Annotated in this window: 48 protein-coding genes and 7 pseudogenes (1 of these 55 running past the window's edge); 25 read left to right on the forward strand and 30 right to left on the reverse strand. The window is 56.2% G+C overall.

What is annotated here, in order from left to right; translation table 11 throughout:
* From CU102_RS24900 to CU102_RS24910, 3 genes and pseudogenes are all read left to right on the forward strand, one after another.
* Positions 1-265: pseudogene (locus CU102_RS24900) on the forward strand (FAD-dependent oxidoreductase); the annotation flags it as partial.
* A gap of 522 nt (positions 266-787) precedes the next feature.
* Positions 788-988 carry a type II toxin-antitoxin system VapB family antitoxin gene (locus CU102_RS24905; protein ID WP_106667672.1) on the forward strand — a complete coding sequence of 67 codons (201 nt, stop codon included), beginning with the start codon at positions 788-790 and terminating at the stop codon, positions 986-988.
* On the forward strand, positions 985-1,368 hold the full coding sequence (locus tag CU102_RS24910) for a type II toxin-antitoxin system VapC family toxin (RefSeq protein WP_106713775.1): 384 nt from the start codon (positions 985-987) through the stop codon (positions 1,366-1,368). Before CU102_RS24905 ends, CU102_RS24910 begins: the two co-directional genes overlap by 4 nt.
* Before the next feature lie 318 nt (positions 1,369-1,686).
* On the opposite strand, the pseudogene CU102_RS24915 reads toward CU102_RS24910, so the two are convergent.
* The 4 genes and pseudogenes from CU102_RS24915 to CU102_RS24930 all read right to left on the reverse strand — a co-directional run.
* Positions 1,687-2,400 (reverse strand): annotated as a pseudogene (locus tag CU102_RS24915) (IS6 family transposase).
* A gap of 39 nt (positions 2,401-2,439) precedes the next feature.
* Positions 2,440-2,796, reverse strand: a complete 357-nt coding sequence (locus CU102_RS24920; RefSeq protein ID WP_106713776.1) for a hypothetical protein — start codon at positions 2,794-2,796, stop codon at positions 2,440-2,442.
* Positions 2,797-2,812: 16 nt separating this feature from the next.
* Positions 2,813-3,478 (reverse strand): hypothetical protein, encoded by a 666-nt coding sequence (locus CU102_RS24925; RefSeq protein ID WP_106713777.1) that lies wholly within the window; start codon positions 3,476-3,478, stop codon positions 2,813-2,815.
* A 537-nt stretch (positions 3,479-4,015) separates the two neighbouring features.
* Positions 4,016-4,153 (reverse strand): annotated as a pseudogene (locus CU102_RS24930) (transposase); the annotation flags it as partial.
* Between the two features lie 590 nt (positions 4,154-4,743).
* On the opposite strand from CU102_RS24930, the gene CU102_RS24935 reads away from it, so the two are divergent.
* Both CU102_RS24935 and CU102_RS24940 read left to right on the forward strand, forming a co-directional pair.
* Positions 4,744-8,076: an AAA family ATPase gene (locus CU102_RS24935; RefSeq protein ID WP_106713778.1), complete on the forward strand. Its 3,333-nt coding sequence runs from the start codon at positions 4,744-4,746 to the stop codon at positions 8,074-8,076.
* 68 nt (positions 8,077-8,144) lie between these two features.
* Positions 8,145-8,843 carry an IS6 family transposase gene (locus tag CU102_RS24940; RefSeq protein ID WP_106713779.1) on the forward strand — a complete coding sequence of 233 codons (699 nt, stop codon included), beginning with the start codon at positions 8,145-8,147 and terminating at the stop codon, positions 8,841-8,843.
* Positions 8,844-9,251: 408 nt separating this feature from the next.
* On the opposite strand, the gene CU102_RS24945 is transcribed toward CU102_RS24940, so the two are convergent.
* The 3 genes from CU102_RS24945 to CU102_RS24960 all read right to left on the reverse strand — a co-directional run bounded on the left by CU102_RS24945 (position 9,252) and on the right by CU102_RS24960 (position 11,922).
* A complete protein-coding gene (locus CU102_RS24945) occupies positions 9,252-10,016 on the reverse strand; it encodes an SDR family oxidoreductase (protein ID WP_106713780.1) in 765 nt (254 codons plus the stop codon).
* Between the two features lie 414 nt (positions 10,017-10,430).
* Positions 10,431-10,958 carry a hypothetical protein gene (locus CU102_RS24950; protein WP_133624787.1) on the reverse strand — a complete coding sequence of 176 codons (528 nt, stop codon included), beginning with the start codon at positions 10,956-10,958 and terminating at the stop codon, positions 10,431-10,433.
* Between the two features lie 325 nt (positions 10,959-11,283).
* Positions 11,284-11,922: a TetR/AcrR family transcriptional regulator gene (locus CU102_RS24960; RefSeq protein ID WP_106713783.1), complete on the reverse strand. Its 639-nt coding sequence runs from the start codon at positions 11,920-11,922 to the stop codon at positions 11,284-11,286.
* Between the two features lie 118 nt (positions 11,923-12,040).
* Between CU102_RS24960 and CU102_RS24965 the strand changes: the two genes are divergently transcribed.
* The 7 genes and pseudogenes from CU102_RS24965 (at position 12,041) to CU102_RS25000 (ending at position 17,129) form a co-directional block, all read left to right on the forward strand.
* Positions 12,041-12,532 carry a GFA family protein gene (locus CU102_RS24965; RefSeq protein WP_245425534.1) on the forward strand — a complete coding sequence of 164 codons (492 nt, stop codon included), beginning with the start codon at positions 12,041-12,043 and terminating at the stop codon, positions 12,530-12,532.
* Entirely contained in the window at positions 12,525-12,818 is a 294-nt protein-coding gene (locus CU102_RS24970; protein ID WP_106713784.1) for a DUF6958 family protein, read from the forward strand. Before CU102_RS24965 ends, CU102_RS24970 begins: the two co-directional genes overlap by 8 nt.
* Before the next feature lie 169 nt (positions 12,819-12,987).
* A pseudogene (locus CU102_RS30625) lies at positions 12,988-13,296 on the forward strand (transposase family protein); the annotation flags it as partial.
* A gap of 424 nt (positions 13,297-13,720) precedes the next feature.
* Complete coding sequence (locus CU102_RS30630; RefSeq protein ID WP_106713785.1) at positions 13,721-13,951, forward strand: DUF1127 domain-containing protein; 231 nt, start codon at positions 13,721-13,723, stop codon at positions 13,949-13,951.
* A 68-nt stretch (positions 13,952-14,019) separates the two neighbouring features.
* Positions 14,020-14,275: pseudogene (locus tag CU102_RS24985) on the forward strand (transposase); the annotation flags it as partial.
* A gap of 242 nt (positions 14,276-14,517) precedes the next feature.
* Positions 14,518-14,775 carry a hypothetical protein gene (locus CU102_RS30635; protein ID WP_106713786.1) on the forward strand — a complete coding sequence of 86 codons (258 nt, stop codon included), beginning with the start codon at positions 14,518-14,520 and terminating at the stop codon, positions 14,773-14,775.
* A gap of 428 nt (positions 14,776-15,203) precedes the next feature.
* Complete coding sequence (locus CU102_RS25000; RefSeq protein ID WP_106713787.1) at positions 15,204-17,129, forward strand: potassium transporter Kup; 1,926 nt, start codon at positions 15,204-15,206, stop codon at positions 17,127-17,129.
* A gap of 331 nt (positions 17,130-17,460) precedes the next feature.
* On the opposite strand, the gene CU102_RS31180 is transcribed toward CU102_RS25000, so the two are convergent.
* Together CU102_RS31180 and CU102_RS25015 are read right to left on the reverse strand one after the other, a co-directional pair.
* Complete coding sequence (locus CU102_RS31180) at positions 17,461-17,985, reverse strand: RraA family protein (protein WP_425351598.1); 525 nt, start codon at positions 17,983-17,985, stop codon at positions 17,461-17,463.
* A gap of 113 nt (positions 17,986-18,098) precedes the next feature.
* Positions 18,099-18,464: pseudogene (locus tag CU102_RS25015) on the reverse strand (DDE-type integrase/transposase/recombinase); the annotation flags it as partial.
* A gap of 224 nt (positions 18,465-18,688) precedes the next feature.
* On the opposite strand from CU102_RS25015, the gene CU102_RS25020 reads away from it, so the two are divergent.
* The gene (locus CU102_RS25020; RefSeq protein ID WP_106713788.1) at positions 18,689-19,534 is read left to right on the forward strand and encodes an SHOCT domain-containing protein; all 846 of its coding nucleotides are present in this window, start codon (positions 18,689-18,691) and stop codon (positions 19,532-19,534) included.
* A 690-nt stretch (positions 19,535-20,224) separates the two neighbouring features.
* Complete coding sequence (locus tag CU102_RS25025) at positions 20,225-21,499, forward strand: LysR substrate-binding domain-containing protein (protein ID WP_170115310.1); 1,275 nt, start codon at positions 20,225-20,227, stop codon at positions 21,497-21,499.
* Positions 21,500-21,887: 388 nt separating this feature from the next.
* Here CU102_RS25025 and CU102_RS25030 read toward each other — a convergent pair whose 3' ends face one another.
* Together CU102_RS25030 and CU102_RS25035 are read right to left on the reverse strand one after the other, a co-directional pair.
* Positions 21,888-22,115: a helix-turn-helix domain-containing protein gene (locus CU102_RS25030; protein WP_106713753.1), complete on the reverse strand. Its 228-nt coding sequence runs from the start codon at positions 22,113-22,115 to the stop codon at positions 21,888-21,890.
* Positions 22,116-22,127: 12 nt separating this feature from the next.
* Complete coding sequence (locus CU102_RS25035; protein WP_133624740.1) at positions 22,128-22,649, reverse strand: hypothetical protein; 522 nt, start codon at positions 22,647-22,649, stop codon at positions 22,128-22,130.
* A 154-nt stretch (positions 22,650-22,803) separates the two neighbouring features.
* Between CU102_RS25035 and CU102_RS25040 the strand changes: the two genes are divergently transcribed.
* Positions 22,804-23,040: a helix-turn-helix domain-containing protein gene (locus CU102_RS25040; RefSeq protein ID WP_208113902.1), complete on the forward strand. Its 237-nt coding sequence runs from the start codon at positions 22,804-22,806 to the stop codon at positions 23,038-23,040.
* Positions 23,041-23,213: 173 nt separating this feature from the next.
* Here CU102_RS25040 and CU102_RS25045 read toward each other — a convergent pair whose 3' ends face one another.
* The 8 genes and pseudogenes from CU102_RS25045 to CU102_RS25085 form a co-directional block, all read right to left on the reverse strand.
* The gene (locus CU102_RS25045; RefSeq protein ID WP_106713791.1) at positions 23,214-23,501 is read right to left on the reverse strand and encodes a hypothetical protein; all 288 of its coding nucleotides are present in this window, start codon (positions 23,499-23,501) and stop codon (positions 23,214-23,216) included.
* A gap of 100 nt (positions 23,502-23,601) precedes the next feature.
* Positions 23,602-25,086 carry an HlyD family type I secretion periplasmic adaptor subunit gene (locus tag CU102_RS25050; protein ID WP_106713792.1) on the reverse strand — a complete coding sequence of 495 codons (1,485 nt, stop codon included), beginning with the start codon at positions 25,084-25,086 and terminating at the stop codon, positions 23,602-23,604.
* Positions 25,083-27,269, reverse strand: a complete 2,187-nt coding sequence (locus CU102_RS25055) for a type I secretion system permease/ATPase (protein WP_106713793.1) — start codon at positions 27,267-27,269, stop codon at positions 25,083-25,085. Before CU102_RS25055 ends, CU102_RS25050 begins: the two co-directional genes overlap by 4 nt.
* Before the next feature lie 208 nt (positions 27,270-27,477).
* Positions 27,478-35,472: a hypothetical protein gene (locus tag CU102_RS25060; RefSeq protein WP_133624738.1), complete on the reverse strand. Its 7,995-nt coding sequence runs from the start codon at positions 35,470-35,472 to the stop codon at positions 27,478-27,480.
* Positions 35,473-36,860: 1,388 nt separating this feature from the next.
* On the reverse strand, positions 36,861-37,409 hold the full coding sequence (locus CU102_RS31185) for a DUF2569 family protein (RefSeq protein WP_106713796.1): 549 nt from the start codon (positions 37,407-37,409) through the stop codon (positions 36,861-36,863).
* Between the two features lie 1,243 nt (positions 37,410-38,652).
* Positions 38,653-40,422, reverse strand: coding sequence for an adenylate/guanylate cyclase domain-containing protein (locus CU102_RS25075; RefSeq protein WP_106713797.1), 1,770 nt, complete (start codon positions 40,420-40,422; stop codon positions 38,653-38,655).
* Positions 40,423-40,558: 136 nt separating this feature from the next.
* Positions 40,559-40,699 (reverse strand): annotated as a pseudogene (locus tag CU102_RS25080) (XdhC family protein); the annotation flags it as partial.
* A gap of 282 nt (positions 40,700-40,981) precedes the next feature.
* Positions 40,982-41,401 (reverse strand): CBS domain-containing protein, encoded by a 420-nt coding sequence (locus tag CU102_RS25085; RefSeq protein WP_106713821.1) that lies wholly within the window; start codon positions 41,399-41,401, stop codon positions 40,982-40,984.
* 471 nt (positions 41,402-41,872) lie between these two features.
* Between CU102_RS25085 and CU102_RS25095 the strand changes: the two genes are divergently transcribed.
* Positions 41,873-42,961: an AI-2E family transporter gene (locus CU102_RS25095; protein ID WP_106713800.1), complete on the forward strand. Its 1,089-nt coding sequence runs from the start codon at positions 41,873-41,875 to the stop codon at positions 42,959-42,961.
* 521 nt (positions 42,962-43,482) lie between these two features.
* A complete protein-coding gene (locus tag CU102_RS25100) occupies positions 43,483-43,839 on the forward strand; it encodes a hypothetical protein (protein ID WP_106713801.1) in 357 nt (118 codons plus the stop codon).
* A gap of 376 nt (positions 43,840-44,215) precedes the next feature.
* Here the strand turns inward: CU102_RS25100 and CU102_RS30645 are convergent, their stop codons facing one another.
* A complete protein-coding gene (locus CU102_RS30645) occupies positions 44,216-44,374 on the reverse strand; it encodes a DUF6481 family protein (RefSeq protein WP_245425539.1) in 159 nt (52 codons plus the stop codon).
* A gap of 38 nt (positions 44,375-44,412) precedes the next feature.
* On the reverse strand, positions 44,413-44,562 hold the full coding sequence (locus tag CU102_RS29990) for a hypothetical protein (RefSeq protein WP_166648585.1): 150 nt from the start codon (positions 44,560-44,562) through the stop codon (positions 44,413-44,415).
* A 287-nt stretch (positions 44,563-44,849) separates the two neighbouring features.
* Between CU102_RS29990 and CU102_RS25110 the strand changes: the two genes are divergently transcribed.
* The 3 genes from CU102_RS25110 to CU102_RS31190 all read left to right on the forward strand — a co-directional run bounded on the left by CU102_RS25110 (position 44,850) and on the right by CU102_RS31190 (position 47,331).
* Positions 44,850-45,005 carry an entericidin domain-containing protein gene (locus tag CU102_RS25110; protein ID WP_106713803.1) on the forward strand — a complete coding sequence of 52 codons (156 nt, stop codon included), beginning with the start codon at positions 44,850-44,852 and terminating at the stop codon, positions 45,003-45,005.
* 383 nt (positions 45,006-45,388) lie between these two features.
* Positions 45,389-46,462, forward strand: coding sequence for a sensor histidine kinase (locus CU102_RS25115; protein ID WP_106713804.1), 1,074 nt, complete (start codon positions 45,389-45,391; stop codon positions 46,460-46,462).
* A gap of 635 nt (positions 46,463-47,097) precedes the next feature.
* Positions 47,098-47,331: a DUF4167 domain-containing protein gene (locus CU102_RS31190; RefSeq protein WP_425351601.1), complete on the forward strand. Its 234-nt coding sequence runs from the start codon at positions 47,098-47,100 to the stop codon at positions 47,329-47,331.
* 55 nt (positions 47,332-47,386) lie between these two features.
* On the opposite strand, the gene CU102_RS25125 is transcribed toward CU102_RS31190, so the two are convergent.
* On the reverse strand, positions 47,387-48,625 hold the full coding sequence (locus CU102_RS25125) for a cation:proton antiporter (protein WP_106713806.1): 1,239 nt from the start codon (positions 48,623-48,625) through the stop codon (positions 47,387-47,389).
* Between the two features lie 462 nt (positions 48,626-49,087).
* Between CU102_RS25125 and CU102_RS25130 the strand changes: the two genes are divergently transcribed.
* Positions 49,088-50,020 (forward strand): arginase family protein, encoded by a 933-nt coding sequence (locus tag CU102_RS25130; RefSeq protein ID WP_208113900.1) that lies wholly within the window; start codon positions 49,088-49,090, stop codon positions 50,018-50,020.
* Positions 50,021-50,086: 66 nt separating this feature from the next.
* Here the strand turns inward: CU102_RS25130 and CU102_RS25135 are convergent, their stop codons facing one another.
* Positions 50,087-50,800, reverse strand: a complete 714-nt coding sequence (locus tag CU102_RS25135) for an IS6 family transposase (RefSeq protein WP_106713807.1) — start codon at positions 50,798-50,800, stop codon at positions 50,087-50,089.
* A gap of 840 nt (positions 50,801-51,640) precedes the next feature.
* Between CU102_RS25135 and CU102_RS25140 the strand changes: the two genes are divergently transcribed.
* Positions 51,641-52,012 (forward strand): COG4315 family predicted lipoprotein, encoded by a 372-nt coding sequence (locus CU102_RS25140; RefSeq protein ID WP_106713823.1) that lies wholly within the window; start codon positions 51,641-51,643, stop codon positions 52,010-52,012.
* Between the two features lie 270 nt (positions 52,013-52,282).
* Here the strand turns inward: CU102_RS25140 and CU102_RS25145 are convergent, their stop codons facing one another.
* Entirely contained in the window at positions 52,283-52,996 is a 714-nt protein-coding gene (locus CU102_RS25145; protein ID WP_106713808.1) for an IS6 family transposase, read from the reverse strand.
* A gap of 172 nt (positions 52,997-53,168) precedes the next feature.
* Here CU102_RS25145 and CU102_RS30915 point away from each other — a divergent pair, with 172 nt between their 5' ends.
* Complete coding sequence (locus tag CU102_RS30915; RefSeq protein WP_280951928.1) at positions 53,169-53,291, forward strand: hypothetical protein; 123 nt, start codon at positions 53,169-53,171, stop codon at positions 53,289-53,291.
* On the opposite strand, the gene tnpB is transcribed toward CU102_RS30915, so the two are convergent.
* The 5 genes from tnpB to CU102_RS25170 all read right to left on the reverse strand — a co-directional run bounded on the left by tnpB (position 53,275) and on the right by CU102_RS25170 (position 56,714).
* Positions 53,275-53,385, reverse strand: a complete 111-nt coding sequence (tnpB, locus tag CU102_RS31195) for an IS66 family insertion sequence element accessory protein TnpB (protein WP_425351599.1) — start codon at positions 53,383-53,385, stop codon at positions 53,275-53,277. The two genes, CU102_RS30915 and tnpB, sit on opposite strands and share 17 nt — an antisense overlap.
* 60 nt (positions 53,386-53,445) lie before the next feature.
* Positions 53,446-53,787, reverse strand: coding sequence for a hypothetical protein (locus CU102_RS29530; RefSeq protein ID WP_425351600.1), 342 nt, complete (start codon positions 53,785-53,787; stop codon positions 53,446-53,448).
* 181 nt (positions 53,788-53,968) lie between these two features.
* Positions 53,969-54,598 carry an ATP-dependent Clp protease proteolytic subunit gene (locus CU102_RS25155; RefSeq protein ID WP_106713809.1) on the reverse strand — a complete coding sequence of 210 codons (630 nt, stop codon included), beginning with the start codon at positions 54,596-54,598 and terminating at the stop codon, positions 53,969-53,971.
* Positions 54,599-55,093: 495 nt separating this feature from the next.
* On the reverse strand, positions 55,094-56,377 hold the full coding sequence (locus CU102_RS25165; RefSeq protein ID WP_166648584.1) for a type II toxin-antitoxin system HipA family toxin: 1,284 nt from the start codon (positions 56,375-56,377) through the stop codon (positions 55,094-55,096).
* Positions 56,364-56,714, reverse strand: a complete 351-nt coding sequence (locus CU102_RS25170) for a helix-turn-helix domain-containing protein (protein ID WP_106713812.1) — start codon at positions 56,712-56,714, stop codon at positions 56,364-56,366. Before CU102_RS25170 ends, CU102_RS25165 begins: the two co-directional genes overlap by 14 nt.
* Before the next feature lie 135 nt (positions 56,715-56,849).
* Here CU102_RS25170 and CU102_RS30920 point away from each other — a divergent pair, with 135 nt between their 5' ends.
* Both CU102_RS30920 and CU102_RS25175 read left to right on the forward strand, forming a co-directional pair.
* Entirely contained in the window at positions 56,850-56,981 is a 132-nt protein-coding gene (locus CU102_RS30920; RefSeq protein WP_280951925.1) for a hypothetical protein, read from the forward strand.
* The gene (locus CU102_RS25175) at positions 56,981-57,190 is read left to right on the forward strand and encodes a hypothetical protein (protein WP_106713813.1); all 210 of its coding nucleotides are present in this window, start codon (positions 56,981-56,983) and stop codon (positions 57,188-57,190) included. Before CU102_RS30920 ends, CU102_RS25175 begins: the two co-directional genes overlap by 1 nt.
* A 408-nt stretch (positions 57,191-57,598) precedes the next feature.
* On the opposite strand, the gene CU102_RS25180 is transcribed toward CU102_RS25175, so the two are convergent.
* On the reverse strand, positions 57,599-57,671 hold the 3' end of the coding sequence (locus tag CU102_RS25180; RefSeq protein WP_106713814.1) for a hypothetical protein. It continues 1,793 nt past the right edge of the window; 73 of the gene's 1,866 nt are visible here — the last part of the coding sequence; its start codon lies beyond the right edge, outside the window — the gene reads right to left on this strand; its stop codon occupies positions 57,599-57,601.

Raw genomic sequence — 57,671 nt, forward strand, 5'->3', positions numbered from 1 at the left:
ATATGCACGACATCTCATGCCCCAGATTGGGCAACTGCACTCGGATGTGTGGTACTGCACGGCATTTGGAGGTCATGGACTGAACACGACAGCGATTGGCGGTAAGGTGATCGCTGAGGCGATCCTCCAGGAGTCCGATCGCTATGAATTATTCAAGCCGTTCGGTCTTGTGTGGGCTGGAGGCCTTGGCGGCTTGTCCGCTGCGCAACTCACCTACTGGAAACTGCAAGCACAGGATTGGTGGCGCGAACAATCGTCTGCGTGACCACGCTGAGGAATCTACGATCATCGCGACCTATCCAAGAACGATCAGACTGCGACCGTTCCGAGTAGGGATTTTGGACTGGCGCGGCGCGTTGGCAACCAAACGTCGTTTAAACGAGTTTTTCTTGCAGACGTCGCATTAGCCGAATGCAACGCGAACACGCTTTTTGAAGGCAGTTTATCCAATCTCAAAATGCATCAGTAACCCTTCGTTTGAAAATGCCGATAATAGCGGATTTTCCACCGAATCCGATTGGTTCCTAGAATTCTACAATCACTCTTTAAAGCATATCGGGATAAGTGATTTTCAATGACCGCCTTGAAAGGATACGAACCGTGAGCCCACAATTTATGATGGTAGATCGGCCAGTATGTAGATAGTCAATAGCACTTGAGCTTCGACCCTCCGGGTAAGAAATTTCGATGCCACATCAGTGAACGCACTGCATAGAAATGCTGCAACCGGCATAGATTTTATCACCAAATGGTGCTATTTTCCGCGCTTCAATTAGGGAACTACATCATGCGATCGACTATTAACCTCGACGACACGCTTATGGAGAAGGCTAGGTTCTTGACCGGTACAAATGAAACTGCGGCCCTAGTGCGCCAGGCGTTGGAAACGCTTGTCCGTGTGGAGTCCGGAAAGCGCCTCATCGCGCTCGGAGGAACTATGCCCGATGCCGAGGCAGCTCCGCGCCGCCGGAGCGCAGCGGCCAAGTGATACTCGCGGACACCTCGATCTGGATTGATCATTTTCGTCGTGTTGATGCGGAGCTGCGCAGGATTATTGAAGACGACCTCCTACTTTGCCACCCAGCCGTGATCGGTGAGCTGGCGCTTGGCAGCCTTAGGGATCGCGGCAGCGTGATCGCTTTTCTGGCGGCGCAGCGCGCGGCGGTCGTCGCCACGCACGACGAAGTCATGACAATGATCGATCGCCACAGTCTTTTCAGCATCGGCATTGGCTACACCGATGCTCACTTGCTGGCATCCGTCCTTCTTGACCAGCGAGCGACCTTATGGACCAGAGACAAGCGCCTAAGAGCAGCGGCCGAAAAGGCAGGCGCTTCACTGCACCTACCCGTGAATCGTCCCAACTAAAATTGCCAAACCAAAGCCCTTATTTCAAACGCCCCAGTAGCAGACGTCAGCCCGGCGTGATTGGAATGACCGATTTGGGGCCGAAGGCGGACTGACAGCTTAGGGTCGCTTCCATTGAATAGCTGTCGCTCAGCTACCGACCTCAAAGCGGACCTGCTGCATCGGCGCGATCCGTTGGGCGAGTGCGTGATCAGGCAGGAATGTAGGTTAACCTAATCACGTCCGCGCCGATTAAGTCGCTGGCCGGCATCGTAAAGTTAAAAGCCCGATTTTGATGTCACTGCGAGGGAAGAAACATTTATGGCTTTGGTTCTGGTTTTAGGGGGCGTTGACGCCTGCGAGCTCACGCCAGACATTCATCGCCTGGTTGCGCAGATCGCGATGCTCGGTGGATGAAATGTCGTTGCGGGGAAAGTGGAACAGGTTGGCGATCGGATCGTGAATGGAGACGAAGCGTTGAAGCTGTCGTGCCGACTTGAAGCGCTTCATAGTCCTCTCCCGCCTTCGGATCGGCTGATGCGAATTCTCTGCCCGGTTATTCAGTCCCTTGTGCTGGCGATGCTCAACACTCGGCATGATCTGCCGTTTTGCGGCGGCATAGGAGCGCAGCTTGTCGGTGATCATCACACGTGGCGAACAGCCCTGCTTCTGCAGCAGTTTTCGCATCAGGCGCCTTACCGCCTTTGCATTTCGGCGGCTTTATACCAGAACGTCGAGGACGAAGCCGTCCTGATCCACCGCACGCCAGAGCCATTGCTTTTTGCCGGCGATGCTGACGACGACTTCATCGAGATGCCATTTGTCGCCGAAGCGGCCTGACCTGCGGCGAATTCGATTGGCGAAATTCCGACCGAACTTTTCCGCCCAGGTCCGGATCGTCTGATGGGAGACGATAATGCCGCGGGCAAAAAGCAGATCTTCCACCATCCGAAGGCTCAATGGGAAGCGATAATAGAGCCAGACCGCATGCGCGATGACCTCTCCGGGGAAACGGTGGCGGCGATAGAGCGGATCATGATGAATTTGGGCCATGCCCACTCATCTCAAAAATCCCTCTCGTGTCTGTTAACTTTACCGTGCCTTCTCGGACCATGTTTCGCCAAGAGTGCCCAATAGTGCAGTTCCTCCTGCCGCGAATGCAGGTGAGATTACGCCGCCGAGTGGTAGTCCGAGAGCGGCTCCGAGCGCAGCACCCAAAAAGCCTCCCGTTACACCCCCAAACGTGCCTACAACCTCGACCGCGACATCCTTCCAGGTGCCACCTTGCTTATTTATCGCACTGGCGTAGTCGTCAATTTCGAAGGCGCCCATCGTGACAAACGAATGTTTGCCGATGAGACTTACAAGTCTTGCATCATACTTGATCGCAGGCAGCCTAGAGATGAACTCGTGGTATGCAGAAGTACTCCATTCCGCAACATCCGCCATAAACGAGTTACTCGCCTCAGCGCTGGATCGAATCGTGGTTACCATGGAGGTCTAATTCCTGTTGGATATCGTTGAATTTGATGCGGATTCCAAATGCCATCGGCGCTATCATTTTAATGATTCCCAGGACACATCCCGCGAGAACAATAGTTGTGAGACCGGTAAATAAGAAGACAGTTTTACTCGCGGGCTGCGGGACAAGTCTGCCGTGCCTTAGGGGATTATCTTGGAACCAGGATGCTGTGGGGTTTAAACTGTCAAAATCTGTAATAGTTAAGCTAAATCTACCAAAAGCAAACAGGACAACTACAAATACTATCGAATATACAACATATATATGAGCCTTGTCTGTAACAAAGACTTTGTTTGGGCAAGAAATGTACAAATATGCTAAATATATAGTGCAACCGATGGCGGCGCCAATCTGAATGAATAGGCCACCAAAATAAGCATTTGCAAACTGTTCATAATCAATACTCTTTAGATAGGCAAAATCATAGCAACTTCTTTGCGATAAAAGGCAAAACAAGTCCTTAAATGAAAATAAATTGAGAATGCTATAAGGCAATATAAACACCACAAATACAGAAAGAAAAAGAAAGCTTCTCGCTTCGATTCTACTATTTCCTCTATAAGTGTAGCGCAATATAGAAGAAAACTCCTGGATCTGGCTTTGTATCAATTAGAAATTTCCGTATTATTGAACGAACTTACGCAAGTTATTTCACGAGTGTGGTTGTTGTGCAATGCACATCGGCATTTGCTTGTTTTCTCTTAAGGGCCACTGCTCCAAACATGTTTGATCGGTCGGCCCAGTTGACGATCGCCTTGCCAAGCCAGATTTACTTAGCCAATCTGATTAAATACTGTCAATACCCTCATACAATATATTTTTCTATCATATTATTTTTGCTCTCAATAGTATAACTTTACGCCTATTTGTAAAATAGATGATTATGCTCGACGACAGTGATGGGCGCTGTAAATATTGCTACCAAGCGGAACTCATATAGGAGGTTTATTTCATCAAAACCATCTTAGAATTTTGCACGGTACTTCATTGTATGAACAATCATGCACGTCTTTAGTACTGAAATTTTGTGATGAGCATCTAACTTTTTCTGTAATCGGATTGCGGAGAAGTACCGGCAACCAGCAACCTGATTTCAAAGTGCGCGCCAATTTCGGTATCGATTAGCTGGATGGTACTTTCGTGGGCCTTTACCACATAGATGTAGAATGTCACGTTGCTGACACCGTATTTCCTGCAAAGGTCAGCAGCCGATAATCCGACCTGATGCTCCTTCAAAATACCGATGATCTGCTCGTCGCTGAAACGGGAAGGCAGTTCATACATGCTCCCCTGGAACTGGACGCCGCGGTCATGACGCCACGCTTACGACCCGCTGAGTGTGGTATGTTTCTGATGTGTTCCAAAAGAGACGTTATGCGATTTTCGAAGCACAGAACGAGAACATGGAGCCCGATATCCCAGAGCCCGCATGGGTGTGAAAACCGATCTTTCGTCACCGTTCCATTTTCTGTGATTCTAAAGCGCGGGCGCTAAACGGACTTTGGCGAATGTCCGCTACACGCCGCCACATGCGGACGTTCGTCGGGACTTCAACAACGTTCAAAACGGACCATTACGAACCCGCTCACGCGGGAGGCTTCTCTGCAGGAGATCCTTTCCTCCGCCAGACGCATCGCCGCGGCCCAGTCGGACGACGCGATGCGTCAAATCCCCATACACCCGAAAAACATACTCAGTCCCGCGGCTTTCCATCTCGGCTGTGTGAGCGTTGGCGACGAGCCTAAATCCGAAACTCTTCTTAGAAGCGGAAATACAGTATCTCGGCAATGCCTCGAGCAGCGAGCGCCCTGGAGGGGTTTTTCAGTGCGCCCGCAGGGTGTTAAACTGCCTCGGACTACTACACGGAGGATGGCATGGACATTGCCGCGTGGCTCTCGGGCCTTGGGCTCGCCAAATATGCCACGACCTTTGCTAAAAACGAGATCACTCCCGAGGTGCTCCCGCATCTGTCGGATGCGGACCTTAAAGTGCTGGGCCTCCCAATGGGCCCGAGGAAGCTCGTGTTGGCCGCGATTGCGGAGCTCGGCAAGTCTGACATGCCAGCGGCCGGTTCAACGCCCCGCCCGGAAGCCGAACGTCGCCAACTAACGGTGATGTTTGTTGATCTCGTCGGATCCACCGCATTGTCAGGACAATTGGACCCGGAAGAGATGGCGGAGGTGATCCGGAAGTATCAGAACGCGGTGGCCGAGGAAATCACGCGTGTGGATGGCCACGTCGCGAAGTTCATGGGAGACGGAGTGCTGGCTTATTTCGGCTGGCCGCGGGCGCACGAGGACGAGGCCGAGCGGGCGGTGCGGGCCGGGCTCGCCATTGCGGCAGCGGTCGCCAAGCTGGTGACGCCAGCGAACGAGGCGTTGGGCGCGCGGGTGGGCATCGCAACAGGCTTAGTGGTGGTGGGCGATCTTGTCGGCGAGGGCGCGGCGCAGGAGGCGGCCGTGGTCGGCGAAACGCCGAACCTGGCGGCACGACTGCAATCCCTGGCCGAGGTGGGCAGTGTGGTCGTGGCCGCCCCGACACGGCGGCTGCTTGGCGAACTTTTCGAGCTGGTCGATCTCGGCCATCACGACCTGAAGGGTTTCGCCACGCCGGTGCAGGCGTGGCTGGTCGTTGGCGAGAGCCAAGCCGAGGGCCGCTTCGAGGCGCTGCACGGGATGCGGCTCGCGTCGCTCGTCGGCCGCGATCAGGAACTGGCCGTCCTCCTCGAATGCTGGCGGCGGGCCAAGGATGGCAGAGGTCAGGTAGCGCTGATCTCGGGTGAGCCGGGCATCGGCAAGTCGCGCATCGCGGTCGCCCTGCGCGGGCGGCTCCGCGGCGAGGAATGCGTGTCTCTGCGCTATCACGGCTCGCCCTATCACACGAACAGTGCGCTGTTCCCGGTGCTGGACCAGCTGCGGCGGGCCGCCGGAATCGAGCACCACGATGCCCCCGAGGTGAAGTTGGCCAAGCTGCAGGCACTGCTTGTCTTGGCTGTGACTGACCCGAAATCGGCGATCCCCTTGATCGCTGAACATTTGGCGATCCCGACAGCAGGTCATTACCCAGCCCGCGAGGATGCACCGGAACAGAAAAAGGCGAAGACGTTTCAAGCGCTTCTCGCCCAACTTGAGGGCCTCGCGGTAAAGCGGCCGGTGCTCATGACGGCCGAGGATGCTCACTGGTTCGATCCCACGAGCCTCGAGCTGTTCGATCGCGTCGTTGATCGGATCGAGCGGCTGCCGGTGCTGCTGGTTGTTACCTTCCGGCCTGAGTTCGCGCGCCGCTGGACCGACCGACCGCATGTGACGCTGTTGACGCTAAAACGTCTCGGGCGGAGCGAAAGCGCTGTGTTGATCGACCATCTCTCCAGCGGGCGGCCGCTGCCAGCCGACGTGCAAGCGCAGATTCTCGCCAAGACCGAAGGCGTGCCGCTATTCGTCGAGGAGCTCACAAAGGCGGTGCTCGAATCGGGACTGCTACGCGAAACCGGCGAGCGCTACGAGCTCACCGGCTTGCTGCCGCCGCTTGCCATCCCCTCGACGCTGCAGGATTCGCTCCTGGCTCGCCTCGATCGGTTGATGCCGGTTAAGGAGATAGCGCAGATCGGCGCTGTCATAGGCCGCGAGTTCAGCTACGAGTTGCTCGCCGCGACCGCGCAGATGGACGAGCCGAAGCTCAGGACCGCTCTGGATGAACTCGTCCGCGCCGAACTCGCGTTTTGCCGGGACACGCCCCCGGATGCAATCTACACTTTCAAGCATGCGCTGGTGCGGGATGCCGCCTACGAGTCGCTGCTGAAGAGCCGACGCCAGCAACTCCACTGCCGGATCGCCACGGTCCTCCGCGAGCGCTTTCCCGACCGAGCGGAGGCGGAGCCGGAGGTGCTTGCCCATCATGCGACCGAGGGCGGACTGCTCGATGACGCCGTGTCCTACTGGCACAAGGCAGGCTTGCGCGCCAATTATCGGTCGGCTAACGCCGAAGCCATCGCCCACCTCTCCAGGGGCCTCGATCTTCTCGCGACCCTTCCCGAGACTGCCGCCCGCGACAACCGCGAGATCGACCTCCAGCTTGCACTTGGCATTCCACAGCTCGCCGCCAAGGGCCATAGGTCAGCCGAGGTCATGGCGGCCTACACACGGGCACACGCGCTGTGCAACAGACACGGCGGCGAGACATCCCGACTGTTCCCCGCCCTGCGTGGCCTGTGGACCGGCTATCGCGCCCGGGGACAGATGCGCACGGCGCGTGACCTCGCCGACCAGCTCGTCACGATCGCCCGGCGCTCGGGGGACCAGTCCCTGCTGCTGGAGGCCCATCACGCGCAATGGACGACACATTACTGCCTCGGCGAGTGGCGGTCAGTATGCGAGCACACCGCACAGGGTTTCGCTCTCTACCGACCTGAGCATTTCTCTCACGCCTTCATATACAGCGGTCACGACTCTGCGGTGTGCGCCACTGCCCACGAGGGGGTAAGCCTGTGGATGCTCGGCTTTCCGGACCGGGCGCTGGCCCGGGCGGAAGAAGCCGTGACCCTGGCCCGCAAACTGGCCCACCCCCCGAGCGTAATGCAGGCCCTTTCGCTTGCGTTCGTTCTTCACTGCTTTCGCCACGATGCCGCCGCGGCTCGGGAAAAGATCGAGGCGATGTCGCAGATCGCGCATGACGGGATGCCCCGCTGGATACCCGATGCCAACCTGCAAATGGCCTACATCTCTGCGCTTCAGAGCGAACAGCAAGCTCGGGCGGGCATGACCGTGATCCAGGAGGCGCTGGCAGCCGACGAAGACGTGGAGGCGAAGGGCTTTTACGTGTGCCTTTTCGCCAGCGTCTGCGGACTTGCCGGCGAGGCAGAAGCCGGCCTGAATGCTCTGAAGCCAGCGATAGAAGAGGTGGCGGCCACCGGCGCGCGCCTCTGGGAGTCGGAACTTCACCGGATTGCTGGAAATCTCCTGATCCACTCCGCTGCACTCGACCTCGAGCGAAGCGAAGCACATTATCTCCGCGCCATTAAGGTCGCTCAGGAACAGCACGCCGCATCCCTCGATCTGCGCGCATCGACCTCACTTGCTCGCCTGTGGGTTCACCGCGGGGACCGGCGGAAAGCCTACGACCTGCTCGCCCCTGTCTACGCCTGGTTCACCGAGGGCTTTGATACGCGTGATCTCGTCGATGCCAGGGAGTTGCTCGACCAACTTCGATAAGTTCTGTCGCAAACTGTTTTATAACCTGATTGGAGGTATGTGCTCTCCATCATTTCCGGAGGCACGACATGTTCAAGGGCCGCCATTTTGATCGCTCTGTGATCCTGCTGTGCGTGCGGTGGTATCTGGCATACGGGTTAAGCCTTCGCGATTTGGAAGAAATGATGGCGGAACGCGGTATTAGCGTTGATCATTCGACGGTGCATCGCTGGGTGACCCACTTCTCGCCCCAACTGCTTGAGCGGTTCAACAGGCGCAAGCGTGCTGTGACCAGGAAATGGCATGTGGATGAAACTTACGTCAAAGCCCGCGGTCGTTGGACGTATCTCTACCGCGCCATCGATAGTGTTGGCGACACGGTAGAGTTCTGGTTCAGCGAACATCGCGATCTGCCGGCCGCGAAGCAGTTCTTCAGGAAAGCGCTAACGCGCCATGGGCGACCAGATCGTGTCGTCATCGACGGCTGTCAGACCAACCGGGAAGCTATCGTTTCCTGCGACACGACAAATCGCCTGCAGGATCGCTCCCGGCGCAAACTGAAGACGATCACGATCAGGAAAAGTCCATATTTGAATAACCGGATTGAACAGGATCACCGACGGATCAAGCGCCGTGTCCGACTGATGCTTGGCTTCAAATCCATAATCGCCGCTAACATCATACTGTCCGGAATTGAACTGGTTCACATGATGCGTAAGCGACAGGCGAGGTTTGCCTTCAATCCAAATCCATCACTGGCCGAGCAATTCGACATGTTGGCAGCTTGACCACTGACTGCAAAACCAATCGCATCACGTCTAAAACCAGAATTTGCGACAGAACCGTTTCCAATTCTCCGGCGATTCATGGGACGTTGTCTCCCTGCCCTTCATTCATTGATCCGACGAACTTCGTCATGGTTCGTCTCGAGCGGCAGAGCACCCATTCGTTGTTGTTTTTTATCATTTAAAACATAAGTCAAGCCTTTTCTCAGAACAATGCACATCCAGCGTGATGGAGAAACCGACCATGCAGCCAAGATTACACGGTTCTACCCGGACGTTCGAACTGGAGACCGCACCATCTGCATCCGCCGCGTGAAAATCGTGGTGGAGGGCAAATCCCTGCACTGTGCGCAGTGCGGTAGACTGCGGTGTCAGGCCGAGGGATTGGCAAATCCCTCATCCTACCAACCGCTACCAGCAGATGAATCCACCATCGACGACAAGGTCGATGCCCGTGACGAACGACGAAGCGCGGCTCGAAAGGAATACGGCGGGACCGATCATTTCCTCAGGCGTCGCCAAGCGACCCATCGGCGTGTCCCGTGCGAATATCTCCACCTGGTCGGCAACTTCAGGCCGACGATTCATGGGTGTTAGTGTGTATCCAGGACTAATCGAGTTGACCCGAACACCACGGCCAATCCACTCCATCGCCAGACTCTTGGAGAGATGAATGACAGCGGCCTTGGACGAATTATAATCTGCCTGCTTCAGGTCGCGGTTGACGATCGAGCCAGATATGGAAGCGACGTTGATAATTGACCCCTTCCTACGGGGCAGCATTACGCGTGCTTGAGCCTGGCAAGACAGGAAAACGCCCGTAACGTTAACGTCATAGACCCGCTGCCAGCTCTTCAGCTCCAGTGTCTCGGCTTCGCCGCCAGCGCCGATGCCTGCGTTGTTAACAGCAATGGTCAACGGGCCAAGCTGTTTCTCAATTCGTTCGATCGCCCCAGAAAGGTCCTTCGCTGAGATTACGGTACCTTCGAACGTCAAGGTCTTGCGGCCCAGAGCACGAATCTTCTCTGCGGTCTGGTCCAAACCACCGTTTGAGCGATGGCCAAAACAGGCGACATCAGCTCCAGCCTCAGCTATCCCAATTGCTATGGCCTGCCCAATGCCACTGCCCGCGCCAGTGACGATGGCCACTTCACCATGCAGATCGAATAGTTTCATTTTTCACTCCTTCGATAGTTGCTGGCCGAATATTGTCTCTGCCAGTCTGGACGCAAAACTTTGCAGCTCAACGGCATTTGAACCAGTCCATCAAATCTCTTGTCAGGAGCCACGATGATTGCCTTGGTTGGGTCGATTCTCAAGTAGCGGAATGCCTGGTCCGTGATCGTGCTATGTCGCGAATCCCGCTAGGGGGCGGCGAATTCCAAGCTTTTGATGGATCGAGCCCCAGACCCTACCGCCAACGCCATAGAAAACTGATGAAAATCAACACTGTAGCCTTAGCTGTGTCTCTGGATCGAAGAGATTGACGCTCGCTGGATCGACAGCAAAGGCGATGCCAATGATCGATATCGACAATTCATTAAACCAAAAACAAGGTGACGGCTCCTCCCCACATGCTGATGTCCAATTTCAAATCCTAAGCCAGAAATCTGCAAAGCGAGGCCTCATTGAAGCTGCCTGGCGCACTGCCTTCTGGGCACTGATTTTTCCGCTCTGCAACCGATCCACGATCGATTTGAAGTGATCACGAGACGCGTCGAGGCCGGCGCGACGCCCCAGCATTCGGAACCCGCAGGCCAAGACCATGCGCGGGCCTGGATGGCCATTCTTTATCCCCTCGCTCCGGACGGCTTCGAACATTTGCCACGCGCGCACGAGGAAATCGTGGGTAGGCGAGCGTGCTCTCAGCGAGAGATCACGGTACGCGACCGCTCCATCGTTCAGTACCAATGTCGGAAAGTATTTGGCGCTGTGCTCGGCCACAATATGATGAAACGTTCTGATGCGAGCGAGGGCTTCGCGAGCATCGGGGTGCAGTGGATTGAACCCGGAAGCGGAAATCATTTCACCGTAGCCAAGCAAGTCGATCCAACATGATACGGAGACCTTGGAGGGGAACCTGACACTCTTGCTGACCACCGCCGACGGCTTCTTCATGTTCCTTGTCCTCCCCTCGTGCTGGGCCGCGAGGTAGCCAATCTATGTTGATCATTTCGGCGGCTACGACGGGCAACACCGCTTGATCGCGAGCATGCCCACAGGTGGCGACCGACATCGACAGACTGAGCTAACAACCTCAATTTGCCTTAAGCGAGTTCAGAGAACCGAAAAGAACCTCAGCACGTTCGAGCGTCTTCAAGACAGGCTCAGAACCGCCGGCCAGTGTGTTTGGATTCACCAGAAGCCAAGGAGCAGGCGTGAAGTGGTTATAAAGCGGCGTCAGTTCAGGTAGTACATTGAAATACGCCTCGGCCTTCTTCTCTCAAGCCGAATCGTCGATGCAGTAGGCGGCGAGGAAAATACGTACCGCTTCCCTGGCATGGGCCTGCAATGCGTCCGGCTGCGGAATTGCGCCATTGCCCAGCAGCATTGCGTCGTTGACCGGCGCACCCATAACAAGCCAGTTAAAAAATGACGCAGCAGCATGCACATCATGTGCCTTGATCTGGCCACGCTCCTGATAGCGGGCGAATGCCTTTGCGAGCCGGCCGATCGACCGGCCAGGTCCACGCTCGTGCAGCGCCTTGCCCAGTTCAGGAAAGCGTTCCGCCTCACCAATCACCAGCCGCCGCAACTGCATCAGCCGGGGTGTCATGACGATGGACAATTGCCGGTCGGCGAAATCGAGAAGAAAATGTTCGATCGGCAGATCGGGTTCGGGATCAGCGACCTGCTCCTGCAATTCGTCCCCGGCCTCCCCTGTCATTCCTCGCACAATTTCGAGGAACAGCGCCTCCTTGCCTTGAAAATGCGCGTAGACAGTCTGCTTCGACACTTTGGCGGTAGCAGCGATCTCGTCCATGTTTGTGCCTAGAAAGCCGTGCTTAAGGAACAGGTCGGCTGCTGCCGAGATAATCGAACCCTGCGTGCGCTCGACGCGCGTCTTTACACCACTGATCATCGCCGCCTCACGCCCTCCGGTATCCGTCCACGGTTCTAACCGCAGGATAAGCCGGAACCATTGACAAATCAAACTAGACGGTACAGTCTAGTTTTTGGATGCTCGGATGGAGATAATCGTGAACGGATTTCAGGGGAAATGCTGGCCTGTGACCTGCGTGTGCGGACAAGTCGCATTGGAAGCTGTGGGCAGGCCTATCGTCAGCGCCGCCTGTTATTGCGCAAGCTGTCAGAACGCAGGCCGGCGACTCGAGGCGCTTCCCGGGGCACCGCGGCTCATGGAAGCCGATGGCGGGACAAGCGTCGTTCTTTTCCGCAAGGACCGGGTACGCTGCATACGTGGCCAGGATCTCCTGGCCGAGCATCGGCTTGCACCCGTCTCCAGGACCCGGCGCGTCGTGGCGACCTGCTGTAACTCCGCCATGTTCCTCGACTTCACGAAGGGCCACTGGTTGACCCTCTACAAGGCGCGTATTCCCGCAGACGATCAACCGCCTCTTGAAATGCGGGCGCATTCCGGCCGTTTCATGTGGCGGCTTCTCGCGTCCTGGGCGGCGATGGGATTTCGAACCCCCGGAATCGATTACGCAAACGGAACGATCAATGTCTGAAAGGATTGAGATCGAGAACGTGGTATCGCCTGGCCGGGTCGTGCGCGTCGACAAAGCCAAGTACGACGCCATGCGGGGCGCGTTGCTGGCGGTCTTGCCTCCCGCCGCGCCTGGTCTAACCGTTGCAGAGGCCAAGCAAAAGGTGCTGCCCTTGTTGCCGCAGGACCTCTTTCCGGCCGGCGCGAAGGCCGGCTGGTGGCTCAAGGCAGCCCAGCTTGATCTGGAGGCGAAAGGCAGCATCGAACGGGAAGCAACCAAGCCGCTTCGCCTGCATCGAAAGCAATAGGATACACATTGTCCTGATCGCCTCCAGCAGGACCAGCAGCCGCTTGCCCCTAAGGAGAGAGTTGGCGCTGTCTGTCGCGCCTCAATTTGTGTGGTTCACTGGCCGTTAGCGATGATGCCGCTATAGGCGGCAATGCGAACGGAAAACGAAATGGTCACCCGGCTCAGGGATCAGAGTTCTGGGGGTCGCCCTCACTGATGATGACAGTTGGGTGGTTTCCGCTGCCGGACCAGCATTCGGCGTTTGCCCCAGAATGCAGACGGCGGAGTCGAAACTGGCACGGCCGGTCACACCGACGCCTTCAAGATCTGCCGGCACAGGGCAAGACCGTAACAGTGAAGCTTCGGTTTAGTCGCTGGCGGTGTACGAATGAAGCATGTGAATGTCAGACGTTCAACGACCAACTGCGACGATTGCTCCACCTTATGCGCGCCGGACGAGGAGGGTCGCAGGGATCGTTGGCCTCCCGAAGTACTCCCATGTGATTGTCCGCTAGCGCGCCTCCTCCGCGACGAACACGTTCAGTAGAATGGTGTTGCTCTCCTGCAACGAATCCTCTGTGATTTCTACAATCCGAAATCGTGTACTTGCCGATCAGCCAGTCTGGTGTAGGGTGACGTCACTCGTAAATCAGATCAGGGAGGCGTGAAATGAAATCCATTATCGTATTTGTGCGCCTCTCTGGCGGAACGGCTGGCGTAGCGTCGATGCGTCGCACATCTAGCCGAGCCCTATGTCGACGCCAGGGCGTCTAAGCCCCGATTTCTGCCGTTTGGCATTTTCCCATTTGACCTGACGTGACCGGCTGACGGAGCGACTTTTCGGATTCCCGCGTTCGCATCCGCACGTCTTTTTAACCTTCGAGAGGACCTGGCAGAGTGGGTGCGCCGGGATAGAAAGTCATGCGTGAAGCACAATTTGATTCCCTTGCGGCAACGGTGGATGAACTATGCCAAAAGTTCGGCGTTTGGAACACTGCGCGAGCGTTGCTTCTGGCAGTCTTGAGGCGTCGTCAAACGAAGAACCAGATCTCCCACCTATCGAATCGCATGCGCCGCGATATCGGCGTTCCGGACAGTGAGGAGGTAGAAGTCACATTCTCCCCCGGTTGGGAAATCCGGAGGTTCATCTAGGCCTCGGCGGCTTAGCCGCCGGGGGAGAGAATGCCCGGTTGTCATTCTGACCAACCGTATATCCATTATTGCCGGAACGGCGCCGGCGCTGGACGACAGCCGAGAAGCTGGAAATGGTCCAGGAAACCGACGAGCCTGGCGTAACCGCCTGTCTCGTTGCCCGTCGCCGGGGTGTTGTTCGGTTGGCGCAAGCTTGCTGCCCAAGGTGCCTTGACGGCAATATCGATCTTGTAGAATCAGGTCCGCGAACTGCAGCGGCTTCTGTGCAAGAAAACCATGGAAGCCGAAAACCTCAAGGATGCTCTCAACATCGCCATAGAACCGACCGGCGGGTCACCTTTCAACCAATACGACGCGGCGGACCATTTGAGGTTCCACACAAGGCATTATGCAACTTTCGGAGCACATATCGGGAACGTCGTCGGCCAAAAAGACGCGGACAACGTTCCTTTGAAATGCCGATAAGAGGGCATTTGTCATGAACTTAGGTTAGCCTTGCGAAGGGGTTTGATGTTATATTTTGCCTTCGTTGCCAAACTCGACGCACGTGACAGGGACCCATTGTAATGATCGAGAGTGACACAAGGCAGGCAGATTGGCGTCGCGCGAACCCGAAAAAATACGATGCCCATTTGGCGGTGCAAAGAGCGCTGAAAGCTGGACAGTTGGAACGACATGCCTGCGAAGTCTGCGGCATTGAAGCTGTCGACGCACATCACGATCGATACGAGGAGCCGCTGCAAGTCCGTTGGCTATGCCGGCGACATCACACCCGCCTTCACCACTATGGGGAAGACATGTTTCCAATTAAATCGACTATTTGAGATACCGAGAGACTTGGCCGCCTTGACGGGATCCGAACCTCCGCCCGCCACCGGCATTCGCCGCCGAATAGAGTTACCTTCCGAAATTAACTGGATAATTTTCGCAAAAGCCGCTCAACTTTCTGTGTGCCGCTATCCAGTTTCGCCAAAGGCGCGTGCGCTGCTAAATTGGTCACAGAGTGATCTCGTGGAAAAAACGGGCCTGTCGCTGACAACGATCCGACGAATGGAAGAGACGCAATCGGCCCTGACCGCAGTTCCGCCGGGAACGTTGCGCTGGTAAAGCGGACGCTTGAAAAGGCGGGGATAGCTCTCCTCAACGATGGAGAGTTGGTGGAAGGTGGCGCAGGTGTGAGGTTGCGCAAATGAGCATCCTCTTCACCGGGATCGTCCCTACCTCAACGCGGATTTGAACAAGAGATTTTTTTATGAGTGAACAGCAAATCGGTGATGATGACGGTATTGCCGGTTCCGCCGCGGCTGAAGAAGGTGCCCATCACAGGGAGACATTTCCAGTTCTGTTGATCGGTGCACTTGGCGTCGTCTATGGCGACATCGGGACAAGTCCAATCTATGCCTTCCGCGAAGCAATTCATACCGCCTCATCCGACGGCGGTTTGATCCGGGCTGACGTGCTAGGCATCGTTTCCATGATCTTTTGGGCACTGACGCTGATCGTGACCATCAAGTATGTGCTGTTTGTTCTGCGTGCCGACAATGACGGCGAAGGCGGCATTCTTTCTCTGATGGCCTTGGCGAGGGCCAGCTATAAAACCCGGCCCACTCTCATCCTGAGCATCGGCATTATTGGCGCATCGCTGTTCTACGGGGACGCTGTCATCACGCCTGCGATGTCGGTGCTTTCGGCGGTCGAAGGACTTGAGGTCGTCGCGCCGGCGCTTGGCCCCTATATTGTCCCGATTACCCTCGTGATTTTGCTGACACTGTTTGCCGTGCAACGCTTTGGCACGGCGCGCATGGCAATCGTTTTCGGGCCGATCACGTTGCTCTGGTTTCTGGCCCTCGGATGTTTCGGCCTCTGGCATCTATTCGATGATCTGAGCATCCTCGCCTCGGTCAACCCCTATTACGGGTTTGATTATGTCGTGCGCAACCCAGGCACCGCCTTTGTAACGATCGGCACCGTGTTTCTCGCCGTGACAGGGGCGGAAGCGCTTTATGCGGATCTTGGCCATTTTGGTCGTCGGCCGATCGTTACCGCATGGATGTGGATTGTTTTTCCCTGCCTGCTTTTGAACTATTTCGGCCAGGGCGCGTTCGTTCTCGCCCACGCAGAAGCGGCCAAGAACCCATTCTTCGAAATGTTCCCACCATGGGCATTGCTGCCCATGGTGCTTTTGGCAACAGCGGCAACGGTTATCGCCAGCCAGGCGGTTATTTCCGGGGCCTATTCACTTTCGCGGCAGGCGGTGCAGCTCAATCTCCTGCCGCGACTGACCATCGAACACACCTCGGAAAAACAATCGGCACAGGTCTATCTGCCCCGGGTGAATTTTCTGCTCGGGCTTATTGTCATCCTCCTGGTGGTGGGCTTTGAGCGCTCGACAAATCTTGGGGCGGCCTATGGTATTGCGGTCACGGGCAATATGCTGGTTACAACGACATTGCTGTTCATTGTGATGAGCCGGATCTGGAAATGGCCCTTGTGGGTTTCCGTGCTGGTAACGGCAGGCTTTCTGATCATCGATATTACCTTCGTCAGCGCGAATCTGATCAAGGTGATAGATGGTGGCTGGGCATCCTTGCTTGTCGCAATCGTTATCGTGGTCGTTATGTTCACCTGGGTAAGGGGAAGCCGTCAGCTATCGGCGAAGGTTCGAAAGGACGAAGTGCCGCTCGATCTGATCGCCAACAAGATGGCACAAAATCCCCCAACCCTGGTTCCGGGTACTGCAGTCTTCCTGACCGCGGATCCAACAAGCACACCGGGTGCCCTCTTGCACAGCCTGAAGCATTACAAAGTCGTGCATGAAAAGAACGTCATCCTGACCATCGTTACGGCACCTTCGCCCTTTGTTAAAAAGAGCGAGCGTGCACGGATTGAGCCCATCAATGATCTGTTTGTGCGTGTGACACTGACGTTTGGCTACATGGAACAGCCCAACATCCCCCGCGCGCTGGCGATCTGCCGCAAGCAAGGCTGGAAGTTCGACATCATGACAACGTCCTTCTTCCTGTCACGCCGTTCGTTAAAAGCGGCAGCCCGCTCCGAAATGCCCTATTGGCAGGACCGGCTGTTCATCGCTTTGGCGCACACAGCCAGTGATGCCACGGAATATTTCCAGATTCCAACAGGCCGCGTCGTGGAAATCGGCACGCAAGTTAATATCTAGCTATCCGTCGGGCCGGGCTCGGCCAAACCTGCTCGCAAGACGCAAAATGAATCTCATCAGTTGCTTAGCCAGCGTCATTTTCGGTCAGAGATGCTGGTTCCCCTTGCCTCGCCTATGTCGTGCGCCATGCCCGCAAAGCTAGGAACCCCGTGCTCGACAGGCTTGTCGCTGAAATCCAGAACGAGATCATGCGCTACGGCCGCCTCGCTCTGGCGATCTAAGATTGGAAACTTTCGCTCAGGCAAACACGGAGCATCGTTCGCATGTCCCAAGCTGAAAGCGGTGAGTCGCAAATGTCCGCCCAGGATATGAAGGATTTGGACGCTACCAATTACTCTATGAAGCATCCCAAGCGTTCCAAAGTGGCGTCGACCCAAGCACGATCATTATTGCCCGTTTTGATCGCTTCCATCTGGCGCGTCTCCGCCGCGTGTTTCTTTGTCGCTGCGGTAAACAGTTCTTCTACCGACCCGAATGGTACAGATACCACTCCGTCGGCATCACCGCAGACCAGATCACCCGGTTGGATCACCATACCATTTATGGCAATGGGTACATTCACTTCGCCCGGCCCGTCTTTGTAAGGCCCGCGGTGAGTGACGCCGGCGGCAAAAACAGGAAACGAACCCGCGCTCAGTTCCTCGCTGTCGCGAACCGGACTTTCCGAAAGACTTCCGGGAAATGGCGTTGGATGAACAGCGATGGACCGGACTGAAACATGCCTGCAATAACTTTCTCCACTCGCTGACCGACGACGCCAGCGCGGCGATGTTGGGACACCCTCGGCCAGCCGCTCTACAGCCCACGCCGGCCTCCATGCCCGCGACGCCGAGCAATATAGCGGCAAATGATGCAATGCAAACGTTGGGGTTCCGTTGCAAACTTTGACAAAGGCGTAGCAAGAACGAGGGTTGTCGGTACTGTTACCTTAACTTTCGTTGAGATCCGTTTCGGTCTTTGATCTCACGATTAAGCGTTTTTGAGGCATGCGACTTCGCGCCATGCGTGCATGGCAGCCTGACGAAGTTGGCGGTGAGCTGATGAAGTGAATTTGTTGCGGGGAATGTGGTGAAGGTTGGCAATTGGATCATGAATGGACACAAACCGTTGAAGGTGCCGCGCCGATTTAAAGCGCTTCAAGATCCGCTCGCGTCGTCGTGTCGGCTGATGCGAATTCTCTGCTCGATTGTTCAATCCCTTATGCTGGCGATGATCGCAGACCGTCAGTCCGATCTGCCTATTGGCCGCCGCATATGACTTCAGCTTGTCTGTGACCATGACACGGGGTGCAAATCCGTTGGCTGTGAGTAGTTTGCGGATGAACCGCTTCGCGGCCCGGAATGTCACGTTAATGGGGAATACTGCCTTCTACTCGTCAAGCAGAAAATCTCACGACAATGAAATCAGGTATTTAGCGGATTGCGAAACGGCGTGGAGAACCGACAAAAGCACTATACTGAATTAACGTGACATCCCCGCGGCGCGTGCTAAATCACTTGCAACGGATGCGCCGGCGTGGTGCGGCGTGCCCGCAATCTTATCAGGCAAGGGCGATCACGATGAGACAACTCAGTGAAGAGGGCCGACGAACCCTGGGAGGGATTGCAGAGCGGTACGGGGTCAGCTTCGGCGCGGTGGAGCACCTTCTGATGGCGATTATCGCCGGGCAGGCGACACAGGCCCAGTTCAACCATCCCGATCTGGGTGGGATGGGGCAATGGTCGCAGGGTGGCATGATCATGGTCGGCGACATGTTCAACAATGCGCTGAAGGCGAACGCGGCCGGGATTTGTTCCGAGCTTGCGGACTTGGTGCGCGGCATGGATTTTCTGGGCCCGCAGACGTCGCACCAGTCCCAGAATCAAGGTCAGGGCGGCGGCGTCAGCCTGTTCGTGCCTGGCACGTTGTCGGCTGTGAACTGGTGGCCCGAGGAGTTTGGGCATCCTGCCTCGACCGGGGCGCAGAATGACCTGCGCTATGCCTTTTTCCCGACAACCCGACGGCTGGCGATCGATATCGGCGGCCGGGTTACGGTCTATGACACGAAGGACCATCGCATTGGCGGGTTCTCGCAACAGCAAAGCGGCGACCAGTCGCTGAGCTTTACCTCTCAGTATGGGCTGGTGAAAATTTCGGAACTGGATGTGGTACGGCAGGGCGGCAAGGAACCGGCGGACGCGCCGGCTACCGGAACATCCGCCGCCACGGCTGCGCCGTCGATATTCGCATCGTCCGTGCCGGAATCCGCCGAGCCACAACAAGCGGCACGTCCAGCACCGGAGGCGCTTCGGTCGGATGAGGACATCTTCGACAAGATCGAACGCCTCACGGCACTTCATGCGAAAGGCGTTCTCACGGATCAGGAATTCGCGGCCAAGAAGTCGGAGTTGCTCAGCCGACTATAGCATCCGATGAACGGGGCTTGCCACACGGAGGTGAATGGAGGCTTTCCATCGAGCCGCGCCGGGCGATGACGACCGTCAATGACCTCCGACAAAACCACAATCCGATTGAGTTCGCGCTCGCTCATTGAAACCCATTCCATCCTGCGTCTCTCGATCGCGTAACAGGGGACCATAAAAAAGTGGGGGGGCATTACGCAGCAATCTTGCAATGATCGTTCTGATGAACGTCGTTTGCCATGCCCGGATACCATTTCTCAAATGCCGTTCTCGATGACCTGATAGGGAGGGTGCAGAAACTGATGAGCAGCAAGGCCCGCTGCGTTAGTCCGCCTTGAGCGGAATCGAACCGCGGACCTACAGAATGCGGCATTCTGAGGGTGCAGTTCCAGACGAGACATTATGCGATTTTCGAGGCACAGAACGAGAACATCATCGCTGAGCATATTTAAAGAACCGCGCAGTTAGCTGAATATTCGTCGCGCTGCAGTTAGTCAGGGTATGTCTCTAATGTGTGCTCGGCTCCATCGCGTTAACAATCGCCGAAAAACTTGCGTTTGTTTCGATCCGTGGTGATGTAGCCGGTCGGATTGCGCCTGATGATTGCCTGACATGGCATAGCCTGGGCCAGGTCAGGTCAAGGCTGCACTCGCAGCGGGCTTTGGCAAACGGCCCGCCATGAATATGCATTGCATGGAAGCGGTGTCGGTCCCGATGGAGCCGCCCCTGTTTTCTATTCGCCCAAAGTACCGTACATTTTGCGAAACTCTTGTCGTGATCCTATTCTGCCGAGCAGGGCGAAGATTTGCTGTGGACCGCCGCTTAACCGTCATACTTGCTGCCGACGTTGTTGGATTCAGCCGCCTCATGGAGGTCGATGAGGAGCGTACGCACGCCGCGTTCAGTACTTGCCACACCGCTATTGCAGGACTTGTCGCCAAGCATCGCGGCCGGATTTTTGCCGGCGCCGGCGACAGCGTGTTGGCTGAGTTCGCGAGTCCTGTCGAGGCTGTGCGGGCCGCGATCGACATCCAAAATGATCTAGCTGAACGACGTCTCGACTTAGCTGAGGGCCACCAGATGAAATTTCGAATTGGCATCAACCTCGGTGACGTGATTGTCGACGGCAGCAACCTCTATGGCGCTGGCGTGAACGTGGCAGTGCGTTTAGAGACGCTGGCTGAACCTGGCGGCATATGCCTATCGGGCAATATTCACGAGCATGTTGAGCAAAAATTGCCATTGCAATACCTGGATCTTGGGGAGCAACGGGTAAAGAACATAGCCAAGCCTGTGCATGTCTATCGAGTGCTGACAAGCGAAGCGACACAAGGCGTGCTGTCGATCACGGCAGCCGAGACTTTCGCCACCAATTGGCTGGTGCCGCGTCTGGGTTCTTTCCAACTAGTGCATCCAGACATGGCCTTGCGACTCGAGATTATGGGCCGGGTGGTCGACTTTGCGCACGAGGCTTTCGACGTTGGTATTCGCGAGGGTCATGGCAATTGGCCCGGTCTCAAGTCGCATATGCTGATGCCGGTCGAGTTTACGCCGCTCTGCAGCCCGGAGTTCCTCGCCCGCGCCGGCAACATCGCCGCCCCGATCGATCTCTTGCAGATGCCGCTGCTCAGCTGGAGCATCAGTGACGACTGGTGGAGAGAGTGGTTCAAACTCTCTGGTATCACAAACCCCGAACCGGCAGTTCGCCCGTCGGTTCAACTCAAAACGCAGCTGGCGATCAGCCAAGCCGCGATGGCGGGACAAGGTATCGCCATCCTGACGCCCGCTTTCTTCGCCGCTGAGATCGCCACCGGCCGTTTGATCCAGCCATTTAGTATCGTCGCCGGTATCGGGTCTAGCTTTTGGCTCGTCTATCCGGAGGACCACCAGAATTCGCGCAAGATTCACGCGTTCAGAGAATGGATTCTGGAAGAGGTCAAGCGCGGCATGGCGCGGGCAGTAGTCTAATTGCGTGCGTTCATCGCCGGCGATCTGTTGTTTTTTAAAGAGGGGACGGCTGGAATTGCCAGGCAAAACTGTGCCGAACACAGGAATCGATATCACTTCATGTCGCCAGCCGCCCAATATTCTCCCGAGTCACAACTTCGCCGAGCGTGTATGTACAATTACGGGGGCTGCGAGAAACCGTTCGTTTGAAAATGCTGATAAGAGCGAATTTTCCGCCAAATCCGATTGGTTCCTGGAATTCTACAATCACATTTCAGAGCATGTCGGGATGAGCGATTTCCATTGATCGCCTTGACGGGATCCGAACATCCGGCCGCCACCGGCATTCGCCGCCGAAAGGCCGACCCGGCTCATTGGCGAGGTGGCGTTTTGTTTGACGATCGGGCCGCTAACGCATGTTGAGCAGCGCCGATCCCGTTGTTTCAAGGGCAAAGGCTATTTTTTGAATGGTGTCGAGGGAAATGTTGCGCTTCTCCCGTTCGATGCCGCTGAGATAGGCCTGGGTCAGTCCGGTGCGCAGGGCAACCTCTTCCTGCGAGATAGCAAGCTCTGCCTGGCGGATGCGCATATTGCGGGCGAGAAGCTTACGCAGCGCAAGAGGGTCGAACGTGTCCATTGCGATCGGGATTCATGATCGGCTCGCCAGGGCCATCGCCAGTTTTCTGTCGTTTGTCCGATGCTGCCCTGAAGCATCGGTGAAGAAAGCGGCATCAGGCTTCGCGACGATGTCGGCGATAAAGCGACGCGGTTTGTCCATCACCACCCATACCTGCTTGCGGGCACGACGGGTGGGTTTTGCCGGTGTTGGCGCGTCGGCGGTCCCAGCGCCCCTGCCAGGAAGGGAATCGACATCGCTTGCCGCAAACGTCGTGACGGGTCGCTCCATGTCCGCTGCCAATATTTCAACGCGAGGGAAGCCGATAGCCGTGACCAGACGACGCTCAAGGCGCTGCTGCCTTCGGCAAAGTCGCTCGGCAGTTCTGTGAGCCGCCATCCATTGCAGCCAGAGGGAAAGAACGCGATCGTTGCTTCCTGCCGAGGCAGCCGGACTAGCATCTGCGATTTGCGCCGTAAGCCAAGCCACCGAGGTCGATTGCAGTGATGTCCGGGTGACTGGAGGCAAAGTTCTGCTATTCTCAGAATCACCCATGATCCGAGCTCCCAACAGCTTGATTGTGGTCAGGCTGCGCGAGGTGTTGTGAGCACTTTGTGCGGCCGCTTTTTGCGAAACGAGAAACTCGTATCAAGGTTACGATAAGGCCGATGAACCAAAACATCAATCAAAATCGTATCCCTGATACGAAATGAATTCAGTCCAATGCAAGATGGCGCGCGCAGCGCTAGGCTGGGGAACGCGAGACATCGCACGAAAGTCCGGAGTTTCGCCGGATACCATCGCGCGTCTGGAGAGGGGCGAGCAGTTGAAGAGTTCGACGATTGATGCAATTCGTCGGGCCTTTGAAGCTGGTGGCGTCGAGTTCATTCCGGAAAATGGTGGTGGGCCCGGCGTGCGGCTGTCTAGTCTATCTGGCGGAAATTAGTCCATCGAGCTTGGAAAGCCTTCAAGAGAGCGATTCAGAAAACCCGAGAAAGATTGCGGCTGTCTTGCTTCTAGATATGGAGGCTGGCCTGACGCCGTGGACGTCCTGAAGCCCCACATGCTGTCACTTTAGACTCAAGGACGCCACAGCCTTGGTGATCTGGAGCCCGCCCTCTACACCAGCCCCCGGGAGATGTGCCACTCGTGGATCCAGGCTCCGCTGTAATCCGTGATCTGCTCGCCTTCGGCCAGACCCGGCAGAATCATGAGCCAGCCGACGGTGTTATCAGGCCCACCTCCATTGCGGATCAGCACATTGACTTCGTCACGTGCCTGGATTGTTTCGATGATTTTGTTGGCCTCTCTACCGTGATAGTGGGGCCTGTTAATGTCCTCGGAATAGACGAGCAGTGTATGATCTCTGTCCAAGGCCTCTTTGATCAGTTGCTGAAGTATGTTCATCTTAAGCTCTCGGAATTGGATGTTTGGCGCTTGGCGGTGAACGGGGTCTGCCCTCGCCGGTAACGTTAGAATGACGGCGCCGGGCGAAGACCGTTACATCTTATCGCTCCTGCATGGCCTGCGATGAAATCTCGGCAAGCGGCGAGAACAGGTATTCGAGGATGCGGCGTTTGCCGGTCTTGACCTCGACCGTCACCGCCATGCCGGGTGACAGCGGCATGGACTTGCCATCCACCTCGATCAGCGTCGTGTCGGGTTTGACCGTCATTGGGAACACAAGGTTCTGCATGCGCTGGACGTTGCCGGTGGGGATGATGCTTTCAAGTTCCTTCGCCGCCGCCCCTTCCAGCTGTTGTGCGTCCGGCTCGGGGATCGCGTCAGTTGCCACCCGATCAACGCGGCCCTCGATCGTCCCGTAACGGGTAAACGGAAACGCTTCGACCTTGATGACGGCCGGCTGTCCGGCAGCGACAAAGCCGATGTCGTGATTGGGAAGATAGGCCTCGATTTCGAGCGCAGCATCGCGTGGAACAATCCGCATCAATTCACTCGCCGCCGAAACCACCTGGCCGACGGTGGTGATAGCCGAGGCCTGAACGGTGCCGTCGATCGGGCTTCTGATCGTCATCGACTGGCGGCGTTTGCTTGCCTTGATCAGCTGCTGCTCCAGTTCGTCGACACGGCGGGCTGCATCCGACTGTTTCTGGACATTGTCGGCCACAAAGCTGTCTGCCAGCTTTGTGGCCTCACTGGTTGCGACATTGAGAGCGGCCTTCGCCGCTGCCAACTGGCCGGTCTGGGTCACCAGGCCGGTTTCTGCCTCCTGCTGCGATTGCAGCGCATCAATGACCTGCGCCCGCGATCCTGCTGCCGACGGGATCAATTCGGTGCGCATGGCGACGCGCTCGGCAAGGGTGACGACAAGGGCTTTTTGCGCGGCGATCGTCTCGGTCAAACCGTCGATCTCGGTCTGGCGCTGCTGGCGCTGCGCCTCGAGATTGTCCAGTGATGACCGCAGCTGGGTAAGATCTGCCCGATAGACGAGCTGTTCACGCCGGCGGATGGCATCTGGAATATCATCGGTAAAGGCGAGCGGGCGTTCGGTTACCGGATCAGGAGACCGGAGGCCATTGCTTTGCCAGCCGGCTATCGTGGACAGCACCGCTTCCCTGCGGACGACTTCGGCGCGGAACGCCGCGAGGCTCGCGGCAAGAGCGGTTTCCTCGGCCCTGATTTCGGTGTCGTCCAGTTCAACGATGACATCACCTGCCTTGACATCCATGCCGTTCGCCACTGGAACCGATCGTGTCTTGCCGATCTCGATCGACTGGATGACCTTGACCCGTCCCGTTGGCTGCACCTTGCCCTGCGCCGTCGCCACAATGTCGAAGGTACCAAGATAGCTCCACAGCAGCGCACTTGCCGCCAGGATACAAATGAACCAGATAAAGGCGGTGCGGACCGGCGATGCCGGAGTCTCCAGAATTTCGAGAGCTGCCGGCAGAAAGGCGTTGTCCTCGCGCTGCCGTTTCGCTGCCCCCTTCAATGCCTTTGCCTTGATCGCTGCAACCGTTGTCGAGCTCATCCCCTTACACTCCCGGTCTGGAGTTTCCAGAGATGGGCATAAAGTCCATCGGGACGTGCCAGCAGTGTGTCGTGCGTTCCTTCTTCGAGGATACGCCCGTCCTTCATGCCGATAATGCGATTGCAGTGACGCACCGTGGCGAGACGATGGGCGATGATGATGACGGTGCGCCCGCGCACGATCTCGCGCATATTGGCAAGGATGATCCGCTCGCTCTCATAGTCGAGCGCACTTGTTGCTTCATCGAGGATCAGAATGGGCGGGTTGGTGGCAAGCGCGCGGGCAATGGCGAGACGCTGGCGCTGACCCCCGGAGAGATTGGCACCGCGCTCCTCGATCAGCGTATCGTAACCGCGCGGCAGCTTGGTGATAAACTCGTCGGCTCCGGAGAGTTTGGCCATGCGGATGGCGGCTTCGCGCGACATGGCCGGATTGCCCAGCACGATATTGTCGTGGATCGTCCGGTTGAACAGCATGTTTTCCTGGAGGACGACGCCGATGCTGGCGCGCAGCCAGGCCGGGTCCACCTGGGCAATATCCTGCCCGTCGATAAACACCTGGCCATTGTTCGGGATATAAAAGCGCTGGACAAGCTTGGTCAGTGTCGATTTCCCCGACCCCGAGGGGCCAACAATCCCGATGACCTCACCCGGCTTGACGCTAAGCGTGATGTCCTTCAGGACGTCCTGGCCATCCGGCGAATAGCGGAAATTCACCGACTTGAATTCGATGGCCCCGTTCGGTGCCGGCAGGCTGACGGCAATCGCCGGGCGCGGTTCCTGCGGCGCATTCAAAATGTCGGCAAGGCGCGAAACGGAAACCTGTACCTGCTGAAAATCCTGCCAGAGTTGCGACAGTCGCAGGATCGGCTGCGCCACCTGTCCGGCGATCATGTTGAAGGCAACCAGCGCGCCGACCGTGAGTTCGCCATCGATGACCGCCTGCGCGCCGAACAGAAGCAGGGCAGCACTGGTGATCTTGCTGACATACTGGATGGCATTCTGCCCCTTGGCAGCCAGCATCGTCGCCGCGAACGAAGACTGCACATAGGCTGCCAATCGCTCCTCCCACTGCGCGGCGACGACCGGTTCGATGGCCGAGGCTTTGAGCGTCTGTACCCCGACCACGGTCTCGACCAGCAATTGCTGGCTATAGGCACCGCGATCGAATTTCTCATCGATACGGAGTTTCAGGAACGGGCGGATAAGAAAGCCAATGGCGAGGTAGAATGGCACTGAGGCGACGACGATCCAGGCAAGTTTTGTCGAATAGCAGAACAGCACGAAGATGAAGACGATGGTGAAGATGAAATCGAGACCGGAGAACAACCCCTGCCCCGTCAGAAAATTACGGATGGTCTCGAGCTCGCGTACACGCGCCACGGTCTGGCCGGCGGCCCGTGTCTCGAAATAGCTGAGCGGCAAATTAAGGAGATGGCGAAACAGCCGGCGTCCGAGTTCAACGTCAATGCGGTTGGTGGTGTGCGACAGCGCATAGGTGCGCAAATATTGCAGGAAAACATCGAACAGTCCGACCGTCGCAAGGCCGATGACGAGCACGATGAGGGTCGAATAGCTGCGGTGCGCCAGGACTTTGTCGACGACGACCTGGAAGAACAGCGGCGTAACCAAAGCAAACAGCTGGACGAATAGCGAGGCCAGGAGAACGTGCCCCAGGGAGCGGCGGTAACGCCAGATCGATGGCAAAAACCATTTGAAGCCGAAAGTCTCGCGGGAGGCACCGGGACCGTTAAATCGCCTTTGGACGAGGATGAATTTTCCGCCGGTCAATTCCAGTAGTTCAGTGGCACCCACATCCCTCGACTTGAAATCGACAGGACTGACGAGCCGGAAAGTACCCTCTCCTGCCGCTCCGCCAAAGATGGCGAAGGTCCCGTCGGTGAGACAGGCAATGGCCGGTGTTGGCAGGGTTTTGAGGCGCTGCTCGTTGCGGGCGTCGATGATGCGGGATTTGAGACCGATGGAACTCGCCGCACGCAGGATGTCCTCGCGTCCAGCAAAGCCCTTCAGAGCATATTCGCGTGCCAGGGTCTCGGCACGCGCCGAAATGCGATAGTAGCCGGCGATGGCCGTGAGGGCGACAAGCCCACTGTCAGGCAATTTTTCGTCCGGCGCGTGGCCGACGCTCTCAGGAGTTTCAACATCGATCGCGATGCTATCCATAATTGTACCGAAAAATTCTGTTCGAGCGCATAGGGGTTACTGGTTCATTTGGGCGAAGGAGGACACTCGGTCCGTTCGGCGGCGTTTGGAAAGGATGGCGAACTGGTCGATGGCAACAGCAAGGGTTTTGTTTCCAGACAGCAGTCGCCGCAATCAGTGAAGAGAAGAAACGGCGCGGAAACGCGCCGTCTCCATAGTGAAGGCACTGTTATGCGGCATTGTTGGCTCGAACCGACGAAGCAAACGCAAGCGTCGCATCGCCGACCAGCCGTGTCGTGCCATCGGTCATTTCGTAGGAGCTGGTGCCAGTGATCGCCGAACCATCCGGGAACTGAATGGAACCTTGCGGGGATGGCAACAGGTTGACGAGCCGGATGCCCGCCTCCGACATGGTCTTGAGTTCGCCCTGATCGCTGATGCCGTTCTGGTTCGCATCCTGCCAGATCCGGAACTCATTCCAGCGGGCATCATTGTTGTCGAGCACGTCATCATGGTTGGTATCGAAAACCAGCCGCAAAGCCTCAAGGTCGGTCGGTTCGTCGCCTTCCGTTGTTCCCTCCGGCCACATGGAAAATGCGAGTTCCCTCGCCTGATCGATGGACCCATCGGCACCAGCCTCACCATTCTCACCAAGATCGATTGCCAGGAACCCGTCCTGCGGTCCAACCCAGGCCGTGCCGTCGCGGATACCGTCCTCGTCCCAATCATATTGGGGATGCGTGTCCTCGGCGAATTCTTCCGGATCGAAGGGACGAAGATCGATGTGATTGTCGCCATTGAGGTCAAGCAGGATGGGATCCTTGTCGGTCATGTGGCTCCAATGATCAATTACGCGGCCGCTCGCGTCATACAGGGTCCAGCTATAGGTCAACTGCCAAACCTTGTATGAGCCGTTGTCATAGTACTCGGTTTTGCCCTGGAAATTCCCGTTGGCGGCGTATCTCATACCGAGATGGAACCTGCCATTGGAATAGCCTGATAGTTCAATGCGGCGGCCATCATCGTAATACTGCGTTTCGGTGACGGGTGTCCCCGCCGCATTAAATGTCCGAACGATGCGCGACCATGTCGCGACGTTGGTCGGATCAAAGTAGGTTTCGGTCCGAGTGCCGTTATCGAAAGTGGGCATATCCAGCAGCAACTGGCCCGCCGCATTGAAATGATACTGGATGTTTGACCATGTCGCGACGTTGTGAGGATCGTAGACAATGTGGATCTGCGTGCTGTTGTCATAAACGTTATACTGGGTCGTCAGACTTCCCGTCGTATCGAGCAACTGGACGATGTAAGACCAGTTCTGTGCATTGGTGACGTCCCAGGTGTAGGCGGTTTTCGTCCCGTCATCATTGCTGTTGAGCTGATAGGTCAGCCGGCCCGCCGCATCAAAATTTTGATCCACCCGCGACCATGGCTGTGCATTGTTCACATCGAGCGTGATGGCCGTCCGCGTTCCATTGTCGTAGAATTCATTCTGAAAATACAGCCGATTGGCGGAGTCAAATAGTTGATCGATGTGGGCCCAGCCTTGAGCATTGGCAGGATCGTAGGTGTAGGCGGTCCGGGTCCCGTTGTCGTTGAATTCATTCTGATAGGTTATTTGTCCCGCGGCATTGTAGCTGCGTTCCATGCGTGTCCACGGACTGACGCTCGTCCAGTCGTAGGTGGTCGTTTCGGTCAGCACATTTGTCGCGCTGTAGAAATTCACCTGCTTTTGCTGGCCGGAGGCTGCATCGAACGCGATATCCGCTCGGGTACCGTCGTCGTTGAACTGTTTCTCGAGTGTCTTCTTGCCGGCGGCATCAAATGATTGTTCGACACGGCTCCACGAATTGGCATTGAGCGGATCGAACAGCGCTGCGCTGGTGAGGATCCCCTTCTTGTTGATCTGGCTCACGCTGAGTTGCTGGCCACTGGCAGCGACAAACGTCTTCGCTGTCATTGTACCGTCAACATTAAGCACAATTTCTGCCGTTTTGCGTCCGGCAGAATCCGTGGTGAGACTGCTGAGCAATTTTCCGGCCGCCGTGTAATTCTCCGTCACGGCTTCCTTCAAGGTGCCATTGGTGTTTCGATCAACAGCGGTGAGCGTTATCGAACCGTCATTGCGCGTGACCGCCGTCTCGGTGCGATCATAGATGCCATCATTGTTTGCGTCCTTGTTGAGGACCGTTACAAGGCCATCGGCACTGGTGGAGATGGTGCCTTTTGCCTTGACACTGCCGTCGGCATTGGTTTCGGTGATCGTCGATAGGACCGAACCATCGATCTGTGTCTTCGACACCATAACGTGCTCGAAGGTACCATTGCCGTCAAAGTCCGAACGGACAGTCATCATCAGACCATCGGTGGAAACGGTGGTTTCAACCTTCGCAGCGACGGCCTTCGCCCAATGCACCTCGCCTGCGACGAGATTGCTGAGTTCACGCGCTTCGGCATTATTGGTGACAGTCGTGACGCTTGCCCCGGACAGGTCAACAGTGGCTGTTTCGACCTGATCGACCGTGCCGCTGCCGTTGACATCCCGCGAGGTGGTGCGGGTCATCGCATCGGCGCTTCTGACGATCGTGGTCCTGGAAACCAGCTTGCCGGTTTCGTCCGTGTCGCTGGTGACACTGCGCTGACTGCCGTCGGCATTAAAGGTGTTGGTGGTGGTGCGGCGGCGGTCGATCGTGCCCTCACCGTCGAGATCCCACTCCGTGCTTGTCGTCAGGCCATCGGCCGACGTTTTGGCAACCGTCCGGTTGGCAACGCTGTGGTCGGCGCGGAAGCCGGTGATCGTCGTCGTCAGCGACCCGTCAACCGCCTGAATACGCTCTTCTTTCTGATCGACGTTGCCGTCGCCATTGGTCTCGCGTTCAATGGTGAAATAGCGGCCGCCGGCCAGACTTGATGTGACCGTCCAGTCGGTGACATTGCCGCTCGCGTTGGTGGTCGATACCGTATCGACTATCGATCCGTCCGCAAGGACGTCCCTGACGATCTTGCGCGTGCGCTGACCAAGGCCAGCCCGCTCTTCCTGAACAGTGACGGTGCGGCCGTCAGCACTGGTGGTCTCGACGCTCCAGGACAGTACGGTACCATCGGATTTGGTGTTGGCCACCGTGCGCGTGCGAGTACCATCTCCGTTGACGGTGGTGACGTCCGTTGATTTCTGATCATAGGTGCCGGAACCGGTCGTGTCCCACTGCGTGGTGACCGATTGCCCGTTTGCACTCGTATTGATCAGCTGGCGCTTGACCAGAGCAGCGGCCGCAAAGGTGCTGACTGTTCTCGTCCGCGAGCCATCCGCATTCAACACCGTTGTGTCGGTCTCGGTGCGGTCAAAGCTGCCCGAGCCCGTCGTGTCCCACTTGCGCGTTGCCGCCAGCCCGTCGCCAGAGGCGTCGACCACGCTCTTGCCCTTCAGCACCAGCCCCCCGGCACCGGCAACGAACCGGCTGAGGGTTTCCGTCTTGCTGCCGTTTGGATTGAGAACGACGGCGCGAATGGTTCTTGTATCGACCGTTCCATTGCCGTCGGTATCATAGTCGGTGGTTTCGGAAAGTCCGTCCGCGCTGGTTGTGATGGTCTTCCTGCTGCTGATGGTGATGCCGTCAGGCCCATAATCCGTCAGCGTTTGGGCTGTACTTCCATCAACATTTTCAACGGTGACCGCCTGCTGGTTGGTCTTGCCGTCACCGTCAATGTCTTTGACCACCGTTGAGGTACGCTTGTCGGCACTGACGGTTGTCGTCATCTTGCTTTCAAGTGTGCCGTTGGCTTTGTTGTAGCTGACGGTCTGGACCGTGCTGCCGTCGGCATTCAGAACGCAGACCTCGCTCATTGAGCGCAGGGTCACTCCCGTGCCTGACGCCCATGTCGTGGTTTTTGTCAGACCATTCGCACTGACAACGATGGTTGTGAGCCAGGCCGGCGCGGCATTTGCACCGAACTCGGCAATTGTTCGCGTCCGGCTGCCATCGGCATTGAGCACCGTCGTGTCATTGGTGGAAAGGTCAAACACCCCATCGCCGCTGGAATCGATCCTGGTGACCGTCGACAGGCCGTCCGCCGACGTTTCCGTCACCGATCGGCTCATCAGCGAACCGTTCGCCTTATATTGATCGACGGTTTGTGTTGTCGACCCCTCGGCATTGACGACACGCGTTTCATGTCGGTCCACCACGCCGTCGCCATTAATATCGTCAACGACGGAAGTGCTGTTCGCGTTGGCGGAAACGGTCGTCACGGACTTCGAAATCAGGTTACCCGAGGCATTGGTCGTCGAAAGGGTTTCAACCGTCGAACCGTCCGCATTCAGGGCTTTGGTCGCCGTGGCCGTTGCATCAACCGTCCCGTTGCCGTCGAGATCGGACTGAACGGTCGATGTCAGGCCATTGGCGCTGACTGTCGTGATTGTCCGGTGGGCCAAAGCGCTGCCCGCTACATCCGAAACGGTCTTTGTCACAGAACCATCGGCATTGAGGACAGTGGCATCCCATAAAGTCGTGTCGACAGTGCCATCGCCGTTCAGATCAGTATCGACTGATTTGACGAGGCCGTTGGTGAAGATCGTTGTAACGGTACTCTCCAGCAGCGTGCCATCGGCACTTGTGATTGTGACCGTCTGCGTCCTGGTTCCGTCAGCATTAAGGACGGTTGTGTCGACTGTCTTTTCATCAGTGACGCCGTCGCCATTGACATCGCTCAACGTGGTTACCGTCAAGCCGCTGGCGCTGGTGGTGGAGATTGTTCGCGCATAGATCGTCCCATCGACATTCGTCCGGGTGACCGTTTTGCTCCGGCTGCCATCGACGTTCAGAACCTCGACTACTGTCTGATCGACATTGCCATCGCCATTGTCGTCAGTCGTGATGGTCGTGGTGCGGCGATCGGCAATGGTCAGCGTGACGGTCTTGCCAAGCAAGGTGCCATTGCCGCTCTTGCTCTCCACCGTTTCCCGGCGGCTCCCGTCGGCGTTAATAACGATGGCGCTGGTCGTGATCTCATCGACAACCCCGTCACCGGTGGTGTCTTGCTCCAGCGTCCGGGTCAGACCATTTGCCGAGTTGATGGTCGTCGTCTTGCCGAGCAATGTGCCATCACTGCTCCTCGATGTCACAGTCTGTGTCCGGCTGCCGTCGGCATTAAGGCTCGTGACTTCGGTCGTGACCGTATCATCCGTTCCGTCACCATTCAGGTCCGTTCGAACTGTCTTTGACAGCCCGTTCGCCGAAGTCTCCGTCACGCTCTTGGCAATCAGCGTTCCATTCGGATTGAATTCGCTGACGGTTTCCGTCGTTGAACCATCGGCGTTGACCAGCACGGCACGGCGCGTGTCGATCGCCCCATCACCGTTTGCGTCTTCGTCGACCGAGACATTTCTGCCGTTGGCGCTTGTGTTCCCGACCGATTTCGACAGCAGCGCCCCGCTGACCGACCTTGTTTCCGTGGTCTCAACGGTGGAACCATCCGCGTTCAACGTCTTCGCTGATGTTGCAATCCGATCGATCGTGCCATCGCCATCGGCATCGATTTGCGTCGCCGAATTCAACCCGTTGGCACTGACGGTGGTGATCGTCCGGTCCTTCAGGCTCGTTCCGGCGTAATTCGACACCGTCTTCGTGATCGAACCGTCGGCGTTGAAAATCGAGGTTTCGCTTGCTTTGGCATCAACGGGACCTGAACCGTCGACATTCACTTCCACGGTTTTGACCAGCCCGTTGGCACTGACCCTGGTGACCGTTTCGCTGAGCACTGCACCATTGCCGCTCGTTGTCGTAACCGTCTGTGTGCGGCTGCCATCGGTGTTGAGCACGGTTATGTCGACCGTCTTCCCGTCGATCGAACCGTCACCATCCACATCATCGGTCGTCGTGATCGTGAGACCATCTGCGCTCGTTGTGGTGACCGACTTCGCCAGAAGCACGCCGGCGGAATTCGTCCGGGTAATGGTCGATGTTTTGCTGCCGTCGGCGTTCAGAACCTGGATCGCCGTCTGATCGACATTGCCATCGCCATCACGGTCGGTTGTGACCGTCGTCGTCTTGCGATCGGTGCTGGTCAGCGTCACTGTTTTGCCAAGCAGCGCACCATCGCCGCTCTTTGTTATGGTGGTCCGCTGGCGGCTGCCATCTGCATTGAGCACTATAATCGTGTCGGCGATCTGGTCGATCGAGCCGTCGCCATTGAGATCCTGCTCGACCGTCTGGGTTAGGCTGTCCGCCGACGTGATCTTAACGATCTTGCTGATGATGGAGCCGTCTGCACTCTTTGCGACCACCGTTTGCGTGCGGCTGCCATCGGCGTTGACCGTTGTGACATCGGTTTCGACGCGATCAATTGTTCCGTCGCCATTCAGATCGGAGCTCGTTGTGGTCGAAAGACCATCGGCTGTCGTCACGGCAATTGCCTTGCTCTGCAGCGAGCCATCCGGATTGAGGCTACTTGCGGTTTGCGTCGTCGATCCGTCCGTATTGATGATCACCGTCGTCCGGGCATCCCACGCGCCATCGCCGTTCCGATCCTCATCGACTGTGATGGTCTTGCCATCGCCGCTTGTTGTGGTGATGGACTTCGACAGTAGTGTGCCGTCGGCACTTTTCACCGTCTCGGTTTGTGTGCGGCTTTGGTCGGCTCCGACCACGGTCACTTGCGAGCTGACGCGATCAATGATCCCGTCACCCGTCAGGTCGCTCGATGTGGTTTGCGACAAGCCGTCGGCACTGGTTACAGTGATGGTCTTGTCACGCAGGGATTGATCGGCGTTGAAGCTCGAAACCGTGGTTGTAATTTGCCCCGCAGCGTCAACAGCGATGCTGGTCGTTTCAGTCTCGTCGAACGTACCGTTGCCGCTATGATCATATTGAACAGTACGGGTTCGGTTATCCGCGCTGGTCTGAGTGATGGTTCTCGCGATCAGGCTGCCGTCGGCACTCTTGCCGTCCACCGTTTTGGTGCGGCTACCATCGGCATTGTTAACGGTCGCTTCGATGGAATTGAGTTCGTAGACGCCATCGCCATTCGCATCGGTGCGTGTTGTTTTGGAGAGGCCATCGGCGCTTGCCGTCACGTTGATCTGTTTGCTGAGCGAACTGTCAAGGCTGAATGCCTTGGTCGTTGTGACCGTCGAGCCGTCGGCGTTGGTGACAAAAGTCTCGCTCTGGTCGGCCAATCCGTCGCCGTCCTGGTCGACAGTGGTGGTGATCGTCTTCTTGTCCGCGCTGGTGACAATGGTCGTACGGTTCAACAGCGAGCCATCGGCATTGAAGTTCGAGAGGGTGCGGGTGCGGGTTCCGTCGCCAGCAATCGCGAGACCATCGCTTTGCGACCGGTCAAAGGTGCCGTTGCCATCATCATCGAACTGGGTTGTCTTGGTCAGACCGTCGGCACTACGGGTAATCAGATTGCGGAAGGCCAGGCTGCCATCTTTGTTATAGGCAAGGATATCTTCCGTTGTCGAACCGTCAGCATTGGTCACGCTGGTGCGCTTGATGATGTAGCCGTTCGGATCCGAGGCCAGAATCGCGTCGCCGACCGTGCCGGTCGTGCCGTCGATCCGGGTAAATTCCGTCCGACCGACAATAGCCGAGCCGTCGGCAAAGTTCTGGCCACTGCCTTTCGGCGTCAGGTCGATTGAAGCGATGCCGAGCGCGTCGAGCGATTGCATCTGGCCGTTGACCATGACCTTGAACTCAGCCCACCTTGCATCGCCCGCATCGAGCTTGCCGTTGTGGTTGGTGTCGAAGACATTACGGATGGCCTCAAGGTCGCCGGTCGCCGACTTGTCCCATTCGGTGAAGATGAATTCATTCGACTGATTGATCTTGCCATCGTCGTTCGTGTCGATGATCAGGACACCCGTCCCCTCGCCCGCCCAGGCCGTGCGATGCAAATAACCATCGCCATCAAGGTCGACGAATTGCGAGGACGACGACAGTGAGTCGACGGTGAGGCCATTGCCGGAAAGATCGAGGAGGACAGGCTTGTTGCCCCACGAGCTCTTGTGGTCCTCGTTTCGGGTGCTTTCGCGGGTGGCAGCATTGGAGCTCTTGCTTGAATGGCTGCTCGAGCCTGCTGACGAACTGGAATTGCCACCTCCCAATAACGCGCCTAGCTTGCTGAGCCCGGCGTTCATTGTGTCACGAATTGCTCCAAGGAAGCCGCCAAGAGCAGAAACGCCTGCTTCAATGCCGCGTCCTACGGCAGCCGCAGCATCGTTCAAGGCCTTGCCCCAAGTGTTGGTTCCTCCCCACAGCTCCGCCAAACTTTGTGCGGGACGGGCAATCGAGTGTGAAAGGGGGACTGGAGGCTGCACCGGCTTCGCCACCGGGATGGGGATGGGACGGGCAACGGGCTTTGCCACTACGGTAGCCGTCTGAAATCCCGTGGTGAAGCCAGCCGTTGGCGTCGTCCAATCAAGTCCAGGAAAAACTCCCGTAGAAACTTTTGGAAGGCCTGACCTTTCCAGCTCCAACCCGGCGTGGAAGTTCTGCTCCGGTAAACTGGGCAAACTGTGCTCGGACGGATTCTTGACACCCCAACTTGTGTCCGCATAGTTGTTGCCGGCATTCGGGTCGCGGTGAGCATTCCGCTTATCTCGCAGGTCTGCCAGGTCCGCCCGGCGGTTGCTCTGGCTGGTGCGGTCTTGCGCCAGGTCCGATGGCGTTGCACGTGTTCCGTCACCGCTACGGTCTCGATCACGGTCAATCTGATTTTGTGTTTCTCGCCCGACTGGCGGCGTGCGACTGGGCCGGCTAGGCGCACTGAAACTGTCGTGACGAGCGGCATTCCGCGCATTGGCTTCAACCTCCGCTGACTCAGATCGTATCCCGGTCGGAGAAATGTTGCCCGCAACAACCGGCGAATGCGTCAGATGGCTCCGCCCACCGTTTGCTGGAGCGGCGGCCGCCTCATTTGATTTTTGAATAACTGCTCCATAATGAAGATTACCTTGCGAATCCAAGTAAGGGAGCGATGAAAGATTGGGAGCGCGAATAGCTGACGCAGGCGTGGCAGGCGTGTAAGACATAACGGTTATCTGGTAGCCTGCAGGTGTAGTTGTGCCACCAATCACACCCGAGATAATACCCCAAGCCTCATTTATTTTACCGATTAGGTTCGGTAGAGACGAATTTGGGATAAGTGACATGTCTGGGATATCCGGAAGCGGTGCTATCGTCTCAACGTCAACGCGTATTTCACCCCACGTCGGTCCAGTGAGAGCACCAGTCGTTACTGTCACAGTTGACGGGTGGTAATGTCCACCAATTGGAACCGATTTGTAAGCCATTGTATTTGTATATGGATTTAAGTAGGAAACGTGCGCGATTGCTGGCGGATTCCATTCATAAAGTGTGCCACGGGCACTAATAGAGATATTCATGTTGAAAGGTTGCGACGTAGTGTAAGAAAACATCGCGCGTGGGTTGTTAAAATAATTAATACTTTGCGTGCGGTTTGAGTTCTTCTGTCCCACGATCACAATCTCCTGATTAGGCTTCTTTGTGTATACTTATATTCACTAAGGCAAGTGTTTTTGATACCTTATTTTGTTTTCATAGAAAACATTAGGCATTTTTTTAAATTATCAAGAACCGAATTTCAGTTATATCAATTGATAAATGTATTTCTTACGCGCCCGGAGTTCTTCAGATAAATTGGCCATACCAATACCTGGATTAAATGCAATGCTGCGCTGTAATTGAGTATTTGATGCATCCATATCTCGATAGACACATTACCCCATACAGTTTCGAGGATGATGAAATATCTGAATAGTTCGTATACCTTCCAAACCGCAAGGGCGACGAATAGAACCGTGCACAACTTCGGAAAATGTTTACTTTTCACAAAAAATAAATACACACACATCAATGGAAGTATAAAACATACAACGTATACAGGCATATCCCTAAATATCAAATTGATATAAGAGATTTCACCATCAATCACTTGTGAAATGAAGTCAACAGCGACGCTGTATGTCACAATCCAATAATACAACGTCAATATAAGTATATTTGCTCCCAACAAAATAAGCCACCCTCGAATGCCTCTTGGTGACTGTGCGCCTTGGGTCGATATGTCTGTCAGCAATTTTTTTCCTTTACAGAAAGCAGAAACCTGATGCTCGAAGAGAGCGGCCCGATTGGTTTGCATAATTGTTAAGACTGGCCAAAGTCGCGCCAGTCACTGCACTGATTAGATTGATAGGTTAGCCGCAACGAGCAACCAAGATGGGGATCTCGCCATTGGCGTTTTTGGCATCCGTTCAACAAGGACGCATGCTGTTGGCCGCCTTCCACTCACAAGGCCCCTCGCTCCGAGCCTGCGTATCACACGCGAATATTTCCTGCCGTTACGTTTTTGATCGCACCCCGATGACCCGACACAATGATCCTGTTGTCGAATAGCGGATAAGTAACTGGGTTCGATGAATACTGTCAATATCTACGATCAAAATCTTTTCGCCACAATATATCTCCAATTGTGCAGATTGATATTCAGCACTCTATCAGGCTTGCAGAATTATTAACATTAATATTTAAAAAAGTACACTATAGAACGACTCACGTCCACAAGAATACTTGGGTCCTATGAGAAGAAAATGGCCAATATATACAGGATTTTTCCATAGGATGGAGCTGACTTTGAATAAAGTACTTATTTACTACGGCGCGATAAGGACTACTTCAATGATACTACTTACCGTCGCCAGTTTTCACCGACGTCACATATGACCCGGCGCTCTCTTACAAGAATGGCGGTGGCGCGGAATGGGCTGCGCCAACAGGCCTGAACGGGAGTCGCGATTTAGTAGGCAGCGCTGGTGATCTTGCCGATATTGATGACATTCTGCCCTTGGCGGCCAGCATTGTCGCGGCAAAGGATGACTAGACGTCGTCGACCATCGCTCCTTCCAACGACGGGCCACAGGCTCGACGGCCGAGGCTTCCTTAGGGAGAGTTCCAGAGGAGGCATTATGCAACTTTTGACGCACAGAACTAGAACATCGATCGATGAGCCTGACGTCCGCTTCGCCGCCAACAGCCCAACAGCAGACCTTCCCTAATTATCTAGAACTCGGTTTTTGGCGCTGCCGCAGGCTTCAAAGCAGAACTGCGCCACCATTGGTTGCGCATCAGGCCGCAAATCGCCCGACTTCAACGGTTCAGCGGAACATGAATAGATTCCGGTCAGATTGATGTGTTCCCCGGCCATGGTCGGTCCACAGCTTCGTTAGGTCCGTCTGCCACCTGCTGCTGTGAATGCACCTCTCCGCCGGACCAGCCTATGAGACGGCTCTCATGCGCCAGAAGCGGTCAATGGAAAGCCTGCTCGATGCTATCCCAAGAGTCGCCTTGCCAAGGTGCGGTTTGTTTTACCGCAGCCAACTCGCCCCTCACTTTGGCAGACCCGCTTTGACGTAGCCGTCAATGAAATGCTGCAGGTCCGCGTCTTTGCGGAACGGTTGTCCGCTTGCCCAGTAATCGACCGAGAAATTCGGGATCGCGGCAAGGTAAAGGCGAGCTTCCTCCCGGGCCTCCTCAATGCAGCCAAGCTGCGCCAGGCTCGCGGCCAACAGCCGCCGTGAGCCAGTCCCCCGTGCGGCATCTTGGCGAAGCGTTTCGATGGCGTCTTCATACCGATCTGCCGCATATTGAGCCCAGCCGAGCACCCAATAATACCATCCCGGCGGATACGGATTCAGACGAAAGGCCTTCAGGGCACAATCTATCCCCTCGACAGCGCGTCCTTCGAATACCATCAGGTCGGTGAGCAGCGCCCAGACGTCGGCATGGTTGGGGTTGATTCGAAGCGCCACCTGGAACCCTGCCACTCCTCCAGCCAAGTCACCGTCGTAGGCCCGCACATATCCGAGAATCCAATGTGCGTCGGCATTTTGCGGGTCGAGCAAGACCGCGCGTTCGGCAGTGACACGCGCCTGCGCGCGATGTGGGTCAACGGCTTCTCCCCAATACAGCCAGCCGAAATGGTGCGTCATCGCGAGCCAGGCATATGCTTCAGCGAAATCCGGATCGAGTTCTATTGCTTTCTCGAGGAGCGGGCGAGCCGCCCGGTTTCCTTCGGGCGATTGCATCGCCAGCACGCGTCCGCGCACGAAAAGATCGTAGGCGTCGAGATTTGTTGTCCGTTGTCTGGCGATGGGCCGGGCAGACGGCAGGACATTTGCGAGAGCGCTCACGATCTTCGCCACGACCTCGTCTTGAAGGGTGAAGATATCCGCCAGGTCGCGGTCGAAACGGTCAGCCCAGAGATGGCTTCCATTGGTCGCGTCGATGAGCTGGGCATTAATCCGCACCCGCGCTGACGCCCGCCGGACGCTACCTTCGATGACATAGCGAACGCCAAGCTCCCTGGCGATCGCGCGGATGTCAACCGACCGGCCCGCATACGCAAAGCTCGAATTGCGAGCGATCACCAGAAGGCCAGGGACCTTGGAAAGATCCGTGATCAAGTCTTCCGCTAGACCATCGCCGAAGAAACCCTGTTCCGGATCGCTGCTCATATTCGTGAAAGGCAGCACCGCGATCGAAACTTTGTCCTGCAGCCTGGGCTGGGTCGACTCGGGCTGGAGCGCCGGGCCCGCGGGAACGGCCTCCCAGCAGACTCGATAGACTCGGATCGGGCGAGCGATGTGCTTGAGAACGCGCTCCCCCTGATCGTCGAAGCGGACTGGCAATTTGCGATCGACATGCTCATAAACGGTATGGGAGATAAGTATTCCGCCGGCGTCGGCCAAAGCCTCCAGCCGAGCCGCGATATTAACTCCGTCGCCGAAGATATCGTCGTCCTCGCTCATGATGTCGCCGAGATTTATGCCCATCCGAAACATCAGACGGCGATCTTCCGGATGGGCCGCGTTTCGCTCCGTCATTGCCTGCTGCAGTTCGACCGCGCAGCGCACCGCTTCTATGGCACTGGAGAACTCAGCGATGAGCCCGTCGCCAGCCGTTTTTACGATGCGGCCGCGATGCGTCTCCACCGCTGGCCTGACGACATTTCGCAACAGCACCCGCAGCCGCTCGTGAGTGCCCTCCTCGTCGCGCTCCATTAAGCCACTATAGCCTGCGACATCAGCCGCGAGGATCGCCGCCAGCTTCCTTTCAGGGCGGGCAGAAGAGGTGGTCGGATCGCTATCGTCGAGCATTTCATGAGTGTACGCTGCCCCTGAGAAACCCACAATCGCCGCAGCGGTCAGTGTGCAGGGAATTACACGTGGTGAGATTGCAAGCGCGGCCGGTCGTTCTCACATGCAGCCATATTGAACCGGTTGGCGATCTTCACTCGATGACCAGCCGGCTCCCGACTGGATGCGGAGAAGAACCCCACGTCTCAATCACCGTCGCGAGCGCAAATGCACATCCCTCTCGATGCCAACATTCGGCCACTTCGAGAGGATCTCGAGAGGTGGTGTGCTTTAGCATTGGTGACGCCTGTTGGATGGGCCCGCTTGCTGATGACAAGTTTATGCCGTCAGGACATTCTCTATTTGGATTGGCAGCGTACGCACGCGCTTGCCTGTGGCATGAAATACAGCATTGGCGATTGCCGGCGCAGTTCCCACTAGTTTCGAACCAGATTCACCATCACCATGCCGGCACCCGAACGTCGCTTGAACTCCGAAGAGTATCTAAGGGGATGTCGTGCAGATATGTCCCTATCTTCAAGACCTCGATCTATTCACGGATGGAAGGCCAAGAGCGAACTCATGGATGAGCCGCGGTGACAGCCATCATCAGTTCTCCCATGAATTCGCGTCCGTTGTGGTGCGAGATATCGCCGACAGAGAGCATTCCGACCATCCGTTTCTTATCGTCGATAACCGGCAGGCGTCTGATCTGCTTTGATTCCATCAACCGAATGGCATCTTCAACAGTCTCGTCAGTCCGGCAATAGACAATCCCTTTGGTCATGACATCTCGCGCCGTCAAAGAAGCCGGATCCCTGCCGTTGGCGAGAGCCCGGAGCGTGATATCGCGATCCGTGACCATGCCGATGAGGCGGTCATTCTCGCCGACGGGTATGGCGCCGACATCATCGTTTTTCATTATTTTCGCGAGTTGTGAAAGCGAGGCATCAGGCGTGACCCAATTCACCCCCTTATGCATTGCTTCAGAGACTTTCATAGCAACCTCCATATTTTGAAAGTGCGGCATTGAATAATACACCTCTTTGTCCATTGATGCACATCAACACGGCGGCAACTGACGCTAAATCCCTTATCAATGACGTCTGCGATGCTCAGTAGCAAGGCTGATCATGTGCAGCAGCCGCCTCACTCTTGAGAGATCATCGCACAGCGGGATTGTGTCATTTCGGGATTGGCGTTCGCATTTAACAACAGGCCAGCGCGATTTAGGTTCCAATCATCGCCGTGACGTGGCGACCGAGCCATGGCAAGGTCCTCGGGCGAATAAACGCCGTGAAATTCCGCGGTATCCATGATGCGCTTCTGAAAAATGGGCGGGAGCATGTATCGTCTCTTAAGCGTCAGTGCCGAAAAATGCCTGACGACAAGATGAGCTTATATTAACCTGCTCATTCAGCAAAAATACCGTTGGGCGACAGCTGCCGGACGGCGACAGGAGTGATCGGTCTTGATACCACTCGGCAAGCCAATCGAACAGATTCTGGGGGTCGGCGCGCTTCTTTTGCTGGCGATCGGCTGCGTTGTTGTGCTTTGGCCTTTCCTGTCGGCCATCCTGTGGGCAGCGGTCATATGTTTCTCGACATGGCCCATCTACAAGAAGTGCGAGCGGGCAGTCGGCGGCTACAAAGCACTGGCGGCCGCCGTGATGACATTGCTGGTAGTCCTCGTTCTTGTCGCCCCGTTTGCCGTAATGGTGGCGACCCTGGCGGACAGCGCAGGCAGCCTGATCACGGGGACGATCCGCATTCTCGAGCAAGGTCCTCCGGCGCCACCGCGTTGGGTCGAAGGGGTGCCGGTGGTTGGGGAGATCTTGGCTGTCTATTGGGAGAGCTTGGCCCACGACGTCCCCGCCTTCATCATTGAGCTCAAGAAGTTGATCGGCCCCGTCACCGACATCGCCGTAACTGGCGGAACGGTGTTCGGGATTGGCCTTCTTGAAATCGGACTGAGTGTATTCACCGCCTTTTTCTTCTATCTCCACGGCCGACGGATGACGGCCCATATGCGCGAAATCAGCGAACGATTCGCCGGGTCCCGCGGCCAGCAGCTGCTCATGGTGGTCGGAGCAACCGTAAAGGGCGTCGTTTACGGCTTGATCGGTACGGCACTCGCCCAAGCCCTCTTGGCTGGTATCGGCTTCTGGATCGCCGGTGTTCCTCAGGCGCTATTGCTTGGATTCCTCACGTTCGTTATGTCGTTTGTCCCGGCCGGCCCTCCGCTTGTGTGGGGCGCGGTGGCGTTTTGGCTCATTGTGCAGGGAACGGTTTGGTGGGGCGTTTTCGTCGCGGCATGGGGTTTGCTGCTTGTCAGCAGCATCGACAATGTCCTCAGGCCTTATGTCCTCGGTAAGGCCAACAATCTGCCCGTGTTGCTCGGTCTGCTCGGGTTCATTGGCGGCGTTCTGGCCTTTGGCCTCATCGGCATATTCCTCGGCCCTGCACTGCTCGCTGTCGCCTACAGCCTCTTCCTTGAGTGGACTGCCGCCGAGGTAGAGGAACGCAGGCATCCCACGCCGTCACCGACGGATCCCGACTGAGCTTTCTTAGTCTGACCTCGGTGGCAGGCTTGACTAGCTCGGCCATGGACCGGGCCGGTGACAACCTTGTCCTTCGTATAGGTCTTGAGGGTGACGTCGGTTAGAGGCAGATTGATGGGTGGCTCTTGATTGCGGCGCAACAGAACCTTCATAGTGTCAGCCTCGTCAAGAGGTGCCCGGTCCTCCCCATCGGAACTGAGCAACCTCTTCGCAGCTGGCTTACACGAGACCGAATGTGTTCGAACCCGCGACCCGTCAGATTGCCCATTTCATGTAAATCAATCTTCAAATACCAAGAATGAACTTAAATACACGACGTATGTAACTGTTCTTCCCGGGGCGCGATCTGCTCACGTCAAGGGGTGCCTGAACCGCTAAAGCAACAAGTTGAGCAGGCTTGTCTATGGAACGCCACCAGCCCGGCTGGCGAAGCGCCCTCTCATCCATGCAGATCTAGCTCGCTCCGGAACAAATCGGCCTGAACACCGTTCCTTACCAGCTCCATTTCAAGGAATAACTCAATGGCCGACGCACCTGAGCCTGAAACCCCGAATGCCGACGAAATCCAAAAATCCCTGGAGAAACAGATCGCAGCCCTTCGAAAGGAAATCACAAAAATCAACAGAACCATTGCGGAGCGGAGCACCAAAGTTTTGGACAATGCGCACGAGCAGGCCTCGGACCTGTCTGGCAACGCATCGTCGCTGGCATCACGGGCAACGCAGCAACTGCGGACGCAAGCTCAAGCGGTTTCCGAGATCGCCCGCGAAAACCCCGGCACCACGACTTCTGTACTTGGCATCGTCGGTATTGTTGCCTTCCTGTTGGGCGTCGCCGTTGGACAGACTTTGACCGATACGCGTCGTCGATGGTATTGACCTTGAACATTCGCGACCGATGTCCGTGACGATAACCTCTTCCACATTCTGGAAGGCTGGACGGATCGCGCTTCGCAGCAAGCCCACGTTTTCAGGGAGCGCTCGTCGACCTCGCCACCAAGGTCGAAATCGTGGCGCGCAACGCTCGGCCAGGAGCACGTCGGCCTGCCAAACAAGGCGTGGGCCTGCAAAGACTCTCTTTCCAATTTTCTGAATCCTTCATGCCTCAGAACTGCAATAAGACCGGACACTATCGGGATCTTGAGGCATGAGCTGAACCCAACCTGAAATCACCAGCACCCGGTCCCCCAATTCCAGTGATGCTCGAACACGTCGATGTATCGACTTCGTTCACGCATAACGGTACGTGAAAAATTCAGCGTTGCTTGGCTTTGCGGGTAGCATACCGCCGATCGCGCTCCGTCTTCCGTTCGGCTTTATCGGTCGCCACGCGCGTGATACGATTTTTAGCTTCAGCTTCGAGCGCATCGGCCTGCGCCGATGCAGCGCGAGCGACTGCTGCAGCCTCGACGATCTGGCGATCACGTTCTTCCTGGACTGATCGTTCGCGTTCTACAGAATGAGGTCCAGCTTGTTAAAATCTTTGTCATCCTTGTCTCGCAGATTTACGGAGAGATGGTTTCCATCCTCATAGACGAATTCCACTGTATACCCGCCGATACCGCCTTCATGCGGAGTGACATAGGTTTGCCGTATTTTCATAATGCCCTCCGAGGCTTCTATCTTCCTTCGCCAAACCCTACTCAAGTCGTTTTGGTTCCATCGAACGTCACAGGCCGCGGCTCCGCTTGCAGCGCTTTGCAAATCCGCCCTGGGGCTTGAGACCCGTGTGCAGTCGACCCGCCAGGCCCGAACATCACCAGATATCACTCGCCAAGGCGCCATCCGGAGCCGACAAGCGTTTGCGGCTAACATTCGCGGAACCGATGCTGCTCCGTCGCGTTGTGCGAGCGTTGGATTAAACTTTTGAAGAACGGGAGATACTGTCCATGAAACTATCCCACATTGTTCCAATTGCCGCTGTCCTTGCTCTTGTCGAACTTTCAGGGTGTGCAAATACCATTCGCGGTATGGGGGCTGATACGGCCAACACCGTCAATGCAACCCAGAGCGCTGGCCATCGCGTGGCCAGATCTGCCAATTAATTGGATACCAGACCCAGGCTACATCGCTTTTGTCGATTTGAATGCTACAACGGCCGCATCCTGATGCGGCCGTTTCGCATTCCATAAGGCTCCCAGAGTTGATGTACTGGCGTTTCAAAAATGTCTTGGCGGTCTCTACCGCCGCATCGCTGCAGTAGGCATCGCGAACGCGCGGGCATGGTGGTCGGAGTCGGAGCAGTGGCGACATGCCGAGAATATCGGGCCGATGTTGTCGCCGCCAGATCGTTTTAATTCGACAGGGCATCGGGGCATTTGCAAAAAACGGTTCGCGACATTCGTGAAAGGAAGATATATCTTGCTCATGGGGTTATACGTGGGCTGTCTCAGTCGCGGCGTGGTTCAGATGGGATCAGCTTCCTACCATGATCGACCTGCAGAATATCGAAGACGCGCAAAAGCTTGCACAGGCAATTGTCAACACAATTCCCGAGCCGTTTATCGTGCTTGATCGTGAAATTCGCGTGCTGGCTGCCAGCCGTTCATTTTACGAGACGTTCCAGGTCGATCCCGAAGAGACGCGGGGCCATTTGCTCTACTCGCTGGGGGACGGACAATGGGACATCCCTGCCCTTCGTGTCCTGCTCGAGACAATCACTCCCGAATGTGCCGCGATGGATGGCTTCGAGGTCGAGCATGACTTTCCCAATCTTGGCCGCAGGACCATGCTGCTGAATGCTCGGACCGTCCTTTACGACGACAACACGACTTCCACCATCCTGCTTGCTTTTTCCGACGTCACCAGCCGCCGGGCGAACGAACGGGAAAAGGATGACCTTCTCAAGCAGACTGAAGAGCTGTTGCGTCAGAAGGACGTCCTGCTTCAGGAAATGCAGCACCGCGTCGCCAACAGCCTGCAGATCATTGCCAGCATCTTGCTGTTGAAGGCGCGGGCCGTCACGTCCGAGGAAACACGGCTGCATCTGCACGACGCCCATCAGCGCGTCATGTCGGTGGCCGAGGTGCAAAGGCACCTGCATACTTCCAACAGTATTGACCAGATTGAAGTCGGTTCTTACCTGACGAAGCTTTGCGGCAGCCTGGCCGCCTCGATGACCGGGGAAAGCAACCCCGTCACGCTGGATGTAATGGCGGACGCGGGATGGATAGGATCAGACAAGGCCGTCAGCCTTGGCCTGATCGTGACCGAACTTGTTATCAACGCGATCAAATACGCTTTCCCATCAAACAAGTCCGGCGACCGGATCACTGTTACCTACGAGATTGACAAAGCGGACTGGAAACTCATCGTTTCTGACAATGGCGTGGGGAAAAACACTGTTACCGCCGGCGAAACCACGGGCGGATTCGGAACGGCCATTGTCCAGGCCCTGGTGAAGCAGCTCGATGCACGCATGGACATAACCAGCGGTACAGATGGTACCAGCGTGTCCATCACCCGGGCAACCTTCACGTCTCGTAGGACACACGCTGCGTGAACCGTGTTTCCACCCGGAACAAGTCCCCTGTTTCCAGAAAATTCTGTCCTGATCACTGAACGACAGCCTCAAAAGACGCCTTCAAGGCCACATCCTTATGGCCAGCGGGAAGATTGCGGAAAACGTCCTGCCCCCTTGCGTTAGCTGACGATCCCAACTTGAAATAACCACATTGCGCGCCCATATAAGAACGGTCGACGAAGATAGTTCGGCCAGTTCTGCAAGCTCCTGATCGAGCGCAGATTTCGCTCCTGTAGCAATTCAAAGTTTGATCGCTGCTCTTTTTGCAGCCCGCCTATCGTCTGCCTGCAGCCGATGTATTCCAATATGACATGCTGCGCGGCCTTGCCGCAGCAGCCAACGGACCAATATGCAAATGATTACCGAACTGAACCGCACTACGGTGCGGCCGCCTCAAATTGATCGAGATACAATCAACAACCCGCCGCGAATAATCGCCGCCACGTGTGAACATCAAGCTTCCGGCTTCACTCGAGAGGAACTACGCCAGATTGTAGCCGATCAGATTGATTGATCCCTGGTCGCGATTTCCTCCAAACCGGCAAGTTGCTCTCAACCAGCCCACAACAATATTAAAGGAGTGAGCCACCTAATGGCTCAAAATTTCAATGAATATGAACCAATCCAGATCAGCAACAGAACCGCACGGGCATTCGATGCAGTCGGCTAAGAAAGCCACCGTCGCGCGCCATCAGGGCGCGCGACTGAACTATGAACGCTATCTCGCGCAAGCCAGAACTCAAGCGCTTATCGGAAATCAAATCGAGGCAGAAAACTTCTACCAGCATGCCGAACATTATTTCCGGTCGTTCAACCAGAACGAAAACTCACGGAAATTGATAGCGTAATTTTCGGCCTTGAACCAACGGGATAAATGCAATCACCTGCCATTCCCAACGCGCTTCAAATTTTACGCCTTCGCCTATCGAGATTCCTCATCACCGGGGTCACCGCAATGCCGTGTAGCACGATCGACCCAAGCACAACGAGAGATACCGTCACCCATAATAGTTCGGTTTTTTCGAATGCGGCTTGTCCGATCGCATAGGCGATATAATAAAATGAACCCAGACCGCGAATACCGAATATTGCAATCACCGCCTTCTCCTTTATCGGCAGCGAGGTTCTGATAAGGCCGAGCCATCCTGAGAGCGGCCGAACGACGAACAGAACGAGAAATGCCGCCGCGACCACTTTCCAGTCCAGCGCACGGAAAACCGAGCCTTCCGCAATGGCTGCTCCAAAACAGACCAGCATTACCATCATCAGGAGGCGCTCTATCTGTTCGGCGAAAGCGTGCAAGTTTTCATGGTACCGGCTTTCTCTTTCCGCCGCTCTCAGGGTAAGGGCCGTCACGAACACGCCGACAAAACCGTATCCGTTGGCCATTTGGATCAAGCCGTAACTCACACAGGTGATTCCCAGCGCGACGAATCCGTCGCCGGTGCGCGCGAGCTTGGTTCTGTTTGGAAGTCGGAATGTAAGAAAGCCGAGGAGTATTCCCGTAAGCCACCCCAAACCAACACCCGCGGCAAGCCTCCAGAACACATCAATGAGCAGCCAGTTGCGAAACCATGGTTCACCTGTGGCGGAAGCAAGTGCGATCGCAATGGAAAGATGAACAAACGGAAAGCTTAATCCGTCATTCAGCCCGGCTTCTGAGGTCAGCGCAAAACGTACGTCACCTTCTTCTCCGGATTGCGGCGGCCCGACCTGAACATCGCTGGCGAGCACTGGATCCGTTGGCGCAAGGGCTGAGGCGAGAAGCAGCGCTGACGCAAGTCCGAGTCCAAGCAGGCCCCAGCCAAGAAACGCAATGCCGATGATTGTCAACGGCATGGCAATGGCGAGCAAGCGCCATGTTATGACCCAACTGCGCCAACCCATCGGTCGGTCGATTTTTAGTCCCGCCCCCATGAGCGATATGATGACAACGAACTCCGTTGCTCGCTCGGTAATGTACCGGCTGTCGAACGGATTGGAGCCGACAATGCTCGAAAGTGGCGACCAGACAAAGAGAGCGCCAAACGCAATGCATATCATCGGGAGTGAGAGTGGTAATTCCTTCAGCACCATTGGAAGCCAGGCGGTCAACAAGACCACCATTCCGAACAATGCGAGTAGGATAATGTAGGTGTCCATCAATGAATACTGACTGCTCTGAGTGAAAAAAGTTGGAACGACAACGGTTCGAAAAGCAATGTCACTACAACTATTTTCACAGTTGGTGGACCATGCAAGGAACCCACGTTAAACAAGCGTGGCAGCGATTCCTAAAGCCGTCCGGAACGCATGCAGCTTTCCCCATATCGCCATCAATTCGCGCGAAGTGGAACCTGCTTGTCCAGCGCTGATCGCCTTCAGGCGGTATTCCGTTGGCAGCAAGAAGACAAAGGACCGGTTAATTGTCTTGCCTCGGGCTGCACCAAGAGGCGACTGGGCGGAATCAAACTCCGATCTGTATCATCCGGTGGACATGTTTGGTTCAAACTCCAGTTCCGCAAGCACTGTCAGTTCGATTCTACCATCCACATCATCCTTCAGTTTATCTGAGTAGAATCCAAGTCTGGAAATTGTTACAACTCGGTGCGGAGGAGAAGTCCGTTGACCAGACTCGATCGACACTCGCACACAGCGCTGATCAGGGCCCCATCCAATCTCGGCCTGCGGCCTCTGCGCCCCGGCCACGAACCCGGTACGTGGCGAGCACCGCAGGTTTTGAGTGAAGCTGGACTGGTTGAGGCCCTCGAACCTGTCCGCGTCATTGATCTTACCCGACCCAAATATGATCCCGAAGTCCAACCCAACACACGACTGCTCAATGGTCAGACGATGCGCGACTTCAACCTGCTGCTTGCGGACACCGTTGCCGAGGTCGCCGGCGCAGGCCAATTTCCAGTCGTCGTCGGTGGCGACTGCTCGATCCTTCTCGGCGCCTTGGCTGGAATCCGCCGGTCTACGGCACTTTCCCTGGTACATATCGACGGACACAGCGATTTTCGACACCCTGGCAATTATGATCCGTCCGTCTTGCTGGGTGCTGTCGCGGGGATGGACCTCGCGCTCGCGACAGGACGGGGGGAGCCGCTCATGACCGAATGGCCGGATGCACCAGCACCGCTCGTACCTGAGGAGCAGGTGGTTCAGATCGGCGAACGCGAGGGGCGCGACGCTGACTTCGCATGGCCTGATGTGAACAAAACGGCCATTAATCGGCTGGACATCTTCACTTTGCAAGAATTGGGGGTGGGCGCAATCCTCATGCGAACAATTGAAACCATTGAGCAGAAATCTCGCTGGCCTTTCTGGGTGCATTTCGACGTCGACGTACTTGACCAAACGGTGATGCCCGCTGTTGACACGCCGGGCAGTCCGGGCGTCGATCCAGATCATCTCGTCTTTCTTTTGCGCAGGCTGCTTGCTGATGAGCGTTGTATTGGCCTCACGGTGACGATCTTTGATCCCGAGCTTGATATTGATGGCAGCTGTGCACGCCTGATCGTTTCCATATTGCGCGACACATTTCGGGCTCAGTGAGTCAACATCAAGCGGCATCGTAACCTTAACTTGCGAGTAGATGTCACGCTGTCTTTGTTTGCAGTGTCATGCGGTTTTCACGCATGCGATTTCCTGCCAGACTGTCATTGCAGCCTGCCGAAGTTGATGATGATCAGATGAAGAGAATTTGTTGCGGGGAATGTGGTGAAGGTTGGCAATGGGGTCGTGGATAGAGATGAACCGCTGAAGCTGGCGGGTTGATTTAAAGCGCTTCATGATCCGTTCGCGTCGTCGTATTGGTTGATGCGAATTTTCTGCCCGGTTGTTTAATCCTTTGTGCTGGCGATGATCACAGGATGTCAGTCCGATCTGCGTGCAGGCTGCAGCATAGGAACCAAGCTTGTCGGTTATCATGACGCGAGGAGCGCAGCCACTTTTCGTGAGCAGTTTTCGGATCAAACGCTTGGCTGCCTTGGTGTCTCTGCGGCTTTGCACAAGGACTTCCAGCACGAAACCATCCTGATCGACGGCGCGCCATAGGAAGTGCTTCTTGCCATTGATCGAAATAACGGCTTCGTCGAGGTGCCACTTGTCACCGAGACGTGGTGTCCGACGGCGAATCTTGTTGGCGTAATCCCGACCGAACTTTTCTGCCCACTGCCGTACCGTCTTGTGCGTGACGATAATTCCTTTGTAAGCCAGCATGTCTTCGACCATGCGAAAGCTTAAAGGAAAACGGAAGTACAGCCAGACCGCCTCGGCGATGATCTCGGCTGGAAAGCGATGGCGATGGTAAAGGGTAGTGCGAGCGTCGGTCATGACGCATTGTCGTCAAGCAAAATTACTCGCAAGTTAAGGTTACGATGCCGAACCAGTGGGGAAGGAACTGCGGCGAGCCGCTCACCTTTGTCTATCAGTATTCGGGGTCGTGCACTCCGCCGGATCCTACGCCTACGCCTATTTGCCCGCCTGGTATGCGCCCTTGTCCGGGGCATGATTGCCTGACGCCTGGCATGGAGTGCCCTGCGATAAGGTGAAAGCGTCTTACAGGCCTGCTGGCCGAGATCAATTTGGAGAGCATAAAGAATTGTGGGGCACTTAATTTCGAAGATCCTCTGATCGAGCCTGGATCGCGCGGCAAGATGTGCCTGCTTGCGGGCCACAGCCCAACTGCCTCACAGATCTTTATGTTCTGCTAAACAGCTTGAAAAGCTCAAGACTTCGAAGCCTCCAATACCGGTCAAGCGAAAAGGGGCTGTTTTCGTTCTGCCAACCTTGATCGCTGAAGTTGAATTTCGTGCCTGGACGCAGGACGGTATTGGCAATCGGGGCATATGCCTGACGTTGGCCCGCAAGCAGACACGACCCAGTTGCCCTCATCGCTAAATACAACGCTTTGCACTTTAATACCCGGACCGGGCGACCATCTCGATTTCGTTCGCATGTCAGCCCATACCGGCATCATCGCTAACAGCCGGTGAACCGTTAATCATGAGAATGCCGAATTAGTGATTTCAATGAGTTAGCTTGTACTTATTTTGAGTGCGTGCGCGCATTGAATAACAGTGGCAGATGAAGTGTTCAATGATGCGGTGGGATGGCAGGCGGTGATTTTGCGTCGAAGCTTGGGCCGTACAACCTTAAGAGGGAGTGAACGATATGAAATCAATACTCGTTGCAATGGGAATTGTTGCGGCCGGCAGCTTGTCTGCCTTTGCTGCTGAACCGGTCAAGATGATGGATACGAAGATGGGCAAGGTCATGACCACCCCCAAGGGCATGACACTCTACACGTTTGACAAGGATACGAAGGACAAATCCAACTGTGACGCGAAATGCCTGAAGAACTGGCCGGCTTTCCATGCAGATGCAAAGGCCAAGGCCGAGGGTGAATGGACGCTTGTCAAAGATGCCGACGGCAAGGACATGTGGGCCTATGAAGGCAAGCCGCTCTATATGTTCGCGAAGGACAAGAAGGCCGGCGATATGACCGGCGACGGCGTTGGCGGAGTCTGGCACCTCGCAAAATAAGGATTATTCATCGATCGAAAGAAGGGCGGCTCTTTTGGGCCGCCTTTACTTTGCGAGGACAATTGCAAGTCCTTGTCAAGGATGCTGATCTTTGGCCATGAACCCGACGACGAAACGGAGGAAATCATGGCCTTGAGATCTTTGAGGCGTTGGTGCGTAGATAACTTCTGAACCGTCTCGAGATATCACCGCCATTGAGCGGAATCGAACCGCAGAGGGTACCGTAACCTTAACTATCGCCAAGACGTAACGTTGTCTTTGATTGATGTGTTATGCGGTTTTCACGCGTGCGATCTCACGCCACACTGTCATTGCAGCCTGACGAAGTTGGCGATGAGTGGATGAAGAGAATTTGTTGCGGGGAAAGTGATGAAGGTTGGCAATGGGGTCGTGGATAGAGATGAACCGCTGAAGCTGTCGCGTTGATTTGAAGCGCTTCATCACCTGCTCTCGTCGTCGTATTGGTTGATGCGAATTCTCTGCCCGGTTGTTCAGTCCCTTATGCTGACGATGGTCGCAGGACGTCAGTCCGATCTGCCTGTTGGCCGCAGCATAGGATTTCAGTTTGTCGGTTATCATGACGCGAGGAGCGTAGCCATAGTTCGTGAGCAGTTTCCGGATCAACCGCTTGGCAGCCTTGGTGTCTCTGCGGCTTTGCACAAGGACTTCCAGTACGAAACCATCCTGATCGACGGCACGCCATAGGAAGTGCTTCTTGCCATTGATCGAAACAACGGCTTCGTCAAGGTGCCACTTGTCACCTAGGCGTGGTGTGCGTCGGCGTATCTTGTTGGCGTAGTCCCGCCCGAACTTTTCTGCCCATTGCCTGACCGTCTTGTGCGTGACAATAATTCCTTTGTAAGCCAGCATGTCTTCTACCATGCGAAAGCTGAGCGGAAAGCGGAAGTACAGCCATACCGCTTCGGCGATGATCTCGGCTGGAAAACGATGACGATGGTAAAGGGAAGTGCGAACGTCGGTCATGCCGCATTGTCACCAAGCAAAATTACCCGCAAGTTAAGGTTACGGTACCCTTAGCCACTGTAGGGCGCTCCCATTTAATGCCGGTTTCGTTGGAGGAACAGCTCCCTTACTGATACCAAATTTTCTGTAGCTGCGCTTCCAACGTTAGCTGGGCGACAACGATGGAGTCATCGTGCCGCAGTTATTCGACGGTTTCCGGCGCTCTGGCTTCGACGGCGCGAACCCGAAGCCAGTCCAGGCCAGCAAACAGGGCCTCGAACTCGCATGGCTCAACGTCATCAAGCCATCCAGGTGAATGTGTGCTCTTCCAGCCGCTTGTAGGCCATCACAATACCGGTGCCATCCCAGTAGATCAGCTTCAAACGGTCTGCCTTGCGCGACCTGAACACGAAGACCGTTCCGGTGAACGGTACTTGCGCAGCTCGTTCTTCACCAGCGCCGCCAGCCCGTCATGGCCCTTGCGAAAGTCCACCGGCTCCGTCGCCACCATGATCCGCACGCGGTTTGACGGGAAGATCATGCCGAGGCCGCAAACGCACGCGCAACAGCCACGATCCGGGCGGTCGACGCGCCTTCCTCCAGACGGATGATGACAGGACCGACGATGATCTCGGGGCGGCTGACTTCTCTAATCGGCGGCGCGGCATCACACGTCTCGACAACCATCGCCGCGAATTCCACCGCATCCTCGGGCGCAGGCAAACCAACTTGCCCTGCCGCGCCATCGTGCGCCACGAAGAAAGGTGGTGCGGCTTCAGCCCATAACGCTCCGCCACTTCGTTCACCGTCACGCCCGGCCGCAAACTGCCGATACGACCGCGCCTTCAACTCATCCGGCCAGTGGCGATGCCCTTCACGTCTGGCCCTGCCGGTCGTGAAAATCTCCAGCGTAGTCTCCATGGAGAAACTCCCTTCGTTCATCCATGGAAAGCCGATCGCAGATCATGGCAAACCGAGCAACGTGGGGCAAGGTTACTTTCCATCGCCTTCGAGGATTTCACGCGATTCAAGCACCTTGTCGATAAGCCCAAACTCAAGTGATTCCTGAGCCGTCATGAAGTGATCGCGGTCCAGTGTCCGCTCGATTGTATCGTAGTCCCGACCCGTGTGCTTGACGTAGATCTCGTTCAGGCGGCGCTTCAACTTGATGATGTCCTGGGCGTGACGTTCGATATCGGACGCCTGTCCTTGGAAACCGCCCGAGGGCTGGTGCAACATCATGCGGGCGTTCGGCAGCACAAAACGCATGTCCTTTTCACCGGCCGTCAAGAGAAGCGAACCCATGGAAGCAGCTTGGCCGAAGCAGAGTGTTGACACAGCCGGACGGATAAACTGCATCGTGTCGTAGATCGCCATGCCGGAGGTCACGACACCGCCTGGCGAGTTGATGTACATGTTGATTTCTTTTTTCGGATTTTCCGATTCGAGGAAGAGCAGCTGCGCGCAAATCAGCGTCGCCATGCCATCCTCAATCGGTCCGGTAATGAAAATGATGCGTTCTTTCAGCAGGCGCGAGAAAATATCATAGGCCCGCTCGCCCCGATTGGTCTGTTCGACGACCATTGGTACGAGGTTCATAGCTGTTTCAATTGGATCTCTCATCGGTGGGCCTCAGCGTTTGGGGAATAAGGGGTTCAAATGCCCCAGATTCGTGGACTACTATTTCGATAGATAGGGCGTTGCCACCCGTTTCCGCAAGATGTTCCGGGGCCAGTTCGTCACCCTGAATTTCATCTTTCCGATGTGATGACGACGATCTGCGTTGTGTTTGTACGGCATGGCACCCGGATCAAGCTGATTTCGATCCTGCCTGCCTATCGCCAAACCGTTGACAAAGGATCGATGCACCAACGCTCAAATTCCTTCAATACGTCCGCCACGCACATCATCGTCAGAGGCTCGTCCTCGCAGACAAGCACCGAGAAGCTCGCGGCTGAGCGTTGGTCGATCACGTTTGCCCCATTGCGGACGGTGTTCAGGAGGCATGCCGAAGCAGGCTCCTAAAAGCAGTCTTCCGACTGGAATGGGCGGCGCTTTAAGAACGAAGCAAAATGTCCACCCTGAGCGGACATTTGCATCTTTAAAGCGTGTCGCCGCTTATGTTTCATCGCGGATTTCCCGCACCAGTTGCAGTTTGTCAAGACGGTTGATTATCGGCCGATTTGCATCGCTTGTCAGCGGCAAATCCTTCAGAAGGCCGGGCCAGATATCCAGCGCCTTTTCGACAGTAAGCCTTACTTCCTTGACCAGGAGCTTCGGATCCACTTTCAGCAATCCGGCCGCCCTTTCAAACCGACGTGTGCCCACGGTGTAAGGGTTATTGTTGTTGCCAAACGGAAGGGCCATGTCGTCGTCGCCGTAGAGGAACGTCGGCACCAGGTCGTATGCGGGGCTGAGCGAAATGTCCCCGGCATCAGGATAGAGGAACGACCAGTTCTTGAGGTGAGCGTCGCCGTTGCCGATCAGGATGTTGACGACGATGCGCCTGACGGCCTCGAGCAACTCACCCCGCGGGTCCGCAGAAAAACGGTGCACTATGTTCATCACCGTGGCTTCGTTGCCCTTCGTGTATTTTTGGTTGCCGACCGCCCCAAGGATTTGTGCAAAATCCTCTATCTGCGTCCGTCGGTGCTCGGCGTGCCGATCGAAGCGGCGGACCGCAAGCGACTTCGCACCCGACGGGAGGAATTCAACCGGGATGCCATCAATCTGGTCGGCGTCGACGAGCCAGGCGTCGACCACGCGTACGCCTACTGCCTCTGCGAGCTTGAGGGCAATGTATTCGGCCTCCGGCACCCGTTCATAGTGGCGGGCAGGTGTCTTCAGAATGATTTCGCCTTCATTGTCCACTGCCGGAATGGTCAACGATCCGTGTTTCATCGTCATTGAGAACTTCAGTTGCACGCCGGCGACCGAGAACCTGATGCGCGGCGAGGTCTCGGGAACCTCCACGCGTTCGGCCCGCGTCGTGGTTGGAGCCTTCGTGCCCGCTTCCCATCGTGCAACGACTGCACCCGGCAAGTCTTGCCCAAGCCTTCCAAGGACATCGAAATTGTCGAAATTGCCAGCGCCGAATTCCTTCGCGACGAGCTCCCTCAAGGCACCTTCAGGCAGCAGGTTCTCGAAGAACGGAGGCAACAGGCCTCCGTGCATGATCTTGTCACCGCGGTTGGTCAGCCTTGCGGTGGTTTCGTCTTCGCTGCGCCCCTGCCATGCCAAGCTGACCAGCGGCCTGCGCGGCCCCATGGCGATGTAGCCGTCGTCCACGACAAAAGTGACGGTGCCGGCCTTGTCCCGGATCAAAGTACCGACCCTAAGCTCCCGGTTGGGCGCAGGCACCAGGTGGATGCCGATCACGGCCGCCCGTTCAACGATCAGCATCTGCATCCCCGCTTTCGTCGTCGATTTCCCGGTCGTCGATAAACAGATCGTCGTGCGCGCTCCTCCAGTCGCGCGGCACCGGATCGCGAGACTTGCCGTCGTCGGTCAATGCAAGCGCGGCGTCCAGTTTTGCGGTCGGGACAAAAACTAGGGACAGGCCCAAGGCGGCTCCGACCTCGCTCAGGGAGTCGACCGTGCTGTTGACCCTGCCGCCTTCCATCTCGTAGATTCTGGACTTCTGTCTTGCCGTCCTTTTCGCAACGTCTTCGGCGATCCAGCCGCGCTTAACACGGGCTTCCGACAGTTGGCGGCCAAGTAACGTTCGGGTTTCGCTCATATCCGTTATACCGTAGATTTCGTTAGTAAGTCTGTTATACCGTACACGAATCAAACCGTCAACAAATGTCCGGTATAACGGATTATACTCTGCAAAATACGGTATAACGGATAAACGTAACCGAAGGAGCGCTACATGAATTTCACGGACCTGGTTCAATATGTCGGCCGCAAGGGAATCTATTTTGAGCGTGGATACGTCTTGGAAGTCGAGATCGTCAACGTCAGCCCGATGGAGAACAACCAGGAAGGTGCGGGCCGTTCCTGATGCAGGAAGAGGACGGCTTCCTCAATGTCGGCTCGATCCATATCGACGTCGACAATGAAGTGATCCGGGCGTCAGGCTATGCGGTGTGGACGATTGTCCTCAACGAAGCCGATCTCGGCGAATTGCGGCAGGCCTTCGAAAAGGAACCTGCAACAGACGCCTATTCGATCTGCAGGAGGATCATGAGGCGCGCGCCGGCGACACTTTAGTCAGGATTATTTTAATCTGGACTATTATAAAAGCGACGTGGGGGCGTCTTCGCTATCTAATGCCGCTTTAGAGGCGCTGTTGGCAGTGTTCGATGATGACCGCTCAACCGATTTCATGGATGAGCAGTGACCTTGCCCCTCGCGTGTAATCCAGTTTGAAATTCGTTTTTGCCTTCTGGCCTAATCAAAGGACCAGAACATGAAACGTAGCCACTTCTCGCATCAGCTTGACGCGTGGCATTCGTCGTCAAGGGCGGAAATGAAAGAGTCATGACCAAGGACTTTGCAAACGAACATACGAGCTTTGTGTTCCAGCTTCCCCAACATCAGCAGCTGCCCGGCGCGTACGCTAGCGATCCGAGGAAGGCAATCGGCCAAGGTGGCGAGGCGACTGCCTAGTCGTCGTTCTCAGCCGATCGGGTCTGGTTCGTTCTGCTCGCGCCCAAAGAGTACATAGTAGGGGTCGAAGCGGTGCCCGGCG

Origin of the sequence: Phyllobacterium brassicacearum (assembly GCF_003010955.1) — a bacterium.
Classification (GTDB): domain Bacteria; phylum Pseudomonadota; class Alphaproteobacteria; order Rhizobiales; family Rhizobiaceae; genus Phyllobacterium; species Phyllobacterium brassicacearum.

Excerpts from the sequence above, each read along its gene's own strand:
- CU102_RS25025 (WP_170115310.1), top strand. The coding sequence starts at position 20,225 with ATGGAAGCGGTGTCGGTCCCGATGGAGCCGCCCCTGTTTTCTATTCGC.
- CU102_RS24970 (WP_106713784.1), top strand. The coding sequence starts at position 12,525 with ATGTCTGAAAGGATTGAGATCGAGAACGTGGTATCGCCTGGCCGGGTC.
- CU102_RS25040 (WP_208113902.1), top strand. The coding sequence starts at position 22,804 with ATGAATTCAGTCCAATGCAAGATGGCGCGCGCAGCGCTAGGCTGGGGA.
- CU102_RS24960 (WP_106713783.1), bottom strand. The coding sequence starts at position 11,922 with ATGATCAGTGGTGTAAAGACGCGCGTCGAGCGCACGCAGGGTTCGATT.
- CU102_RS25055 (WP_106713793.1), bottom strand. The coding sequence starts at position 27,269 with ATGGATAGCATCGCGATCGATGTTGAAACTCCTGAGAGCGTCGGCCAC.
- CU102_RS24945 (WP_106713780.1), bottom strand. The coding sequence starts at position 10,016 with ATGAAACTATTCGATCTGCATGGTGAAGTGGCCATCGTCACTGGCGCG.
- CU102_RS25125 (WP_106713806.1), bottom strand. The coding sequence starts at position 48,625 with ATGGACACCTACATTATCCTACTCGCATTGTTCGGAATGGTGGTCTTG.
- CU102_RS25135 (WP_106713807.1), bottom strand. The coding sequence starts at position 50,800 with ATGACCGACGCTCGCACTACCCTTTACCATCGCCATCGCTTTCCAGCC.
- CU102_RS24920 (WP_106713776.1), bottom strand. The coding sequence starts at position 2,796 with ATGGCGGATGTTGCGGAATGGAGTACTTCTGCATACCACGAGTTCATC.
- CU102_RS31190 (WP_425351601.1), top strand. The coding sequence starts at position 47,098 with ATGAACCAATCCAGATCAGCAACAGAACCGCACGGGCATTCGATGCAG.
- CU102_RS25155 (WP_106713809.1), bottom strand. The coding sequence starts at position 54,598 with ATGAGAGATCCAATTGAAACAGCTATGAACCTCGTACCAATGGTCGTC.
- CU102_RS24935 (WP_106713778.1), top strand. The coding sequence starts at position 4,744 with ATGGACATTGCCGCGTGGCTCTCGGGCCTTGGGCTCGCCAAATATGCC.
- CU102_RS25030 (WP_106713753.1), bottom strand. The coding sequence starts at position 22,115 with ATGGACACGTTCGACCCTCTTGCGCTGCGTAAGCTTCTCGCCCGCAAT.
- CU102_RS25175 (WP_106713813.1), top strand. The coding sequence starts at position 56,981 with ATGCAGGAAGAGGACGGCTTCCTCAATGTCGGCTCGATCCATATCGAC.
- CU102_RS24940 (WP_106713779.1), top strand. The coding sequence starts at position 8,145 with ATGTTCAAGGGCCGCCATTTTGATCGCTCTGTGATCCTGCTGTGCGTG.
- CU102_RS25165 (WP_166648584.1), bottom strand. The coding sequence starts at position 56,377 with ATGCTGATCGTTGAACGGGCGGCCGTGATCGGCATCCACCTGGTGCCT.
- CU102_RS30920 (WP_280951925.1), top strand. The coding sequence starts at position 56,850 with ATGAATTTCACGGACCTGGTTCAATATGTCGGCCGCAAGGGAATCTAT.
- CU102_RS25170 (WP_106713812.1), bottom strand. The coding sequence starts at position 56,714 with ATGAGCGAAACCCGAACGTTACTTGGCCGCCAACTGTCGGAAGCCCGT.
- CU102_RS25000 (WP_106713787.1), top strand. The coding sequence starts at position 15,204 with ATGAGTGAACAGCAAATCGGTGATGATGACGGTATTGCCGGTTCCGCC.
- CU102_RS25045 (WP_106713791.1), bottom strand. The coding sequence starts at position 23,501 with ATGAACATACTTCAGCAACTGATCAAAGAGGCCTTGGACAGAGATCAT.
- CU102_RS25140 (WP_106713823.1), top strand. The coding sequence starts at position 51,641 with ATGAAATCAATACTCGTTGCAATGGGAATTGTTGCGGCCGGCAGCTTG.
- CU102_RS25020 (WP_106713788.1), top strand. The coding sequence starts at position 18,689 with ATGAGACAACTCAGTGAAGAGGGCCGACGAACCCTGGGAGGGATTGCA.
- CU102_RS24950 (WP_133624787.1), bottom strand. The coding sequence starts at position 10,958 with ATGAAGAAGCCGTCGGCGGTGGTCAGCAAGAGTGTCAGGTTCCCCTCC.
- CU102_RS29990 (WP_166648585.1), bottom strand. The coding sequence starts at position 44,562 with ATGAAAATACGGCAAACCTATGTCACTCCGCATGAAGGCGGTATCGGC.
- CU102_RS25145 (WP_106713808.1), bottom strand. The coding sequence starts at position 52,996 with ATGACCGACGTTCGCACTTCCCTTTACCATCGTCATCGTTTTCCAGCC.
- CU102_RS30635 (WP_106713786.1), top strand. The coding sequence starts at position 14,518 with ATGATCGAGAGTGACACAAGGCAGGCAGATTGGCGTCGCGCGAACCCG.
- CU102_RS24905 (WP_106667672.1), top strand. The coding sequence starts at position 788 with ATGCGATCGACTATTAACCTCGACGACACGCTTATGGAGAAGGCTAGG.
- CU102_RS25085 (WP_106713821.1), bottom strand. The coding sequence starts at position 41,401 with ATGAAAGTCTCTGAAGCAATGCATAAGGGGGTGAATTGGGTCACGCCT.
- CU102_RS25035 (WP_133624740.1), bottom strand. The coding sequence starts at position 22,649 with ATGGGTGATTCTGAGAATAGCAGAACTTTGCCTCCAGTCACCCGGACA.
- CU102_RS25100 (WP_106713801.1), top strand. The coding sequence starts at position 43,483 with ATGGCCGACGCACCTGAGCCTGAAACCCCGAATGCCGACGAAATCCAA.
- CU102_RS31185 (WP_106713796.1), bottom strand. The coding sequence starts at position 37,409 with ATGCAAACCAATCGGGCCGCTCTCTTCGAGCATCAGGTTTCTGCTTTC.
- CU102_RS25115 (WP_106713804.1), top strand. The coding sequence starts at position 45,389 with ATGATCGACCTGCAGAATATCGAAGACGCGCAAAAGCTTGCACAGGCA.
- CU102_RS25110 (WP_106713803.1), top strand. The coding sequence starts at position 44,850 with ATGAAACTATCCCACATTGTTCCAATTGCCGCTGTCCTTGCTCTTGTC.
- CU102_RS30630 (WP_106713785.1), top strand. The coding sequence starts at position 13,721 with ATGCGTGAAGCACAATTTGATTCCCTTGCGGCAACGGTGGATGAACTA.
- CU102_RS25050 (WP_106713792.1), bottom strand. The coding sequence starts at position 25,086 with ATGAGCTCGACAACGGTTGCAGCGATCAAGGCAAAGGCATTGAAGGGG.
- CU102_RS25075 (WP_106713797.1), bottom strand. The coding sequence starts at position 40,422 with ATGCTCGACGATAGCGATCCGACCACCTCTTCTGCCCGCCCTGAAAGG.